Origin of the sequence: Methylobacterium sp. Leaf466 (genome assembly GCF_001425565.1) — a bacterium.
Classification (GTDB): domain Bacteria; phylum Pseudomonadota; class Alphaproteobacteria; order Rhizobiales; family Beijerinckiaceae; genus Methylobacterium.
In genome coordinates this window covers 1-54,283 of sequence record NZ_LMRC01000003.1, presented here as the reverse complement: position 1 = coordinate 54,283, position 54,283 = coordinate 1, and the positions used below count along the sequence as shown (strand labels likewise).

Genomic DNA, 54,283 nt, shown 5'->3' with positions numbered 1-54,283 from the left:
TCACCTGGCGCACCGCCTTCTTCACGGCCGGCGAGTTCAAGCCCGACCCCAACGCCAGTGCCGAGGTCAATCGCGGCGCCTACCTCGTCGAAGGGCTCGGCCACTGCGGCATGTGCCACAACGAAAACAAGATCGTCGGGAACTCCGGGCTGGCCGGCAAGCTCGGCGGCGGCGTCATCGACGGCTGGTACGCCCCCAACATCACCCCCGACGGTCACCAGGGCATCGGCGGCTGGAGCGACGAGCAGGTCGTCACCTACCTCAAGTCCGGGGCCGCGCCCGGGAACCAGCCCGGCGTCGCCGCCGGCCCGATGCGCCAGACCATCGAGGAATCCCTCTCGAAGATGACCGATGCCGACCTGAAGGCGATGGTGGCCTACCTGCGCACGCAGAAGGCCAAGGAGACCTACAAGGTCAAGGACGTGCAGGCCTTCGACCAGGTCGGCGCTCCAGGAGCGGGCACGTACCTCAGCTATTGCTCCTCCTGCCACAAGCCGGACGGACAGGGCGTACCCGGCGCGATTCCCGCCCTGGCGGGCAACACCTCCGTCCAGGCCGAGGGACCCGAGACCGTGATCCGCGTGATTCTCGGCGGGCTCGGTGCCCAGGCCGGTTACGCGCCGATGCCGGCGGTGGGCGCGGGCATGACCGACAGCCAAGTGGCCGACGTCACCGACTACATCCGCAACAGCTGGGGCAACAGGGCGCCCGTGATCCAGGATCGCGGGGTCGTCTCGGCGGCGCGTGAGCAGACCCGGACGATGCTCGTGGGCAACGCGCCCTGCGGCGAGGTCTCGTCACCCGAACTGGCCAAGGCCTTCGACGGGGCCGGTGCCGCCGAGGCGCTCAAGGACCTGAAGCCCGAGGACTTCATCCCGAAGATCGACGAACTCCTGCCCAGGATCAAATCCGCGGCGGGCGGCCTCAAGGACGAGGAGATCGTCAACGGCCTGACCTCCCGCTTCTGCCAGATCGGACGTGACAACCCGCTCTACGAAAAGGTCGGCTGGCACTCGGTCATCGGAAGCTTCGGCAGCGTCGTCTACAGCCAGCTCAAGAACCCCGAGAAGCGGGCCGACACCGGCTTAAAGCCGGGCGCTCCCAAGCCGAACTGATTTGACGTTCCGATACGGTTTCCGCTCGATCCGAGCGGGAACCGTATTTGCAAGCGCGTGCGGCACTCGAGCGAAGCCTGTTTCCCGCATCGCGCAATGACCTGACCGGAGGTGGCATGACACGCCATCGGGACCGCACGGCTTTCGGGGGCTTGCGGTCCGTCGGTCAGGCCGAGGCTGCGAACGGCCAATCGCCGGCACCGGCGGTGTCGTCGTCGAACCGGTAGGTGTTCCGGCCGCCGGCCTTGGCCCGGTAGAGAGCGAAATCGGCCCGCCGATAAAGTCCGTCGCCGTCGACCCCCGCCTTCGGACCGAGGGCGATGCCGATGCTCAGGCCGACGCCGACGGTGATGCCTTCCACCGAAATCGGCTCGCGCACCGCCTTGATCAGCCGCTTGGCCAGGGACTCGCTGCTCTCGGGCTGTCGCGTCCGTGTCTGCAGCACCATGAACTCGTCACCGCCGAAACGGGCGATGGTGTCCTCGGTCCGCAGGAGCCTGCGCATCCGGTCCGCCACGGTCCGCAGCACGACATCCCCGGCCTGATGCCCCAGGGTGTCGTTCACGGACTTGAAGCGATCGAGGTCCAGGCAGAACACGGCGAAATGCTCGCCGTACCGGGTCGCGTGGGCGATCTCCTGGGCCAGTCGTTCCTGGAACAGCGTCCGGTTGGCGACATCCGTCAGTTCGTCGTGGCGGGCCATGTGGGCGATGCGGCGCTCGGCCTCCACCCGCTCGTCGATGTCGCGAACGGCCGCCACGTAGCCGTCGGGCCGGCCGTCGACGGGGTCGTGGGTGAGGTTGAAGGTGGCCTCGACCCAGACCCATTTCCCGTCCTTGCGCCGGTAGCGCTGACGGCTGACGGCACTCTTGACGCGGGCATGCCCGATGTCGTCGAGGACCCGCTGATAGCTGGCGGCGTCGTCGGGATGGACCCCGTCCATGGGACGGGTTCCGAGCAGTTCCGTCGGCTCGAACCCGAGCAGCGAATGGGCCGCCGGTGAGACGTAGCGGCGCGTGGTGTCGAGGTTCGACCAGACGATCATGTCGCTGGCGTTGTCGGCGAGCAGGCGATAGTGCGCCTCGCTCTCGCGCAGCTCGGCCTCGATCTTGGCTTGGCGCAACTGCGCCACGACGATCAGGGCGAGATCCTGGAGACGCTCCCGGTCCTCCTGGGTGAACGTGCGCGGTATCGTATCGATGACGCACATCGTCCCCACCCGGATGCCCGGCTGCAGGACGAGGGGGGCGCCCGCGTAGAAGCGGATGCCCTGTGGTCCCGTGACCAGCGGGTTGTCGACGAACCGCGGGTCGGCCGTGGCGTCCTCGATCACGAGGACGGCATCGTCGAGGATGGTGTGGGTGCAGAAGGAAATGTCGCGCGCGCTGCCCTCGGTCGCCACGCCGCATTTGGCCCTGAACCACTGCCGGTCGGCCTCGACGATGGTGATCGTGCACATGGGGACGTGGAACAGCGCCTTCGCCGTCCGGCAGATCGCGTCGAGCCGCGGATCGGGAGGGAGCGCCGACAGGTCGAGGTCGCGGATCGCCGCGAGCCTTTCGGCCTCGTTATCGGCCACGAGATGCATGCTCACTCTGCCAATCGGACATCGGCGACCGGCCTTCGCCGGCCGCTCGGGGAGGTCAGGCTATCCTTTGAGCGTTTAACAAACCGTGCGCCCGATCCTCGACTCCGTTACCCGCCCGGCCGCGGCGGGGGCTGGCAGGTCTCGCAGTAGAAGGTCGAGCGACCCGCCTGGACGAGGCGCGCGATCGTGCCGGTGCAGCGCTTGGCCGTGCAGGCCTCGCCGACGCGGTCGTAGACCCGGAACCGGTGCTGGAAGGCGCCGCTGCCGCCGTCGGGATGGGCGTAGTCGCGCAGGGTCGAGCCCCCGGCCGCCACCGCCTCGGTGAGGACGTCGCGGATCACCCGCGCCAGGAGCCGGGCCTTGGGCGTCGGCGACCCGTCCGCCTTGGCCAGGCTCCCGGCCGGCAGGGCGGGATGGAGTCCCGCCCGGTGCAGCGCCTCGCAGACGTAGATGTTGCCCAGGCCCGCGATCAGGCGCTGGTCGAGGAGCGCACTCTTGAGGGGCGTGATCCTGTGCCGGAACAGCCGGGCGATGGTCTCGCCGGTCAGGGCTTCGCCGAGCGGCTCGATCCCCATGCCGGCGAAGTGGCGGCTGGCGGCCAGCGTCGGGGTCGGGACGAGGTCCATGAAGCCGAAGCGGCGGGCGTCGTTGTAGGTGACGGTGGCGCCGCTCGACATCGCCATGACGACGTGGTCGTGCCGGGGCGTGCCCTGCGCCCCGTCGAGGTAGAACTCCCCCGGCGAGAGGTTGCCGCCGTCGGGCAGCGCCACGTCGAACCGCCCGCTCATGCCCAGGTGCAGGATCAGGGTCTCGCCGCTGTCGAGGCCGGCGGTGAGGTATTTCGCCCGGCGTCCGAGATCGAGGACGGTGGCACCCTGCAGACGCTCGGCGAAACGCTCGGGGAAGGGGAAGCGCAGGTTCGGCCGGCGCAAGGTCACCCGGGAGAAACGGGCGCCGACCATGGCGGGGGCGAGGCCGCGCCGCACGGTTTCGACTTCGGGCAGTTCCGGCATGGGGCTCCCTGGACAAGCAAGCGGGGCTTCGTCCGACGATCCGGCACATGGCGATCCCGCCGCCGTTTCGCTATGACGCTTGCCGCGAGGTGCGCGCTCCCGCCAGGGACGCGCATTCGCCCAGGGGTATGAGTGGCATGAGTTCGGACGACAAGACATCCGCCGACACGGGCTTTTCCGGGGAGGCGAACACGCATTTCGGGTTCGAGCGCGTGGCGCTCTCCGAGAAGCAGGCGCGGGTCGACGATGTCTTCCGCTCCGTGGCCAAGCGCTACGACCTGATGAACGACCTGATGTCCGGAGGGCTCCACCGGGCCTGGAAGTCGAACCTCGTGTCGATGCTGCGCCCCTCGCGCAGCCAGCCGTTCCGCCACCTCGACGTGGCCGGCGGCACCGGCGACGTCGCCTTCCGCGTCCTCGATGCGGGCGGGCGTGGCACCCACGTCACGGTGCTCGACATCAACGAGGCGATGCTGCGGGTGGGCGCCGAGCGGGCCGGCGACCGGTTCGACGGCCGGATCGACTTCGTGACCGCCAATGCCGAGGCCCTGCCGCTGCCGGGCAACGCCTTCGACGCCTACACCATCGCCTTCGGCATCCGTAACGTACCGCGGATCGACGTGGCGCTGGCGGAGGCCTACCGCGTGCTGGCGCCGGGCGGGCGCTTCCTCTGCCTCGAGTTCTCGAGCGTGGACATGCCGGTGCTGGACCGGATCTACGACGCCTATTCGTTCCATGTGATCCCACGGCTGGGCGCGCGGGTGGCGGGCGACGCGGAATCCTACCGCTACCTCGTGGAGTCGATCCGCAAGTTCCCCTCCCCCGGGCGGTTCGCCGGGATGATCGAGGCGGCGGGCTTCTCGCGCGTCAGCCACCGCGCGCTCACCGGGGGCATCGTGGCGATCCATTCGGGCTGGAAGATCGCATGACGGCGCAGGGTCGGGTTCGTATCCGGGCGCTCGGCGGGTGCTAGGCGCCCTCGTCCATCTCCTGCGCGGGGTCCGCGTCGGCTTCGTGCTGGCCCGCGAGGGCGGCCTCGCGGTCGTCGACGGCGAGGGCCTGCCGCCGCACCTGCGTCTGGCCCTGCGCCTCGGGCGGATGCTGGAGCGGCGCGGCCTCGGGCCGGGCTCCCTGCAGCGGGCACTGACCCGCCTGGGGCCGTCCTACGTCAAGGTCGGGCAGTTCCTCGCGACCCGGCCCGACATCGTCGGCATGGACGCCGCCCGCGACCTGGAGCAGCTGCAGGACCGGGTGCCACCCTTCCCCCAGGACGTCGCCGAGAGAGTGGTGGTGGCCGCCTTCGGCAAGCCGATCCGCGAACTCTTCGTCTCCTTCAGCGCCCCGATCGCGGCCGCCTCCATCGCCCAGGTCCACAAGGCGCATGTGCTCGACGCCGACGGGACGCAGCGCGCCGTCGCGGTCAAGATCATGCGGCCGGGCGTGCGCGAGGGCTTCCAGCGCGACCTCGACGTGATGCGCTTCATCGCGCGGGTGGTGCATGCGCTCTCGCCCAAGGCCGAGCGGCTCCGCCCGCGCGAGGTGGTGGAGATCCTCGCCCGCTCGGTGATGATGGAGATGGACTTCCGGCTCGAGGCCGCGGCCATGTCCGAACTCGCCGACAACACCAAGGGCGACCCCGACTTCCGCGTGCCCAGGCCCGATTGGGAGCTGACCGGGCGCGACGTCCTCACCAGCGAGTGGATCGAGGGCATCCGCCTCAACGACCGCGCCGCCATCGTCGCGGCCGGGCACGATCCCGCCGCCCTCGGGCGCACGGTGATCCAGAGCTTCCTGCGCCAGGCGATCCGCGACGGGTTCTTCCACGCCGACATGCATCCGGGGAACCTGTTCGTGGACCCGGACGGCGTCCTCGTGGCGGTGGATTTCGGCATCATGGGCCGGCTCGGTCAGCGCGAGCGGCGCTTCCTCGCCGAAATCCTGCTCGGCTTCATCCTGCGCGACTATCGCCGGGTCGCCCAGGTGCACTTCGAGGCCGGCTACGTGCCCTCCCACCACTCGGTGGACGATTTCGCGCAGGCGATCCGGGCGATCGGCGAGCCGATCCACCAGCGCAAGGCCGACGAGATCTCGATGGCCAAGGTGCTCACCCTGCTGTTCGACATCACGGCGCTTTTCGACATGCGCACCCGCACCGAACTCGTGATGCTGCAGAAGACCATGGTGGTGGTGGAGGGCGTCGCCCGCTCCCTGGACCCCAAGCTCGACATGTGGACCGGGGCCGAGCCGGTGGTGCGCTCCTGGGTCGCGCGCAACCTCGGCCCGATCGGCAAGGCGGAGGGGGCGGGCCGCGCCGTCCTGACGCTGGCCGATGTGGTCGCCGACATCCCCGACATCGCCCAGCGCCTGCGCCGCGTCCTGGTGCGCCTCGACGAGGGCGCCCCCGACGAGGCGCAGGCGGCCCGGATCGCCCGCAAGGAGCGGCGGCGGGCGACCTGGTCGACGGTGGCGCTCTGGGCGATCGCCGTCGGGGCGCTGGTCATGGCGTTCGGGTAGGCGCCCGATTGGCGTTCCCGCTCCGGGCGTCCTAAGAACGACAGGCCCGCGGCGCGCTAGAATGGCCGGCGGGATGTCAGCGGGAGAGCGCCGGATCGTGACGCGTCACAGCCTGATCGGATCGTGCCTTACGAGCGTCCTCGCCGGTGTTCTCGCCGGCTGCATGGCCTTCGCCGGACCGGCCCCGGCCCAGCCGGCCCCGACCACCGGGGGAGCCTTCGCCCATGCCATGACGCTGATGGGCGAGCCCAAGTATCCACCCGACTTCAAGCACTTCGAGTATGCCGACCCGGCGGCGCCCAAGGGCGGCCTGGTGCGGCTCGGCGCCCAGGGCGGATTCGACAACTTCAACTACGTGGTGTCGGGTCTCAAGGGCGACCTCGAAGGCGGCATCACCCTGATCTACGACACCTTGATGGTGGATTCCGGCGACGAGCCCTTCACCTCCTACGGCCTCGTCGCCGAGGGCGTCCGGGTCGCGGAGGATGCGTCCTCCGTGAGCTACCGCCTGCGCCCGGAGGCGCGCTGGCACGACGGCACGCCGATCACGCCCGAGGACGTGATCTGGTCGTTCGACGTCCTCAAGGCCAACAGCCCGTTCTACGCCAACTACTACCAGACCGTGACGAAGGCCGAGGCCACCGGCGAGCGCGAGGTCACCTTCCGCTTCGGCGAGACCGGCAACCGCGAACTGCCGCAGGTGCTCGGCCAGCTGCGCGTCCTGCCCAAGCACTGGTGGACGGCCAAGGACGCCCAGGGGCGCCAGCGCGACGCCACCCAGACCACCCTCGAGATTCCGCTGGGGTCGGGGCCCTATCGCCTGGCGAAGTTCGAGCCCGGCCGCAGCGCCACCTACGAGCGGGTGGCGGATTACTGGGCCAAGGATCTGCCGGTGAACGTCGGCCGCAACAACTTCGGCACCCTGCGCAACGAGTATTTTCGCGATTCCACGGTGCTGATCGAGGCGCTGAAGGGCGATCTCTACGACTTCCGCACCGAGAACGTCGCCCGCAACTGGGCCACCGCCTACGGCGACTTCCCGGCCGTGAAGGAGGGGCGCCTCGTCAAGGAGGAGTTCCCCGATCGCGGCAACGGCAACATGCAGGCCTTCGCCTTCAACCTGCGCAAGCCGAAGTTCGCGGACGCCCGGGTGCGGCGCGCCTTCAACCTCGCCATGAACTACGAGGAGATGAACCGGGCGCTGTTCTTCGGCCTCTACAAGCGGATCGACTCCTATTACTTCGGCTCCGAACTGGCCTCCTCCGGCATGCCCTCGCCCGAGGAACTGGCGCTCCTGGAGCCGCTCAAGGACAAGATCCCGGCCTCGGTGTTCACCACGCCCTACGCCAACCCGGTCAACGGTACGCCCGAGGCGGTGCGCGCCAACCTGCGCGAGGCGGTGCGCCTGCTCAAGGAGGCCGGCTACGAGCTGCGCAACGGCCAGATGACGAACGTCGCGTCGGGCGAGCCGCTCACCGTCGAGTTCCTCGAGTTCCAGAGCGTGTTCGAGCGGGTGATCCTACCCTTCGCGGCGCAGTTGAAGCTGATCGGCATCAACTCGACGCTTCGGGTGATCGACCAGGCCCAGTACCAGAACCGGCTGCGCGGGTTCGATTTCGACATCACCACCACGTCCTGGCCGGAATCCCTGTCGCCGGGCAACGAGCAGCGCGAGTACTGGGGCTCGCTGGCGGCCGACAAGCCGGGCTCGCGCAACATCGTCGGCATCAAGGACCCCGCCATCGACGCCCTCGTCGAGAAGGTGATCTTCGCGCCCGACCGGGCCGGCGTGGTCGCCGCCACGCGGGCCCTCGACCGGGTCCTGCTCGCCCACGACTACGTGGTGCCGCAATGGGCCTCGAACGTCTCGCGGACCCTGCGCTGGAACCGCTTCGCCCGGCCGGCGGTGCTGCCCCGCTACGGCGGCTCGGGCTTACCGACGACGTGGTGGTACGACGAGGCGCTAGCCACGAAGACCGGGGCACCGCGGTGACCGCGGGCGCGACCCGCCGCACGGTGATGGCGGGGGCCGCGGCCTTCGCCCTGCCCGCCGCACCGGCGGCCGTCGCCGGCACGCGGACCGTCCACGGCCTCTCGAGCTTCGGCGACCTCAAGTACCCCGCCGATTTCCGCAACTTCGACTACGTCGATCCGGCCGCGCCCAGCGGCGGCCGTTTCTCGGCGCAGCTGACCTCGACCATCGGCAACCAATCCTCCGAGACCTTCAACACCCTCAACGTCTACGTCCTGCGCGGCGACGGCGCGCCGGGCATGAACCTGACCTTCGATTCCCTGATGGTGCGGGCGCTGGACGAGCCGGATTCCCTCTACGGCCTCCTCGCCCGCTCGGTGGAGGTCTCCGAGGACGGGCTCACCTACCGCTTCGTCCTGCGGCCGCAGGCCCGCTTCCACGACGGCCAGCGGCTGACGGCCACCGACGTCGCGGTCTCCCTGCGGCTGCTCAAGGAGAAGGGCCACCCCGAGATCTCGCAGGTGGTGCGCGACATGACGGAGGCGGTGGCCGAGGACGAGGGCACCCTCGTCGTGCGCTTCGCTCCCGGCCGCAGCCGCGACCTGCCCCTGTTCGTGGCGACCCTGCCGGTGTTCTCGGCGGCCTATTACGAGGGCCGCGACTTCGAGGCCTCGTCTCTCGAACCGCCGCTGGGCTCGGGGCCCTACCAGGTCGGGCGCCTGGAGCCGGGGCGCTTCATCGAACTGGAGCGGGTGCGCGACTACTGGGGCGCCGACCTGCCGGTGAACGTCGGCCGGCACAATTTCGATTCGATCCGCTACGAGTGCTTCCGCGACCGCCAGGTCGCGTTCGAGGCCTTCAAGGGCGGGGCCTTCAGCTACCGCGAGGAGTTCACCGCGAAGGTCTGGGCCACCGGCTACGACTTCCCCGCGGTCAAGGAGGGCCGCGTCCGGCGCGAGACCCTGCCGGACGCTACGCCCTCGGGCACGCAGGGCTGGTGGATCAACACCCGCCGCCCCGCCTTCAAGGACGCCCGGGTGCGCGAGGCGATCGGCCTGTGCTTCGACTTCGCCTGGACCAACAAGACCCTGATGTACGACGCCTACAGGCGCACGGCATCCTATTTCGAGAACTCGGACCTCAAGGCCACCGGCCTGCCCTCCCCAGAGGAACTGGCGCTCCTCGAACCCCTGCGCGCCAGCCTGCCCGCCGAGGTGTTCGGGCAGCCGTGGAGCCCGCCGGAGTCGGACGGCTCGGGCCAGGACCGGGCCCTGCTCGGCCGCGCCGCCGGGCTGCTGCGCGAAGCCGGTTGCGTGCGCACCGACGGCGTCATGGCCCTGCCGGGCGGCCAGCCCCTGGAGATCGAGTTCCTCGACCTCGACCCCAGCCTGACGCCGCACACCCAGCCCTTCGTCCGCAACCTCGGGCTGATCGGGATCAAGGGCCGCATCCGCCAGGTCGACGCCTCGCAGTACCAGGCCCGCCTCAAGGACTTCGACTTCGACATGACGGTCCGGCGGTTCTCCAACGGCATGACGCCGGGGCCGGAACTGCGCGAGGCCTACGGCTCGCGCGCCGCGGCCACCTCGGGGTCGAACAACCTGGCCGGCATCGCCGACCCCGCTGTCGATACCCTCATCGCCGCCGTCACCGAGGCGACCTCCCGCCCCGCCCTCGTCACCGCCTGCCGTGCACTCGACCGCGTGCTGCGCGCGGGCCGGTACTGGGTGCCGATGTGGTACGGAGCGACCCACCGCATCGCGGTCTGGGACGTGTTCGGGCGCCCGGAGCGCACCCCCGCCTACGGCCTGGGCGTGCCCGCCACCTGGTGGTTCGATGCCGCCAGGGCCCGCCGCATCGGCCGGCTTTAAGGAAACCCGCGCGTGCTCGCCTACATCCTGCGCCGCATCGCCCTGATGGTGCCCACCATCTTCGGGATCATGCTGATCACCTTCGCGATCGTCCAGTTCGCCCCCGGCGGGCCGGTGGAGCGGGTGCTGGCCCAGCTCCAGGGCCAGAACGACGCCGGCCTGTCGCGGGTGACCGGCGGGGCCGGCGACCTCGGCGGCGCCGGCATGGCGGCGCGCACCGGCGGCGAGGCCAACTCCCGCTATCGCGGCGCCCAGGGGCTCGACCCGGCCTTCATCGCCAAGCTCGAAAAGCAGTTCGGCTTCGACAAGCCGGCGCCCGAGCGCTTCGCCAAGATGCTGTGGGACTACGTCCGGTTCGACTTCGGCAACAGCTACTTTCGCGACGTCTCGGTGCTGCAGCTGATCCGCGAGCGGTTGCCGGTCTCGATCTCGCTCGGCCTGTGGATGACGCTGATCTCCTACGCGATCTCGATTCCCCTGGGCATCCGCAAGGCGGTGCGGGAGGGCTCGCGCTTCGACCTGTGGACCTCGGGCGTCGTCATCGTCGGCTACGCGGTGCCGAGCTTCCTGTTCGGCATCCTGCTCATCATCCTTTTGGCCGGCGGCTCCTTCGTGCAGATCTTCCCGATCCGCGGGCTGACCAGCGAGGGCTTCGAGAGCCTGTCGCTGTGGGGCAAGGTCGTCGACTACGCCTGGCACATGACGCTGCCGCTCACCGCCCTTGTGCTCGGGGCCTTCGCCACCTCGACGCTGCTCACCAAGAACTCGTTCCTCGACGAGATCCGCAAGCAATACGTGCTCACCGCCCGCATGAAGGGCCTCAGCGAGCGCCGCGTGCTCTACGGCCACGTCTTCCGCAACGCCATGCTGATCGTGGTGGCGGGCTTTCCCGGCGCCTTCATCTCGGCCTTCTTCACCGGCTCGCTCCTGATCGAGACGATCTTCAGCCTCGACGGTCTCGGCCTCCTGTCCTTCACCGCCATCGTCGGGCGCGACTACCCGATCGTGTTCGCGACGCTCTACATCTTCTCCCTGCTGGGACTGGCCGTGAACCTGCTCTCGGACCTGATCTACACCTGGATCGACCCGCGCATCGATTTCTCGAACCGCGCCACCTGAGCGAGGGGGCGATGACCACCCTCCCCCTCCTGATCCGGCCGGAATCGGCGGAGGACGCGGCGGCCGTCGAGCGGCTCCACGCCCGCGCCTTCGGTCCCGGCCGCTTCGCCCGCACGCCCTACCGCCTGCGCGAGGGCGTGCCTCCCCTGCCCACGTTGTCCTTCACGGCGCTGGTCGGCACCTTCCTCGTCGGATCGGTGCGGGTCGGCCCCATCCGCATCGGCACCGACGACGCGCTGATGCTCGGCCCCCTCACCGTCGACCCGAGTTTCGAGAACCGCGGCATCGGCTCGGCCCTGATGAACCGCAGCCTCGATGCGGCGAGGCAGGGCGGCCATCCCCTGATGCTCCTCGTGGGGGACGCGCCGTACTACGCCCGTTTCGGCTTCACGCGCGTGCCGCACGGGGCGCTGACGCTCCCTGGACCGGTCGACCCCGCGCGGGTGCTGTGGCGCGCCCTGCAGCCGGATGCCGACATCACGGCCCGAGGCGAAGTCGCCAGCGTCCGGTCGCGGCCTGCCTGAGCAACGCCCCCTCCGCTCAGTCGGACAGATCGGCGGCGGCGAGAACGCGACGGGCCATGCCGAAGGCATCGTCAAGATACGCCCGACCCGATGGAGTGGGAACGACACTTCTCGCCAGGACGTCCTGCCCACGACGCGCCTGGAGTTCCAGCGATTCCCGCGTCCGTGCCAGGGCGTCGGGGACGTCCCTGGCGAGCGTCTGCGCAAGTCCGTCACGGGTCGCCGCGACGGCGGCGAGATCGAAGACGTCGCGCGCCGTGAGGCGTGCGGACCGGAAGCGGATCTTCTTGACGATCACCTCCTCGGGCGTCTCCACCGCGATCGGCCGACCGTCGATGTCCTTCCAGGCGAAGCCGGGCTCCGTCTAAAGGGCAGGCGAGAGAAAATCGATCTCTCCCTCCGGTCGCTCGAATTTGAGATGATGCCCTGGCCACTGGAAATGCGGCGCGATGCGGCTCGCGAACGGATTGTGAGCGGGCGTCAATTGCTTGAGCGGCACCCCGGGGACGAACAGATCCACATCGTAGCTGATGCGATGATCGATCCAGACGGCGATCGCCGTTCCCCCTCCGAGCGTCCAGGGCGGTCGTTCGCCACTGGCGAGGGGAGGCGGAAACACATGATCGAGGACAGGCAGGGCCAAGCCGAGGAGGAAGCGCCAGCGGCTTTCAGGCGCGGTCATCGAGCCATTGCTGCGTCTCGTGGCGAGGATCGAGGTAACGGCGTGCATGCCGGGCCAGCGTCGGATAGGTCACGCAGCCGGCGCGCACGAGATCACTCAGCGCCTCCACATCGGCCTCGTCGAGGAAATCCCGGACATGGCGTTCGTAGCGGGCCGGAACGATGTCTGCCCGCAGGGCCTCGAGCAGGTCGTTCTCGCCGATCGGATCGGCGGAGGACGCATTCAAATGACGGACGGCGAACAAGAGCGGGTGTCCCGGGGCGAGGCCCATTGCGGTTCTCCTTCTTGGCGCGGGCAAGTCTTGGCGCCTGCGAAACGTCGAGGCTGTGACCCCGATCGATCCGTCTCAACCTAACTCGAAATGCCGCGACCTGGGCATCCGTCACGCCACCCGTCCGCGCCGCCCCTCCACCAGCCACATCGCCAGGATCGCCGCCGCCAGGGCGGCCAGAGCCCAGAGACCGAGCGCCAGGGGATAGACTTCGACGCCGCGGATGTTGGCGCTGTCGCTCGGATGGAAGCCGATCCAGTCGGCCCCCGCCAGTCGGCCGCTGCGCACGCTTTGGAGCCGGGGCACGGTGACGCCGCCGTTCGCCTCGGCGAGGCGACGGATCGAACCGCCGGTGCCTTCGGCCAGCGGCCGCAGCCGGTCGGTGTCGCTGAAGACGTCGGCGAGTTCGCGCGGGTTGGGCGGCCCGACGCTGACGAAGGCGACGAGGGCACCCGAGCGCAGGGTGTGGAGCCCGAGTTCCGACGCCTCGAAGGTGGTGGAGAACAGGCCCGGCTTGGTTTCCTCCAGGGTGAGGCTGCGCTGCGCCCCGGTCGGCCCGGTGACGGTCACCGGCTCGGCGGTCTCGGCCATGGTCTGGCGCTCGACCCGGACCTCGCGGCCGCGCCCGGTGGTCTGGGCGCGCAGGGCCTCCTCCTCGAGGGCCGGCTCCTTCATCAGCCAGTGGCCGAGGCGGCGCAGCAGGTCGAGGTAGGGACCGCCTTCCTGGTAGCCGCGTGCCCACAGCCAGGCGTGGTCGGACAGCAGCAGCGCGACGCGGCCCTTGTCCTCGCGGGACAGGGCGAGCAGCGGCAGGGCGTTGGGGCCCTGCAGGATCGGCTGGACCCCGGGCTTCACCTGGGCCGAGACGATGCGCAGCCAGTCGCCCCAGGCCGGCGGCGAGGCTTCCGAACCCGGCAGCGCCCGGGTGACCGGGTGCCGGGTGCCGGTGCCGGTCAGTCCGGCCTTGTAGGGTTGCTCGACGACGCGACCGTTGGGTTCCCCCGGCAGGATCGCCGACAGCCGGGTACGCGACAGGCTCCCCGTCGAGGCGAACTCCGGCCCCGCCGCCACGAGCAGCGCGCCGCCGTCGCGGACGTAGCGCACGATGTTGTCGAAATAGGCCGAGGGCAGCACGCTCTGGTTGGCGTAGCGGTCGAAGATGATGAGGTCGAAGTCCTTGATCTTCTGGACGAACAGCTCGCGGGTCGGGAAGGCGATCAGCGAGAGTTCCGAGATCGGGGTGCCGTCCTGCTTCTCGGGCGGGCGCAGGATGGTGAAGTGGACGAGATCGACGTTGGCGTCGGACTTCAGCAGGTTGCGCCAGGTCCGCTCGCCCTGGTGCGGCTCGCCGGAGACCAGCAGCACCCGCAGCTTCTCGCGGATGCCCTCGATGGGCAGGACGGCGCGGTTGTTGATGGTGGTGAGTTCGCCCGGCAGCGCCTCGACTTCGATCTCGACGACGTTGGGGCCGCCGTGCTCGATCCGCGTGGTGAGGGCGAAGGGCCGGCCGGTGGACACGCTGCGCCGGTCGATCTCCTCGCCGTCGCGGCGCACCGTCACCACGGCGTTGCCGGTGCCGCCGCGCTCCATCACCTCGGCGCGGATCGTCAGCTCGCGCCCGACGATGCCGAAGCGTGGCGCCTCGATCAGCCTGATCTGGCGGTCGCGCTCGTCGGCATGGCCGGTGACGAGGACGTGCAGCGGCGCCTTGATGCCCAGCGCCGCCGCCGAGGCGGGGATGTCGTGGACGACCCCGTCGGTGAGCATGACGACGCCGGCGAGGCGCTCGGGCGCGACGTCGGCCAGCACCTGCCCCAGGGCGGTGAAGAGCTTGGTGCCCTCGTCACCCTCGCCGTCGGGAACGTCGACGAAGCGCGGCTCGATGTTGGCGAGCGAGCCGAACCGGCGCTGCAGTTCGGCCCGCACGGTGTCGGTCATGCCCTTGCGGTCGCCCAGCGCCTGCGACCCCGACCGGTCGACGACCACGGCGACGATGTCCTTGACCGGCTCGCGGTCCTCGCGGACCAGCGACGGGTTGGCGATCGCCAGGAGGACCAGCCCGAGGGCGATCGCGCGCAGGATCGCGCTGCGGCCCCGCGCCACGATGGCGAGGATGCAGAACAGCGCGACCACCACGCCGAAGCCGGCCAGCACCGGCCATGGCAGGAGCGGGGTGAAACTGAGGCTCAGCATGGGCGGTGGCCTCGGTGTTCGACGGTAGGACCAAAACACCCGCCCGACCCTCCCCCCGATGCGGGGGGAAGGCTCAGGACGTCGAGCCTGTTCGACACCGTCACTGCCCCAGCCTTTCCAAGAGCGCCGGAACGTGGACCTGGTCGGCCTTGTAGTTGCCCGTCAGCGTGTAGATCACGAAGTTGATGCCGCCGCGGAAGGCCATCTCGCGCTGGCGCTGGTCGCCGCCGACGATGGGGTAGAGCGGCTCGCCGCGCTTGCCCACCGCCCAGGCGGCGGCGAGGTCGTTGCCGGTGATGATGATCGGCGACACGCCGTCGCCGGCCCTGGCCGGGCGCCGCTCGCTGCCCTCGCCGGCCGGCGGCAGGGTCTCGACCCAGGTCTGGCCGGTGCTGTAACGGCCGGGGAAGCTGTCGACGAGGTAGAACGCCTTGGTGAGGACGTGGTCGGCCGGCACCGGCTCGAGTTCCGGCACCTCGAGGGTGCTCAGCATCTTGCGCAGGTACAGCGCCTCGGCGGTGGCCGGTCCGCCCGGCCGCGCGGTGAGTGCGTCGCGGGTGTCGAACAGCACCGTGCCGCCGTTGCGCATGAAGGCGTCGATCCGCCGGATCGCGGCCTCGCCGGGCTGCGGCCGGTTCGGGACGATCGGCCAGTAGATGATTGGATAGAACGCGAGCTCGTCCCGGAACGGGTCGATCCCGATCGGTTCGCCGGGCTCCAGGGCGGTGCGGGCGGCGAGCATCTGGGTCAGGCCCGAGAGGCCGGCCTTGCTCGCGGTATCGATCGCCTCGTCACCGGTCACCACGAAGGCGAGACGCGTCGCCAGCGCCGATTCGAAGCCGGCCGGGCGCCCGGCCGCGTCCGCCTGGGCATGACCGGGCGAGGGGATCGTCAGGATCGCCAGTCCCCCCGCGACGGCCAGCGCGGCCGCGGCGGCGCGGGCCGTGCGCCGGCCCGGCAGGCGGGCGGTAAAGCCCCCGAGCCAGAGCCCGGCCAGGGTGTCGAGGACGAGGAGCAGCAGCGCCAGGCTGAACAGCGGTGCGCGCAGGTCCCGGGTCTCGGCCCCGCCCAGCGCCTCGAACCGGGCGCCGGCGAGGCTCGCCACGTCCAAGGGCTTCAGCCGGTCGTCCGGCAGCAGTGCGTTCACGGCGATGCCGGCGTCGGCGGGGCCGTAGAAGCCGGCGGGATGCTCGTAGCTCGCCCGTTCCGACTGGTCGGCCGCCACCGCGGTGGCCCCGGCCGGCGGGCTGCCGAGCGCCCCGAAGCCGTCGAGGGCGAGGCGCGGCGCCAGGATCGCGGCGGCGGGGGCCTGCCCCTCGGCGGCCACCGGGGCCGATCCGGTTCCCGCCAAGCCGACGACCCGGCGCAGCATGTCGATGAAGAGGCCCGAGAGCGGCAGGTTGGACCAGGTGGTGTCGGCGGTGACGTGGAACAGCACCACGAGGCCCTGCCCTCGCTTCTCGGCGGTGACGATGGGCGTGCCGTCCTGCAGCGAGGCCCAGGTGCGGCCTGGCAGGTCGGCGTCCGGTTCGGCCAGGATCTGGCGGCGCACGCCGATATCGGCGGGCGGGGTGAGGCCGGCGAAGGGGCTTTCGGGAGCGAAGGCGGCCAGCGTCTTCGGGCTGTCCCAGGACAGGGTGCCCCCGAGCGTCCGGCCGCCGCGGCGCAGGCGCACCGGCACCAGGGTGTCGTTGCCGGAGGCGAGGCGCGGCCCGGCAAAGCGCAGGAGCAGGCCACCCGCCTCCACGAAGCTCGTCACCCGGGCGGAGGCCTGGGCATCGAGGGCGCCGACATCGGCCAGCACCAGCACCGAGACCTGCGCGTCGATCATCCGGGCGATAGAATCGGAGACCCCGGTGGCGCCGCGCGGCTCCTGCACGTCGGCGAAGGGCACGAGGGCGCGCGACAGGTAGTAGGTGGGGGCCAGCAGCGGCTGGGCCTGGTCGCTGGTGCCGCCGAAGACGAGCCCGACCCGGCGGCGCCGGCCGCGCTCGTCCATCAGCCTGACGGCGGCGGCGGACCGTTCGCCGGCGATTTCGACGCGGGCGATGGCGTTGCGCAGTTCCACCGGCATGTCGAACGCCACCTCGGTCTCGGTCGCACCCTGGGCGAAGGCGAAATCGTGCTCGGCCAGCGGCAGGCCCTTTTGGTCGAGGGCCCGCACCGCCCCGCCGTCGCGGCCGTTGGCCGCCGCCCTGAGGACATGGGCGCTCAGCCGCCCGCCGGCCTCCGTGGTGGTGAGGGCGAGCGCCGGAGGCACCTCGGCGCGGCGGATGGTCAGGCTCGCTCCGGCCTTGGCGATCAGGTCGCCGAGACCGGCGGCGAAGCCGTCCCCGCCGACATCGGCGATTCCGTCGCTGATCCAGACGACGGCTGTGCCGGGCATCCGCTCGAGGAATGCCGCGATGGTCGGCAGATGGACCGGGCGGGCGGCCAGGTGCGGCCGGGGCGCGACCGCCCGCAGGCGGTCGAGGGCGGCGGCCGGCGTCCGGGTCTCGAGGGCGGCGGCGGGTTCGGCCATCGCCACGACGCCCACCGGGCGGCCGTCGCGGGCGGCGGCCTCGATCTCGTCGGTGGCCGCCTGCAGGCGCTCGCGCCAGTCGTGGGCGGCGGTGGCGCCGTTGTCGATCATCACGAGAAGCGGCGTGCGCCCGGCCGCGGCGCCGATGCCGGCGGCGTTCCAGACCGGTCCGGACACGGCCAGGATCAGGCAGGCGGCAGCCAGGATGCGCAGGATCAGGAGCCAGGGCGGCGTGCGCGCCGGCGTCTCGCGGGCCGGCATCAGGTCGGCCATGATCCGCAGGGGCGGAAAGTCGATGCGCTGGGGCCGCGGCGGCGTCACCCGCAGCAGGAACCACAGGGCCGGCAGTGCGACGAGGGCGGCGAGCGCCAGGGGGGCGGCGAAGGTCAGCGGCAATCCCAGCATCGGTTCAGCCTGTCCCGCGGGAGGCGGCGACCAGCGTCAGGAGGCGGAGGGCGGCCTCGCTCGCCGGGCGGTCGGTCCGGTGGGTCGTCACCGTCCAGCCCTGGCCGCGGGCGATCTCGGCGAGGCCGGCCCGGTGCTCGGCGATGCGGGTGCGGTAGGCCTCACCCCAGGCGCCGGCATCGCCGATATGGGCGATCCGGTCGCTTTCGAGATCGTGGAGGACGGCCTGGCCCGTGAAGGGAAAGCTCTCCTCCACCGGGTCCACCACCACCACGAGGTGGCCGCGGGTGCCCCCGCCCGCGATGTGATCGACCGCCGCCTTCACTTCGGGCAGCGGCGAGAGGAAGTCGCTGACCAGGACGACCTCGTCGAAGCGGCCGGGAACGGCGCGGGGCGGGCCGTCGCGGTCGAGCCCGGCGCGGTCCTCGACCAGGACCTGCGCCATGGTCTCGACGACCTTTCGCGAGGCGGTGGCGCGGGTGAGGCCCAGCAGGCCGGTGCGCTCGCCGCCCTCCACCAGCACGTCGGCCAGGGCGAACCCGAGCACCAGGGCACGCTCGACCTTGGAGGCCTGGGCGAGCCGGGAGGCGAAGCCCATGGAGGCGGAACGGTCGATCCAGAACCAGATGTTGTGCACCGCCTCCCACTCGCGCTCGCGTACGTAGAGCCGGTCGTCGCGGGCCGAGCGGCGCCAGTCGATGCGCGCGGCGGCCTCGCCGGCGACGAAGGGCCGGAACTGCCAGAAGCTCTCGCCGGGCCCGGCCCGGCGCCGGCCGTGGAGGCCGTGGGCGAGGGTCGTCGAGACCCGGCGCGACTCCAGGATCAGGCGCGGCATCCGCTCGGCCAGCGACAGGGCGTGCTCGGTCTCGCGCCGACCCGGAGCACGCGCGCTCGCCGGGAGTACCTGGGTCGCGGCCACCGGCGCGACCTAGATCTTGGCCGCGAGCTGGGCGATCAGCCTCGGGATGGTCTCGCCGTCCGCCCGCGCCCCGAAACTCAGCGCCATGCGGTGCTTGAGCACCGGCTCGGCTAGGGCCTTGACGTCGGCCAGCGAGGGCGCGACGCGGCCCTCGATGAGGGCGCGGGCGCGCACCGCCAGCGTCAGCGCCTGGCTGGCGCGGGGGCCGGGCCCCCACAGCAGCTTGCCCTTGAGCGACGGGTCGCCGCCCTCGGGCCGGGCCGAGCGCACGAGGTCGAGGATCGCGTCCACCACAGCGTCGCCCACCGGCAGGCGCCGCACCAGCCGCTGGGCCGTGAGCAGCGCCTCGGTCGACATCACTGCCTGCGGCGCGTGGTCGGCGATCCCGGTGGTCTCGATCAGGATGCGGCGCTCGGCGGCGCGGTCGGGATAGCCGACGTCGATCTCCAGCAGGAACCGGTCGAGCTGCGCCTCGGGCAGCGGATAGGTGCCCTCCTGCTCGATCGGGTTCTGGGTGGCGAGCACGTGGAACGGGCGCGGCAGGTCGTGGCGCTCGCCCGCCACCGACACGAAATTCTCCTGCATCGCCTGCAGCAGGGCCGATTGGGTGCGCGGGCTCGCCCGGTTGATCTCGTCGGCCATCAGGAGCTGGGTGAAGACCGGGCCCTTCACGAAGCGGAACGAGCGGTGCCGGTCGGCGTCCTCGTCCAGGATCTCGGTGCCGAGGATGTCCGACGGCATCAGGTCGGGGGTGAACTGGACGCGGCGCGCATCGAGGCCGAGCACGGTGCCCAGGGTCTCCACGAGCTTGGTCTTGGCGAGCCCTGGCAGGCCCACCAGCAGCCCGTGGCCGCCGGCGAGGATGGTGATGAGCGCCAGGTCGACCACCGTCTCCTGACCGAAGATGACCTTGTGGATCGCATCGCGGGCCGCGCTCACCGACCCGAGACAGGCCTCGGCCGTGGCGACGATGCCGTCATCGAGGGTCGTGGCCGGCGAAGCACCTTGGCTCATGCGTGGTCGTCCCGTGTCGCGCCGCGGCGCTCGAAGGGCGGGAGTGTGGCGCCGTTCGAGGCGTGATGGCAAGGTCGGCGCGACGCCGCAGGAGGGATGGAGGGGCGGCGCGCGCCGGGCCGTCGACCTCGGTACGCCGGTCGTCGGCGTCGTCGGCCGCTCCAGGGCCCGCCCTTGCGAAGACGGGTGCGCCTCGGCGCGACGCGGGGATCCCACCGGCGGATCGGCTTGACCAAAGGGCTGGCAGCGCTCGACACATCAACCGCCACGCTCCATGACCCACGCTCGGTCGAACGGTTCCGCCGGGCGCTCATCATGTCCACGACAACCCGGCATTCGATTCAGCTCGCGGACGGCGACGCCGGCTATCGGCAGGCCGCCTGGCGGGAGGTGATGAGCCCGTCGGGCGAGGTCCTGATGAGCCCGGAGGAAGCGGAGCGCTTCACGACGGAGGGCCGTTGGCGGCAGATCGGGCCGTTGCTGGTCGGACATGTCACCGCCGGCGATTTCCGCCTGGTCCGGACCAAGGCGGCGGCCGAGCGCATCGGCCTCGATCACGTCTTCATCAACGTCTTCCTGGCCGGCCGGGGCGAAGGCGTCTGCGGTCGGCGGCGCATGCGTTTCGAGCCCGGCGCGATGTCGATCACCAAGCTGTCGAGCCCGGCCGACTATCGGCTCGAAGGCATCACGCTCACGGCCCTCGTCGTTCCGCGCCGGCTTCTCGAGGCGGCCATGGGGCCGATCGGTCCCTTCGACGGGCGGGTATACCCGCCGAACTCGGTGGAGGCGCTGCTCGTGGGGGCGCACATCGAGGGGCTTCTCGCGATGCCCGATCCGCTGCCGCCCGCCAAGGTGTCCATCGCCAGTCGCAGCAGCCTCACGCTGCTCGCCGCCTGCCTGTCCAAGTCATCCCTGCAGAACATCGCGAACACGGCCGCGGCCGCGGACGACGAGGCCGAACTCGCCAAGGCCGTGCGGCGCTACATCAAGGAACGCCTCGCCGACCCGGACCTCGGGCCGGACCTGATCTGCCGGCAGTTCGCCTTGTCTCGCGCACGCCTCTACCGTCTCATGCGCGATGGCGGGAACATCGCGGCGACGATCCGGCGGCTGCGCCTGGCCCGCGCGCACGGAGAGATCACGGCGGGGCGACACGCGGACCTCACCTCGGCCGCGGTGGCCGCGCGGTTCGGTTTCCGGCAGGAGCGCAGTTTCCGGCGTGCCTTCGTGCAGGAATTTTCCGTCTCGCCGGCTGCGCTCCGCTCCCAGGCCCGCACCGGACTGCGCGTCCCGCTCCCCGAAGCGGGCCTGGTGATCGTGGGGTGGTTCAACGAACTCTGACGGCAGTCAGGGGGAACGCGAGAGCGCAACCGGCACGGGTTCCGCGGCGATCCGCTCGACGCCGAGGAACCGGTCAGCCGGCGAGTCCTGCCTGGCGGTACGAGCCCGGCGGCATTCCGAAAGCCTTGTGGAAGCTGCGGCTGGCATGGGTCACGCTGCGAAAGCCGCTGGCATGGGCGATCGTCTTGATGGAGCGCGCATCGCCCCGGTGGGCCAGGGCGCCGCGCATCAGGTGCAGGCGCTGCCGCTGCACGCAGGTCGCCACGCCGCCGAGCGGCTCGAGGATGCGATAGAGCACCGTGCGCGAGACGCCGGTGCGGCGCGCGATCCGCTCGGGCGTGAGGTCCGGGCAGGTCGCCTGCGCCGCGATGAAAGCGAGGATCTCGTCGCGCTTGGTGGCCGCCCGCCGCGAAGATGTCGAGCGATCCGCGGACGATGGCGTGATGCACGAGACAATTCCGGCCGCGTCGTGCGGGTCCCTGGAAACCGCCCTCGCCGTTTTCGCTGGTAGCGGCCGTGTCGTCGTAAGCCCACGATGGAGGACGAGCCCTTCATCGACGCTCGCGGTCCAGGTCGGGGATGGCGTTAGACTGTCCTGGACGCGGCTTGTGTCGAACATCACGGCGTTCCTGCTTGGAATTCCAGCCATGAGCGGGAGACAAACGGACGTCAACGCGGTGGAGCGGAAGCGGACAATCTGCTGCGTCGAGCCTGTGCGATTGGCACGAATCGTCCGCCCGCTGGTCGTTCGAGAGGCCAGGGCCCGCCAGGGCGAGGCAGCGACGGACGGCAGGTCCTTTCCTCGGGTCCATTGCGGCGTCCGACACGCGCAGTCGTCCCCCGATTCGACCAGGGACGCCGCGAACCGACGCGTGAGCGGTCGTCGGAAGGCCCACGGCGTGCCCGTCGCCTCTGTCCCCACGCCGGTCCAACCGCTATCGTTCCCCTCATGCCCGAGATCCCCTCCCCCGATCCCGTCCTCGCCCGCCTCACCGCGGCCCTCGGCGCCGAGGCAAAGCGTGGCCTGCCGCCGGTGGAGCGATGGAACCCGGCCCATTGCGGCACGATCGACATGCGCATCGCCGCCGACGGCACCTGGTTCCACGAGGGGGCGCCGATCCGGCGGCCGGCGATGGTCAAGCTGTTCGCCTCGATCCTGCGGTGCGAGGAGGACGGCGGCATCGTGCTGGTGACCCCGGCGGAGCGTGTCGCCATCGCCGTGGAGGATGCGCCGTTCGTGGCCGTCGACATGGCCGTGGAGGGCGAGGGCGACGACAGGCGGATCGTGGTGCGCACCAACGTCGACGACGTCGTGTCCGTCGATGCCGAGCACCGCCTGCGGTTCGAGGAGGTCGCAGGCGGCGGCCTCAAGCCCTATGTGCATGTGCGCCGCGGCTTGTGGGCGCGGGTGACGCGGGCGCTGACCTACGACCTCGTCGCCCTGGGTGAGGAGCGCGAGGTCGACGGCGCGCCGTGGTTCGGCATCGCGGCCGGCGGCGTCTTCCATCCCATCGCACCCGCGGCCGCCGCTTGAACGGCGCGCGCCCCGACAGCCTGGCGGCGTTTCTGGAACGGGCCGCCGCCGGCCTCTCGGCCGATGCCCCCCGCCCCGGCGATCCCACCTCCAATCCGCGCGGCGACCACGACCTCGACGCGGACGGGATCGCCGTCGCCCCGCCCGGCCCGCATCGCCACGCGGCGGTGCTGGTGCCGGTGGTGGCCCGCCACACCGGCCTCTCCGTGCTCTTCACCCAGCGCAGCGCGGGCCTGCGCGACCATTCCGGCCAGATCTCGTTTCCCGGCGGCAAGATCGACCCGGCCGATCCCGGCCCGGCCGGCACCGCCCTGCGGGAGGCGTGGGAAGAGATCGGCCTCGCATCCGAGCGGGTCGGGGTGCTCGGCTACCTCGACCCCTACCTTTCGGCCACCGGCTTCCTCGTGGTGCCGGTGGTCGGGCTGGTGGAGGAGCCCCTCACCCTCGCCCTCAACCCGGAGGAGGTGGCGGAGGTGTTCGAGGTGCCCCTCGACGTGCTCATGGACCCGGCCGGCCACAGCCTCGGTTCCGGCGCCTGGCGCGGCCGGACCCGGCGCTACTACGCCATCACCCACGCGGATCGCCTGATCTGGGGCGTGACGGCGGGCATCGTGCGCAACCTCTACGAACGCCTCTGGGCGCCCGGGGACACCCGTGCTTCGTCACGCCGCGCGAGGCCGTCTGTCGAAACCGGGTAGACGGGACCACCTGAGTCCGTAGGGTTCCGGTCGGCCGCCGGACCGGCCTGCGGGAGCCTCGGACCGGAACCCTCCCCGTATCGAGAGTCCTCGAAGGCATCATGATCGCCAGGATCGTCCAAGAAGCCCTGCTGTTCCTGCTGCCGTGGGCGCTGTTCTACGGCTACCTCGCGCTCAAGGGCCGCAACCCGCACCAGGGCTACCATTGGGAGGGGCAGGTGTTCCGCCTGTTCATGGCCGGCATCGGCCTCGTGGTGGTGTCGCTCGTCCTCACCGGTTTGTTCGGCGAGAGCCATCGCGGAGGCTACGTGCCGCCGCGCCTCGAGAACGGACAGGTGGTGCCGGGCACGTTCCGGTGACCGGGCGGCGCCTCGCATACGACGCTCCGGCCGCCCTCCTGCGTCGCCGGGATGTCGGCCGCGTCCTGCGGGCCCTGGCGGTGCCCGGCGAGGAGACCCGGCCGGTGGGAGGCTGCGTCCGCGACGCCCTCCTCGGCGGGTCGGCCGACGACCTCGATCTCGCCACCACCATCGCGCCCGCCGCCGTGATGGCGCTCGCCGCGGATGCGGGTCTTCGTGCCATCCCCACCGGGATCGACCACGGCACCGTGACCCTGCTCGCCGACGGCACCGCCTTCGAGGTGACGACCCTGCGCGAGGACGTCGAGACGGACGGGCGTCACGCGGTGGTGCGCTTCGGCCGCGATTTCGGGCGCGATGCCGAGCGGCGCGACTTCACCATCAACGCCCTCTCCCTCGACGCCAAGGGCCGCCTGCACGACACCACCGGCGGCATCGCCGACCTCGCGGCGGGGCGGGTGCGGTTCATCGGCGACGCGCCGACGCGCATCCGCGAGGACGCCCTGCGGATCCTGCGCTTCTTCCGGTTCCACGCCCGCTACGGCCTCGGGCCGCCGGACGGGGAGGGTCTGACCGCCTGCATCGCCGCGCGGGACGCCGTCGACGGTCTGTCGCGCGAGCGCATCCGGGCGGAACTGCTCAAGCTCTTGGTCGCCCCCGGTGCGCTGCCGGCGCTGGGCGTGATGGCGCGACACGGTATCCTGGAGCGCCTGCTCGCGAGCCCCGGCGATCTCGATCGTCTCGGGCGCCTGCTCGCGGCACTGCCGCAGGCGGACGGGCTGTCCCGCCTCGCGGCCCTGGCGGTGCGCGAGGCCGGCGACGTCGAGCGCCTGGAGAATGGCCTGCGCCTGTCCCGGGCCGAGGTCCGGCACCTGTCGGCCTACGCCGGCGCCCTGGCCGCCCTCGGAGGGACGCGCGCACGCGATCGTGCGGCCATGCGCGCGCTTCTGGCCGACAACGACGGTCGGGCGCTATCGGAGGCCTCGTCGGTCCTCGACGGCGAGGAAGCGGAGCCGATGATGACCGAGGAGGGCCGGGCCGCCCTGGCGGCGGTCCTCGACGGGACGGAGGCGCGACCGGTGTTTCCCGTCGCTGGCGCCGACCTCGTCGGGCGGGGCGTGCCGGCCGGGCCGGCGGTGGGCCGCGGCCTGAAGGCGGCGCGACGACGATGGCTCGAGGCGGGCTGCCCGACCGAGGCGGCCGCAATCGACGACCTGGTCGCCGTCGCCGTGGAGGCCGCCGGCCGGCCGGATTGAATGAGGGCCGCCTTCCTCAGAAGCTGAGGGCGACCTTGGCGTCCTTCAACTGGACGATCTGGCCGTCGATCTCCTCGCGCTTGGCGAAGTCCTCGGTGGCGTCGCGCTGGAGCTGGAGGGCGGCGATGTCGGCGTCGATGGAGGTCGGGGTGATCTCCTCGAAGGGGTTCGCCCGCTCGGCGATCACCGTCACGCCGGTGGGCCCGATGTCGGCGAAGCCACCGCGAACCAGCACGCGCTTGCCGGCATGGCCGGTCTCGTTGATGACGATCACGCCGACCTTCAGCGCGGTGAGTACCGGGGCATGGCCCGGCAACACCGTCATCTCGCCCTCGACGCCGGGAAGCTGCACGGCTTCGACCTGGCCCGAGTACAGGGTCCGCTCGGGGCCGACGAAGTCGAACTGGAAGGTGGCCATGGCGTCAGGATTCCTGGGGTCGGACATCGTGGAGGACCGCGCCCGGCCGGTGGACCGGGCGCGGTCGAAAATGAGGTCAGCCGCGGCGGCGGTCGGCGACGAAGCCGGCGCCCAGACCGAGGACGGCGCCGATCACCGCGTACAGCCCGATATGCTGGACCTGGCCGCTGGTGAGGTCGCCGCCGCCCGCGCCGGCCGAGGACTTGTTGTCCTGGATCTCGACGCTGAGCGGGCCGATCTTGATCTCTGCCGCCTGCGGGCGGGTGAGGTAGCCCACCAGCCCGCCGGCCACGAGGCCGACGAGCAGAAGCATGGTCTTGGCGTTCATGCGCTCAGGCCGAGGCCGCGAGCTTCTTGGCCTTTTCCTTGGCGTCCTCGATGGTGCCGACCATGTAGAAGGCGGCCTCCGGCAGGTCGTCGTAATCGCCGTTCACGAGGCCCTTGAAGCCCTTGATGGTGTCGGCCAGCGGCACCTGGATGCCCGGCGAGCCGGTGAAGATCTCGGCCACCGAGAAGGGCTGCGAGAAGAAGCGCTCGATCTTGCGGGCGCGCGCCACGGTGAGCTTGTCCTCTTCCGAGAGCTCGTCCATGCCCAGGATCGCGATGATGTCCTGGAGCGCCTTGTAGCGCTGCAGGGTCTGCTGCACGCGGCGGGCGACGTCGTAGTGCTCCTCGCCGAGGACGGTCGGGTTGAGCATGCGCGAGGTCGAGTCGAGCGGATCCACGGCCGGGTAGATGCCCTTCTCGGCGATGGAGCGCGAGAGCACCGTGGTGGCGTCCAAGTGGGCGAAGGAGGTGGCGGGCGCCGGGTCGGTCAGATCGTCGGCCGGCACGTAGATCGCCTGCACCGAGGTGATCGACCCCTTGGTGGTGGTGGTGATGCGCTCCTGCAGGGCGCCCATGTCGGTGGCCAGCGTCGGCTGGTAGCCCACCGCGGAGGGGATGCGGCCGAGCAGCGCCGACACTTCCGAGCCGGCCTGGGTGAAGCGGAAGATGTTGTCCACGAAGAACAGCACGTCCTGGCCCTGATCGCGGAAATCCTCGGCGATGGTGAGGCCGGTGAGCGCGACGCGCGAGCGTGCGCCGGGGGACTCGTTCATCTGGCCGTAGACCAGCGCGCACTTGGAGCCCTCGGCCGAGCCGTTGTGCTCCTTGGGGTCCATGTTGACCTTGGACTCGATCATCTCGTGGTAGAGATCGTTGCCTTCGCGGGTACGCTCACCCACGCCGGCGAACACCGAGTAGCCCGAGTGCACCTTGGCGATGTTGTTGATGAGCTCCATGATCAGCACGGTCTTGCCGACGCCGGCGCCGCCGAACAGGCCGATCTTGCCGCCCTTGGCGTAGGGGGCCAGCAGGTCGACCACCTTGATGCCGGTCACCAGGATCTGCGACTCGGTCGACTGCTCGGAATAGGCCGGCGCGGGCTGGTGGATGGCGCGCAGGGTGTCGGACTGGATCGGGCCGGCCTCGTCGATCGGCTCGCCGATGACGTTCATGATGCGGCCCAGGGTGTTGAAGCCCACCGGCACCATGATCGCCTCGCCGGTGTCGGTGACCTCCTGGCCGCGCACGAGGCCTTCCGAGGTGTCCATCGAGATGCAGCGCACGGTGCTCTCGCCGAGCTGCATGGCGACTTCGAGAACGAGGCGGTTGCCGTTGTTCTTGGTCTCCAGCGCGTTCAGGATCTCGGGCAGGTGGCCGTCGAAATGCACGTCGACCACGGGGCCGATGACCTGGGTGATGCGGCCGACCTTGTTGGAGCCGGCGCCGGGGGTAGCGGTGTTCGCCATGATGAGGTCCTTACGATGCGGTGGCGCCGGGGCGCCCGAATGGGTGTTAGAGGGCTTCGGCGCCCGAGATGATTTCGATCAGTTCCTTGGTGATCATGGCCTGACGCGTGCGGTTGTAGATCTGCGTCTGCTTCTTGATCATCTCGCCCGCGTTGCGCGTGGCGGAATCCATGGCGCCCATGCGCGCGCCCTGCTCGGAGGCCGCGTTCTCCAGGAGCGCGCGGTAGACCTGAACGGTGAGGTTGCGCGGCAGCAGCGTGTCGAGGATGGCCTCCTCGTTCGGCTCGAACTCGAGGGCCGCGTCGGGGGCGGTGGCGCCGGTCGCAGGCAGTTCGGCCGGGATCAGCTTCTGGGCGGTGGGGATCTGCGAGATCACCGAGCGGAAGCGCGAGTAGAACAGGGTCGCCACGTCGAATTCGCCCGCCTCGAAACGGGCGATGATCGACTCGGCGATCTCGGCGGCGAACTCGTAGTCCACCGGCCGGGTGCCGCGAATGTCGCGCGCCTCGATGATCTGGTCCTTGAAGATCCGGCGCAGGAGGTCGTTGCCCTTCTTGCCGACGGTGAGGATCTTCACCGTCTTGCCCTCGGCCATCAGCCTGCGGGCGTGGTCGCGGGCCATGCGGCCGATCGACGAGTTGAAGGCGCCGCACAATCCGCGGTCGGCGGTGCAGACCACGAGCAGATGGGTCTGGTCCGAGCCGGTGCCCGAAAGGAGCTTCGGCCCCTGCACGCCGCCGACGAGGTTGGCCGCAAGGTTGCCGAGCACCTGGGACATCTTCTCGGCGTAGGGCCGGCCGTTCTCGGCAGCGTTCTGAGCGCGCCGCAGCTTGGCGGCGGCGACCATCTGCATCGCCTTGGTGATCTTCTGCGTGCCCTTCACCGAGGTGATGCGGTTGCGCAGATCCTTCAAACTCGGCATCGGCTGACTTTCAGATCCGTCTCGGTTCGACCCTGGGGCGGCTCTCCTCCCCCTTGCGGGGAGGAGTCGGAGGTGGGGGTGGTGCCGAAAGGGTCACGCCGTCTCCGGCATCGCCCCCACCCCTGACCCCTCCCCGCGGGGGGAGGGAAAAAGCGCCTTACTTCATCGCCTTGATGACGCCCTCGATGGCGCCCTTCAGGGTGCCGGCGCTGGCGTCCGACAGGTCCTTCGAGTCGCGGATCGTGCCCAGGAGGTCGGCGTGCTTGGTACGCAGGGTCGAGAGCAGCGCGTCCTCAAACGCACGGATCTTGTTGACCGGGATCGCGTCGAGGTAGCCGTTGACGCCGGCGTAGATCACCGCGACCTGCTCTTCCATCTTCAGCGGCGAGAACTGCGGCTGCTTCAGGAGTTCGGTCAGGCGCGAGCCGCGATTGAGCAGCTTCTGGGTCGATGCGTCGAGGTCGGAGCCGAACTGGGCGAAGGCGGCCATCTCGCGGTACTGCGCGAGCTCGCCCTTGATCTTGCCGGCGACCTTCTTCATCGCCTTGGTCTGGGCCGAGGAGCCCACGCGAGACACCGAGAGGCCGACGTTCACCGCCGGGCGAATGCCCTGGTAGAACAGGTCGGTCTCGAGGAAGATCTGGCCGTCGGTGATCGAGATCACGTTGGTGGGGATGTAGGCCGAGACGTCGTTGGCCTGGGTCTCGATGACCGGCAGCGCGGTCAGCGAGCCGTTGCCGGCGGCGTCGCCCATCTTGGCGGCACGCTCGAGCAGGCGGCTGTGGAGGTAGAACACGTCGCCGGGATAGGCCTCGCGGCCCGGCGGGCGGCGCAGCAGCAGCGACATCTGGCGGTAGGCGACGGCCTGCTTGGAGAGATCGTCGTACACGATCACGGCGTGCATGCCGTTGTCACGGAAGTACTCGCCCATGGCGCAGCCGGCGAAGGGCGCGATGAACTGCATCGGCGCGGCATCGGAGGCGGTGGCGGCGATGATGATCGAATATTCGAGGGCGCCGTTGTCCTCCAGCACCTTCACGAACTGGGCCACCGTCGAGCGCTTCTGGCCGATGGCGACGTAGACGCAATAGAGCTTGGCGTTCTCGTCGGTGCCGGCGTGGGCGGCCTTCTGGTTGAGGATGGTGTCCAGCGCGATGGCGGTCTTGCCGGTCTGGCGATCGCCGATGATCAGCTCGCGCTGGCCGCGGCCGACGGGGATGAGCGCGTCGATGGCCTTGAGGCCCGTGGCCATCGGCTCGTGCACCGACTTGCGCGGGATGATGCCCGGGGCCTTCACGTCGACGCGGCGACGCTCGGTGGTGGCGATGGGGCCCTTGCCGTCGATGGGGTTGCCGAGGCCGTCGACCACGCGGCCGAGGAGCGCCTTGCCGACCGGCACGTCGACGATGGCGCCGGTGCGCTTGACGGTCTGGCCTTCCTTGATGTCCCGGTCCGAGCCGAAGATCACGATGCCGACGTTGTCCTGCTCGAGGTTCAGCGCCATGCCGCGCACCCCCGATTCGAACTCCACCATCTCGCCGGCCTGGACGCTGTCGAGGCCGTAGGCGCGGGCGATGCCGTCACCGACCGAGAGGACCTGGCCCACCTCGGTGACCGCGGCTTCCTCGCCGAAGTTCTTGATCTGCTCTTTCAGGATCGCGGAGATCTCGGCAGCGCGGATGTCCATCGTTCGGCCTCTTCGAAAACTTGAAAAACACTGGGTGTGGGACAGGATGACGGGATGGACCGGGCCGCGAGAGCCGCGGTCCTCAGGCTTCCCGCATCGCCAGACGAATACCGTTGAGCTTCGTCCGCAGGGACGCATCGACCATGCGGCTGCCGATCTTGACCACGAGGCCGCCGATCAGGCTCGGGTCGACGTGGAGGTCGAGGTCGATCTCCGCGCGGGCGACGTCGCGCAGGGACGCCTTGATCTCCTCGACCACCGCCTCGGACGGCCTCTCGGCGACACGCACCTCGGCGCGCACGATGCCCTTCGACTCCCGCACCAGCACCCGGAAGGCGCGGATCATGTCGGGCAGCGCGAACAGGCGGCGGTTGGCGGCCGAGAGCCTGATGAAGTTGGCGCCGAGCCCGGTGATGCCGGCCTTGTCGAGAATGGCGCCGATGGCGGCGGCCTGTTCGGCACCCGTGAAGATCGGGCTGCGCACCAGGCGCATCAGGTCGGGGCTCTCCTTGAGCATGGCGTCGAAACGCTCGAGCCCCTGGGCCACCGCATCGACTTGGCGCTCCTCGCGGGCCAACTCGAACAGGGCCGAGGCGTAGCGCGCGGCTACGCCTGCGACCGGGGAACCCGCCTCGGAACTGGTCTGCGCCACGCGGCCGCTCTCTCTTCTAATCCAGCCTGCACGTTCCGACCCAGAAGTCGCCATCATGTGGCGTCGGCTCAGGAAACGTCGGCGATGGGAATGTCTCGGACCTAAGAGGGCGCAAACCCCCTCTACCGAAGCGGCGTCGCCCTACCATGCGGTCTCTGGACGCGCAAGGCGAGGCTTGGAGGCGGAGGCCTGACGGCGAGGTCCCGGCGAGGCGGCTAGATCGACCCGGCCATGCGCGCCGGATGAAGGCCGGCGTCGCAAACGTGTCGGCATGGTGGCTGGATCGCGAAAACCGTGTCCTCGCCGGGACGGCGGTCGGGCTTTCTGTGGACTTTCCGGTCAGCAGGCGATGCGGTCGCAGCGGCGCTGGGCGGCGATCATCCGCGCCAGGGCCTTGGGGCCGGGATGGCCGAGCAGCGCGGTGTTCCCGAGCACGTAGGAGGGGGTGGTCGACAGGCCGAGGTCGGCCGCGATCCGCATCTGGCTGTTGAGTGCGAGCCGAACCTCCTCGCTGTCGCCGATGCCCTCGATCTCCGCCGCCGGGAGGCCGAGCTTTGCCGCCGCCGCCAGGGCGGAGAGCCCGTCGATCCGGCCGGGCCTGGCGAGCAGGCCCTGGTAGAGGCTCCATGCGGCGGCCGAGCCGAGGCGCTTCTGGACGGCCAGCGACACCTTCGCCGCTTGGGCCGATTGGACCGACAGGATTGGGTTGTTGATGAGCCCGATCCGCAGGGCCGGATCGCTGGCTGCGAGGGAGACCAGGTCGGCCGCCGCCTTGCGGCAGTAGGGACAATTGTAGTCGAAGAACTCGTAGAGCGTGACGCCTGCGTCGCGGGGCCCGATATAGGTGACGCCGCGCAAGCCCTCGATCTCCCCGACGATCTCGCCCGGCAGCCGGGTGTTGGCGACCGGCCGGCCCTCGTCGTTGTCCACCTTGAACGCCTGTCCATACCCTTGTGCGCGGGCGAGGCCGGCCAGACCCGTCGTCGCCACGAGGCCGGCGGAGCCGGCGAGGATGCGCCTGCGCGAAACAATCATCGGGTGCCACGGGTTCGCCAGCCGGGGAGGTTCGGCCGGCGGGGTTTTAGCGACGGTCATCGGAGCGGGATAGGGGTGATCCGCCAGCCCGTCCGCCTCGTGAGGGTCGACCCGCGATCCCTGGCCCCATGCCTCGCGGATCGGCCGTACGGATCGATGCGCGATCGCGTCCTCTCCTTTCGCGATGAGGAGAGGACGCCGGAAGAGATCAGTCCTTGAGATCGGCCGGCACCTTGCCGCCGTTCTCCTCGAGCTTCTTGATCACCTGCTTGTGCAGCCAGACGTTCATGGAGGCCGAATCGTCCTTGTCGCCGGTGTAGTGGAGCTCGTCGGCGAGCGCCTTACGGGCGGTGAGGCTCGAATCGATGTCGAGGAGCTTCATCAGGTCGACGATCGAGGTGCGCCAGTTGAGGGTCTGCCCGTTCTTGGCGGCCATTCCGTTGAGCACGGCTTCCACGTCCACCGGTTCGCCGGAGGCAGTGGCCGGTGCCGCGCCGCCCGCGGGGGCCGCGGTGCCGGTGGTGGCGTCGGCCGGCTTGGCCTCCGCCGTCGCGCCGCCGCCGAAGGGATGGAGGATCTTGCTGACGATGCTGCCGAGAAAGCTCATGGCGGTAGTCCTTGTGATTAGGAATCGGCCGCGAGGGGGGTGCCGCCGATGTCCTGTCTTAACGGTATCGGACCGAGGCCGTTCCGGAGCGCCGTCTCCGCCTGGCGAAGAAAGCCGGCGCGGCCGGGCCCGGAGGGAGAAGGCCCTTCCCGATCGATCGTCCCAAGCCGAGCCGGACGCACGCGGGTGTTTGAGGAATCCCCCGGCTGTGGCATGGCCGGGCTCGGTCCTTCGCGGGCCAGCCTCGCCCAACCTTGCCTCGCCTCGACCTCGCCTCGAAAGCCGGACTTCCCGATGCGCCCTGCCCTCCCCGTCCTCGCGACGATCCTGACCGCCTTTGCCGGGCTTCTGCTCGCCGCGCCGGCCAGTGCCCAGACGGCGCCGATCCCGGTACGCATCGGCGTCATCCCCATCGTCGGCGCGGCGCCGATCTTCGTGGCCGACGGCGAGGGCTGGTTGAAGGAGGCCGGCTTGAAGCCGACCTTCACCACTTTCGAATCCGGCCCCAACATGATCCAGGCGCTGGCCTCGGGCACCATCGACGTCTACGTCGCCGGCATCGCGCCGCTGGCGGTGGCCCGTACCAAGGGCATCGACGTGCGGGTGGTGGCCGCCACGGCCATCGAGGAGATGGTGGTCGTGGCCGGCCCCAAGCTCGCCCCGTATTTCGCTGGAAACGCCGACAAGGCGCAGGCCTTCGCGCAGTTCAAGGCCAAGGAGGGCCGGGCCGCCCGGCTGGCCACGCAGCCGCCGGGCTCGGTGCCGCACACCACCCTTCAGCATTGGCTCTGGCAGGTCGCCAAGGCGGCGAAATCGGATGCCGAGGTGGTGCCGATGGGCATCGACGCCACCCAGCAGGCGATGCTGGCCGGTGCCGTCGACGGCGCCGCCCTGCGCGAGCCGGCGCTCACCATCGTCCAGAACCGCAACCCGGCGATCACCCTCGTCGCTACCGGCGGCGAGATGTTCCCCAACCAGCCCGGTACGGTGGTCGGGGTCTACGGCGCCTTCGCCGACAAGAATCCCGCCGCCATCGAGGGGCTGGTGAAGGCCCTGGTCAAGGCCACCGACCTCCTGAAGTCCGACCCCGCCCGTGCCGCGGTGCCGGTGGAGGCCGCCCTCGGCAAGGGCATCACCGATCTCGCCACCATCCAGAAGGCGATCACCTCGCCGGCGGCGAAGTTCACCGCCGATCCGCGCGCGATCATCGACGCGACGAAGGCGATGCAGGCCTATCAGGTCTCGATCGGGACGCTGGAGAAGGACATCCCCACCGAGGGGCTGTTCGATGCGCGCTACTACGAGAAGGCGGTCGCCCGCTGACGCCGATGGCCCGCCTCACCCCGACGCTGCTGGCGGCCGCCGGCCTCCTCGCCTTCCTGGCGTTCTGGGAGGCGATGCCGCGGCTGGGCCTCATCAACCCGGCCTTCCTGCCGCCGCCGAGCACGATTCCGGCCGCCTTCCTCAAGGAGATCCGGCTCGGGGTCTGGTCGGAGGCGGTGGTCTCGAGCCTCAGCCACTACGTCGCCGGCCTCGGCGTCGGCGCCGCCGCCGGGGTGGCGCTCGGCATCCTGGTGGGGATGTCGCGCGGCGTCGAGGCCGCCACCGCCTGGGTGGTGCGGCTGCTGCGGCCGATCCCCGGCCTCGCCTGGGTCCCCTTCGCGATCATCTGGTTCGGGGTGCAGCCGGAGGCGGCGGTGTTCATCATCGCCATCGGCGTGTTCTGGATCGTGTTCTTCGCGACGCAAGGCGCGGTGCGCGGGGTCGACCGCGACCTCATCGAGGTGGCGCAGGCCTTCGGTTTTCGGTCTCCGTTGTCGCGGCTCACCAAGATCGTGCTGCCGGCCGCCACACCGGGCATCCTCGTCGGCCTGCGCACCGCGCTCGGCCAGGCCTGGATGGCGGTGGTGGCCGCCGAGATCTTCGGCGTGCCCGGCGTCGGTGCGCGCATGATGCAGGCCTCCAGCCTCCTCTCCACCGATATCGTGGTCGTCTACATGCTCACCATGGCCGGCCTCTACGGCCTGTTCGACACCGCCTTCGTCGCCCTGCAGGGCTGGCTGCTGCGGTGGCGCCCATGACCGTTAACGCCATCACCTCCGACGCCATCGTCACCATCACGTCCCTGAGCCTCGCCTACGAGCGCGAGGGCCGGCGCAACGTCATCCTCGAAGGTCTCGACCTCACGGTCCGGCGCGGCGAGTTCGTGGTCATCGTCGGCGAGTCCGGGGTCGGCAAGTCCACGGTCCTGCGCGTGCTGATCGGTCTCGCCCGCCCCAGCGGCGGCAGCGTCCGCCTCGACACCCGGCCCGACTGCCGCACGCCGATGGCGCTGGTGTTCCAGGACGCCCGGCTGCTGCCGTGGCGGCGGGTGGCGTCCAACGTCGCCTTCGGCCTCGAGGGCTCCGGCCTGTCGGGCGCTCAGCGTCTGGAGAAGGCGCGCGAGATGCTGGCCCTGGTCGGATTGTCCGATTTCGCCGACCGCTGGCCGCACCAGCTCTCCGGCGGCCAGCGCCAGCGGGTGGCCATCGCCCGGGCGCTCGCCGTCGACCCCGACGTGCTCCTCATGGACGAGCCGTTCTCGGCGCTCGACAGCTTCACCCGCGAGGGCCTGCAGGAGGAACTGCAGCGCATCCAGGCGCGGACGGCCAAGACCATCCTGTTCGTCACCCACGACATCGACGAGGCGGTGACCCTCGCCGACCGGGTGGTGGTGCTCGCCGGCTCGCCCGGCCGGGTCGCGGCCGACATGACCATCGCCGTACCGCGCCCGCGCCGCCGCCGCGACGGCGCGCTGCTCGAAGCCGCCCGCCAACTGCGGGCGGAGTTGTCGGGCCGGTCGGCCGAACTCTGATCCACCGTCGAAGACCGCGATCGGGCGAGACGATCACCCGGCCGCGGTCGAAGATCCGTCAGTCGTCCAAGTCGCGACGCTGCCGGCGCGGACGATCGTCGTCCTCGTAGGAGCGACGGCGCGGCTCGTCGTCGTACCGGCGGCGCGGCTCGTCGTCATAGGAGCGCGCGCGCGGACGTTCGTCGTCCCTGTCGCGCCGGTCGCGATAATCGCCGCCGCGGTCGTCGCGGTCGCGGCTGCGATACCCGTCGCCGTCGTCGCCACGATCACGCCCGCCCCGGCGACCCTCGGCGACCTTCGGCGCGTACCAGCACATCTTGTTGGCGACGCCCGGCGCCGGATCGCCGAAGGAGCCGACGTTGCAGGGCACCGTTCCACCCTGCGGGAACGGGCGGCCGTTCGTCTTGCCCTTGATGCCGTAATAGACGTTGGTGGGATGCGGCATCCGGCAGACCTCGCCGTCCTGCGCGCAGGGAACCAGGTTCTGGGTATCGAGCTGGGCCGAGGCCGGGGCGTAGCCGCCGAGGGCCGGTCCGAGAAGCGTCGCCGCGAATGCAAAGGCGGCTGTCTTGAAATGCACGATCGTGGTCCTCCCGAGGTCGCTGGCGCCGGTGCCGCCTGTTCCGTCCGCGCCTGGGGTGGCGAGACGGCGAAGCGATAGCACGGACGCGCCGGTTCGCGCGCCCGGGTCGTAGACCCGTTCCGGAGGTCTTGGCCGCGCCTCTCAGGTGCGCTGCGCGCCCTCGGCTTCGCGCGCCGGGGCGCAGATCTGCGGCGAGACCTTGTCGAGGTGGACGCAGGCGTTCTGGAGGTACCAGGTCCGCAGCCCGGGCTGGGTCGGGGCGACATACATGGCCACCAGGACGAAGCCGGCGACGGCGATGATGATCAGGAGAAGGAGATTGCGCATGGGGTCGGTTCCGGCAGGCGGGACCCGCGCTGCGTGCGGCTCGCCCGCCCCGCATACCCGATTCCCTAAGATCGATGGTCCTTCCGGCGACGGCCGGTCTCGGCCCCATCAACGCGCCACGCCCGAAAACGACGCAGGTCCCCGCCGCGAAATTCCCGCCACGCCGGCCGGACGGGCTCAGGCTGCCTCGAACAGCGGCACGATCCGCATGCCGGGCACCAGCACGAGGCCCTTGTCGGTGATGCGGATCTCCGGGATGACCGAAAGCGGGATGAGGTTGAAGCCCATGTAGGGAATGCTGCAGCCGGCCGCCTGCCAGGCCTCCTTGAGCACCCGCACCTCCTCGGCCACGATCCCAACCCGCTTGTCGGACAGGAGCCCCGCCACCGGCAGCGGCACCGAGGCGACGACCCTGCCGCCGGCCACCACGCAGACGCCGCCCTGAGTCGCGGTCACCGTGTCGAGGGCAAGGCGCATGTCGGCTTGGTCGAGGCCGGCGACGATGAGATTGTGCGAATCGTGGCCGACGCTGCTCGCCACCGCGCCCGCCTTCAGCCCAAAGGCGCGCAGGAGCCCGTGCGCCACGTTGCCGGCGCCGCCGTGACGCTCGATCACGGTGACGAAGGTGCAGTCGTTCTGAGCGAGGGTCGACGCCCAGTCGGGTCCGGGCTGCAGCGTGAAGCGCTCGTGGACGAGCTCGATGCCCGGCAGGGTCGTGCGGATGGCGTTGACGAGGCAGGGCGCCGCCGGCAGTGCGGGGACGAGGCTCGGCAGCGGATCGGGCAGGTGGATCGTCGCATAGGCGGGCGCCGGATAGCGGTAGGGTCGTGACAGGGCCTCGTCGAGCACGGGCGTGATCCGGCGGTTCTCGACCACGCATTCCCCGCCGTACCAGGTCGATTGCGGAACGAGGTCGTCGTCGAGGAGCACGAGGTCGGCCCGGCGCCCGCCGCCGAACCCTCCGATCTCGCCGTCGAGGCCGTAACGGGTGGCCGGGTGGAGCGAGCCCATCGACCAGGCCTGGACCGGCGGAATGCCCATGCGCACCGCCTCGCGCACCACCCAGTCGAGCCCGAAGGCGAGGAGGTCCTGCGCGTCGCGGTCGTCGGTGCAGACGCAGACGCGCTTGGCCGCCGCCTTGAGCGCGGTGATCGTGCCGATCGCCTCGGGCAGGCTGTGCCAGGGGGTCGTCGGCGGGCCGCCGCGCAGGAAGATCCAGAGACCGGCCTCCAGGAGGTCGTCGGCGATGTCCTGGTCGATGGCCTCGTGGGTGTCGGTGACGCCACTGGCCGCATAGGGCGCGACGAAGCTGCGCCCGTAGATGTGGCCCGAGACCGGCCGTCCCCGCTCCAGCGCGGCGGCGATGATGGCGTGCGCCCGCGCGTCGCCCTCGGCCACCGCCACGAAATCCATCTTCTCGCCGAGCCCGACCGCCTCCGGCCAGGCGTCGAACAGGGCCGCGATCTTGGCCGCCGTGAGGTCGCCCCCGGCGGTCTCGAGCTCGGCCGAGGTCGCCGGCACCGTACTCGGCACCGTGAGGTAGATGTTGAGCGGGGCCTCGCGGGCGTCCTCCAGCATCCAGGCGATCCCGTCGGCATCGCACACGTTGCCGATCTCGTGGCTGTCGCAGACGATCGTGGTGGTGCCGTTGAGGAGGGCGGCCTCGGCGTAGGCGCAGGCCGTCACCATGCTGCTCTCGATGTGCAGGTGCGGATCGACGAGGCCCGGCGCCAGGAGGCCGCCGGCCACATCCCGGCGCGGGGCGGCCCCGCGGTGGCTCCCGGCGGGATGCACGGCGGCGATGCGCCCACCGGCGATCCAGACCTCGCGGTCGGGCAGGATGCGCTCGGAATAGGTGGAGAGAAGCCGCGCGCCGGTGATGACCAGGTCCGGGTCCGCGCGGCCCGCCGCGACGTCGGCGAGCCGCCGCGTCATCCGGCTCAGGGGCTCCACGGAGAATCGGGTCAGCGCGCGTGGTCGGGTCATCGGGACTCCCGGGTCTGGTGACGTCGCGGATGGCGCACGCATCGTGCCATGCGCGGCGTCGCAGAACGGCAACGCCGGCCAGCGAAACGCCGCATGGAATTGCAAAATCGGCGCGCCGTCACCATCTGCCTGCTATGCCGATCGCGACCACAGTCGCTCGATCGGTGACGGCCACGAGACCGGGTGGCATCGGGTGACGCCGGATGTACGCGCACCCCCCGCCCGACATCCGTGGCCGTCGGCGTTTCTCCTCATTCTCCACACGTATCGTCCGAGTATCCGCCATGGCCAAACGCACGAAATCCAAGCCGCAGGAGCGGGGCTCCGTCCTGTTCGACGTCCTGTACGAAGACGAGTCCCGCGCCTCCAACCGGCGGGTGCCGATGGAGATTCTCGGCGGACTCGACGGCGACGAGCCGGCCCGCGAGATCATCGAGGAGCAGGACCGGGTCATCGCCGAGAAGTCCGGCCGGCCCAAGCGTGAGATCAGGAGCCTGACGCGCTCGCCGCCCCGGGCGCCGACCGCCGTCTCCGACGACTGATCCCGTCTTCGACGCGCGTCGAGCGGGATCGCGAAGCGACGACACGGACCTTGGACGATCCCCTCAGGCCTTCTTCAGGAACTCGGCGCGCAGGACGAGACCCTTCACCTTGTCGGTGCTGCCTTCGATTTCGGCGACGTTGCCGGTGAGGCGGATGCCCTTGACGAGGGTCCCGCGCTTCAGGGTCGTCGAGGTGCCTTTCACCTTGAGGTCCTTGACCAGCGTGACGGAATCGCCCTCGGCGAGGCGGGTGCCGTTGGCGTCCCGGGTCTCTTCACTCACACAGGGTCTCCTCGCTCACAGGTCGGCTTCGGTCTGCGGCGACATGTAGGGGCGACCGGCCTCCGCCAGGGCCCGGTCCACCGCCTCGATGGCGAGCAGGATCCGCATGAAATCCTCGGCGGCCGAGGCGGCCGCCAGCTCGCTGGATCCGATGCGCTTGGCGAGCGCGCTGCGCTGGCGGGCGAGGCTGGCGCGTGCCCGCTTCATGTCGGCGACCTCGTCGGATGTCATGGGGTACCCGTTTTGAATGCGTCGCCGCTGTGCCTGCGGCATGCTCGTGTCCGGCCCGCGAAGGCCGAGACGATCCCGCTGCTATGGCACGGCGTCCGCCCCGTCGGCGAGCAGGAAGATCACGGCCTTCTCGACGACGGTGGGATCGTAGGCATGGGGCCCGTCGTATTCGACGTAGGTGAGGTCGTAGCCCGCCTGTTCCAGCTTGGACTTGTGGAAGCGGGCGCTGCGATCGATCGGGATCTGGGTGTCCTGCGTGCCGTGGGAGAGGAAGATGCGCGGCGCGCCCGTCTGGAGATGGACCGAAAGGAAGCCCGCCGAGGAGGCGACGAGCCGGGTCACCAGATCGCCGTTGGCCAGCCCCATCGACAGGGCGTAGCTGCCGCCGTCCGAATGACCGGCGAAGGCCAGGCGGGTCGGATCGAGTAGGTAGCGCGACGCCACTGCGGCCAGCGCCGTGTCGAGCCGCTCGCGGTCGGGGCCGTGGCCGCCGATCACCAGGTCCCAGGTCGGGAACAGGGATTGCGGCGCCAGCAGCAGGAAGCCCTTCGCCAGGGCGTGGGCCTCGAGCATCGGCAGGATCTTCTCGGCGCTGCCGCCGCCGCCGTGGAACAGCACCACCAGGGGCGTCAGTCGGCGCGGATCGACGCCGGGCGGGACCACCAGGACGGCGTCCCGCGTCTCGAACAGGCCGAGGGCATAGCGCCCCGGGGGCAGCGCCGGCTCTGTCGGGAGCCGGTGGACGAAGGTGAGGCGTCCGGTGAGCGTCGGCGCGATCATGCGGCCCTCACGCCTTGTCGCCGCCCGGCATCGGCTTGATCTTCAACTGATCGATCACCCATCGCCAGCCGCCCCCCTCCTGCTCGCGGGCCGTCTCCACCGAGAGGGTCCCGTTGGGAAGCCGCGCGAAGGTCATGGCGATCGGTCCGTTGCGCAGGGCCGGCAGGGCCTCCGCGCTCGGGAAATGCGAGCGCCGCGACAGGAGGTCGGTGTAGAAGCGCCGGATCTCGTCGTGGCCGGTGGCCACGACCGCGCCGGCGGCGAGCAGAGCGCCGGGCTCGTAGAGTGCCACCAGCCCCTCGACGTCGCCCGCGTTGGCGCGCTCGTTAAAGAGCCTAGCCAAGTCCTCGGGGGCCTGCGCCGGCGAACGGTCGGTGGTGCTCATGTGTCGGTCCTGGGATGTCGGGAATGACGTCGGCGAAATGGTCACTTGAGCCGCTGGCCGGCGGCATCGTCCACCGCGACGCTGACGGGGATGCCGGCCTTCACGCTCTCGGACACGGTGCAGAACCGTTCGAACTGCTCCAGGACCTTGCCGATCCGCGGGACCGCCTCGGCGGTGGCGCCGAGCCGGATCGTCACGGCGATCCCGGCGATCCGCAGCCGTCCCTCGGCGTTGCGCTCCATTTGGCACTCGGCCTGGGCCTCGATTCCGTTGAGGTCCTGCCCGAATTTGCCCGAGGCGAACATCAGGCTGGCGCACAGGCAGTTGGTGACGCCCGCGACCATGATCTGCTCGGGGAACGGACCGTGCCCGCCGCCGAACGGCTCGGCCTCGTCCACGAGCAGGCCGGGATGCGCCTCGCCGAAATCGACCATGAAGCGATAGCCGTCGATCTGCTTGATCCTGATCCTGGGGCCGTCCGCCATCCGGGCGCTCCTCGATGGGTCAGACGGGCCGTTCCCGACATCGGTCTCGGTTGACAACCCGTCATTGCTGGCATACCAAATACCAGCAACGGAAGGACATGACAATCAACGCGGCGACGATGTGCCGGCAGCGACGGTCATGGCCCGGCAACTGGAGGAGACGACACGCATGCTGACCATCGGCATCTGTTTTCATCGTCCCGGAAGACGGCCTTCCCCGCCGTCCGCAGCGACCCTCGACCGATAGGGACGCGTCGGGCGAGGCCATGGCACAGGCGATCGATTTCGAACAACTGGTGACGGCGACGGGCGACGCCGTTGTGGTGTCGGATGCCAACGGGGCCATCGTCGTCTGGAACCCCGCCGCCGAGCGCATCTTCGGGTTCACCCCGGAGGAGGCGATCGGTCGGTCCCTCGACCTCATCACCCCGGAGCGCCAACGCCAGCGCCACTGGGACGGCTACGCCAAGACCATGCGGACCGGCGTCACCCGCTACGGCGCCGACGTCCTGCGGGTTCCCGCCCTGCACAAGGACGGCCACACCCTCTCGATCGCCTTCACGGTCGGGATGCTGCGCGGCCCCGACGGGGTCGTCACCGGGATCGCCGCGATCATCCGCGACGAGACCAAGCGCTGGACCGACGAACGCCAGATGCGCCAGCGCCTGGCCGAGCTCGAAGCCCGCGTCACCTGAGACCATCCGGGCGAGGCCGGCCCATCCGCCGATCCTCGGCCAACATCACGACCCGGACCGAACCGGGCGCGACACCACCCGACCGACCCGAACAGAATTGACAGGGAGAACGCCGACATGACCCAGCCGCTCGAAGGGATCAAGATCATCGATTTCACCCACGTCCAGGCGGGTCCGGCCTGCACGCAGTTGCTGGCCTGGTTCGGCGCCGACGTGATCAAGGTCGAGCGCCCGGGTTCCGGCGATGTCACCCGCACGCAGCTTCGGCACGTCGAGGACGCCGACGCCCTGTATTTCACGATGCTCAACTCGAACAAGCGTTCGTTGACCCTCGACACCAAGACGGCCCAGGGCAAGGAAGTCCTGGAGAAGCTGATCAAGGACTCCGACGTGATGGTCGAGAACTTCGGCCCCGGCGCGCTCGACCGCATGGGCTTCTCGTGGGCCCGCATCCAGGAGCTCAACCCGGGCATGATCCTCGCCTCGGTGAAGGGGTTCTCGGACGGCCACCATTACGAGGACCTCAAGGTCTACGAGAACGTGGCGCAGTGCGCCGGTGGCGCCGCCTCCACCACCGGTTTCTGGGACGGCCCGCCCACCGTCAGCGCCGCCGCACTCGGTGATTCAAACACCGGCATGCACCTGGCTATCGGCATCCTCACCGCGCTCCACCAGAAGAACAAGACCGGCAAGGGCCAGAAGGTCGCCGTGTCGATGCAGGACTCCGTGCTCAACCTCTGCCGCGTGAAGCTGCGCGACCAGCAGCGCCTCGACGCGCTGGGCTACCTCGAGGAGTATCCCCAGTACCCCCACGGCGAGTTCTCGGACGTGGTGCCGCGCGGCGGCAACGCCGGCGGCGGCGGACAGCCGGGCTGGGTGCTCAAGTGCAAGGGCTGGGAGACCGACCCGAACGCCTACATCTACTTCACCATCCAGGGCCATGCCTGGGCGCCGATCTGCAAGGCGATCGGCAAGCCGGAGTGGGAGAAGGATCCGGCCTACAACACCGCCCGTGCCCGCCAGGACAAGATCATGGACATCTTCGGCACGATCGAGGAGTGGCTGGCCGACAAGACCAAGTTCGAGGCGGTCGACATCCTGCGCAAGTTCGACATCCCGTGCTCGCCGGTGCTGTCGATGAAGGAGCTCTCGGTGGACCCGTCCCTGCGCGCCAGCGGCACGGTGGTCGAGGTCCAGCACCCTAAGCTCGGCTCGTACCTGACCGTCGGCAGCCCGATCAAGTTCTCGGACATGAAGGTCGACATCAAGGCCTCGCCGCTCTTGGGTGAGCACACCGACGAGGTCCTGCGCGACCTCGGCTACACCGAGCAGCAGATCGAGATGCTTCACCAGGAGCACGCTGTCTGAGGCCGCTGCGAGGCTGAGGGCTCTACGCCGCCGGGCCGCCGGCCCGGCCGGCGGACAGGCCTGATCGCACGAGACGATTGACGCGGCGCGCCTTTACCGAGGCGCGCCGTCGTCGTTTCTGCAACTGTCGCGCACGGCCGCCGTCGTCGCTGCGCGGCCGGACGCCGAATCGACACCCCGCCCAGACAACCGAGGTCCATCCCGCCGATGCACCCGTTCCTGCGCCACCTCATCCCGGATGCGAGCCCGCTGAGCCGGCGCGAACGGATCCGCTCGGCCGCCGGCGCCCTCGTCGGCATCCTCGTGACCGGACTGGCGAGCCGGGCGGCGCTCGGGCCCGGAACGGCGCTGCCGGCCCTGATCGCGCCGATGGGCGCCTCGGCCGTTCTGCTGTTCGCTGTCCCGTCGAGCCCGCTCGCCCAGCCGTGGTCGATCCTGGGCGGCAACCTCGTCGCCGCGTTGGTGGGCGTGACCGCCGCCCGGACCGTATCCGATCCGACCCTGGCCGCGGCCCTGGCGATCGGCTGCGCCATCGCGGTGATGATGGCCCTGCGTTGCCTGCATCCGCCCAGCGGCGCCGTGGCCCTCACCGCGGTGCTCGGCGGCCAGCAGATCCACGACCTCGGCTACGGCTTCGTGCTGTGGCCGGTGGGCGCGAACTCGCTTCTGCTCCTGACCGTCGCGCTCCTGTTCAACAACCTCACCGGCCGTGCCTATCCTCAGGGCCCGGCCAAGGCGCCGCGCGTCCAGGCCGCCACCGCCGCATCGCCCTCGGGCCGCGCCGGCATCACCGCCGCCGACCTCGACGCGGTCCTCAGGGACTACGACCGGCTGCTCGATGTCGGCCGCGCCGACCTGGAGGCGATCCTGCTGCGCGCCCAGATCCTGGCGCACCGGCGCCGGCCCGGCCAGGCCACCTGCGCCGACCTGATGACCCGGGACGTGATCGGGGTGGCGCCCGAAGCGCCCCTGGCCGAGGCCCTCGACCTCCTGCGCCGCCACCACGTCAAGGCGCTGCCGGTGACGGACGAGGCCGCGCGCATCCTCGGCATCGTCACGCAGACGGACCTCCTCGACAAGGCCGTGTGGGAGCGCGCCGGACCCCGGCTCGGCCTCGCGCGCCGGATCCGCCTGACGCTGATGCGGGGCCGAGCGCCCCACGGCTGCGTCGAGGACATCATGACCGCCCCGGTCAGGACGGCGCGGATGGAGACGCCGGTCTCGGACCTTGTCCTGTGGATGTCGCAGGGTGGCCTCCACCACCTGCCCGTGGTCGGCGCGGACGGGAGGCTCGTCGGGATCGTCTCCCAGACCGACCTCGTCACCGAACTGCTCGCCGACGCCGGCCAGCGGGCCCGCCCCGCGAGCGCCGAGGACGCGCCCGTCGCCATGCCGGCCTACGCCGGGGCCTGACCCGACGAGTCCGGCAGAAGGGCTCGCGCCCGAGCCTTCGGCGACGATCGCGGCATTGCAGCATAGTGCCGTCTCGGGCGCAACGCGGGATCGATCGACGGTCGGGCACCATCACGGCTCGTCGGGCCTTCGGTCGCAACCCGAGCCGACTTCACGGCGACCGGAGAAATAACGCCACCCCGAGGATTGACAGGCGATAACTGGTATACCAGTCTTTTCGCGACCAAGAAGAAGAACGGGAGGCGGACATCGTGGGTGCGAGCCTACAGGCCGGCGGTGCGGCACCTCGCATGCGTTACTTGCGCATGGATCGCTCGGTGCGGGACGCGGTCTCGCTCCTGGCGCAGCCCGATGTCGATGCCATCGTCGTGATCGACGGGGGGCGCCCGGAGGACGGGTCCATCGTCGGGATCGTCACCGAGCGCGACATCTTCCGGGCCATGGCGACCGGCGGCCTCGAAATCCTCGACGGACTGGTCTGGATGATCACCAAGACCGATTTCGTGTCCGTGGACGTGACGATGCCGCGCGCCGAGCGGTTGGCCCAGTTCTGCACGCATCGGACCGACCAGATCGCGATCATGGACGGTTTCGCACTCAAGTCCGTGCAGAGCATCTGGGACTGCGTCGCGGCGCCGTGCCCGGATCCCGGCCCGGCATGACCTGCCATGCGATGGCGCTTCCCACCGACGCCGTTGTCCTTTCGGGCTGGTCGACTTAATTCATGCATAGGCTTGCGAGAGAGCGGAGCGCCGCCGGGTCCGCGCGCGACGCGCCGCCAAAGACATGCCGCCAAAACGTGCTGCCGAAGACGTGCCGCCAGAAAAGGGATGCCCAGCGATGAGCTATCTGACGATCCTCGAATGTCCGGTCACGTACAACGACGCCGACAGCTACGAACAGTCGAGCATCGACATGTGCCCGACCGTGGGCATCACGCAGGGCCTGGTGAGCCGCCACGTCAAGGTTCAGGATTCCAGGCTCCTCGTGGTCTGCATCTGGAAGGACCGCGCGGACAGCGAGCTGGTCTTCGACACCGAGTGGTACGCCAAGGCTGAGGAACGGTGGGGAAGCGATTACCAGCTTCGCCTCGAAACGCTTGGCGCCACCAGCGCCGCTTGAGACCTGCGCACGGGGAAGGCGCCGCCGTGTCCGTCCCCGGACAGGAACGCGCGAAGCCGCGTCCGCCACGTCGTTCCTGAATGCGAGACCCCGTGCCTGGTCGGCATCGGTGGATCCGGCGAGGGGTGCCGCCTCGGCGCCACGAGGGCTGCAGTCTTGCGGAGACGACAGCCGGCGTTTCGGGGAGGCGGCCGATCCTGACGCGGGCATGGGCCCCTCTGCGCGGCGAGGCCCCCTCGTCCCGGCGATCACTTTGAGAGCGATACGATGTCGTCTTCCTACAACACGTTGGTTCTGTACGGTTTCCTCCTGATCGTCGGAGGCTTGCTCCTGGCTCTGAGGGCGCGGCGCGCAGTCGACGGCCCGGCGAAGAGCAAGTCCCTTTCCCTCGCGGGCGTCATCGTCGTCAGCGGTCTCGGCTTCTGGGCCGCCAGCATCCTGATGGACACGTAGTCGCCCGGGTTCGTCCTCGGCGGCCCCGCGCGGGCGTCGGCGAGCCCCTGGCCGTCACGAGCACCACCGGAAACGACAAAGGCCATCCGAAGATGGCCTATTGATCGCTGTCGATTGTCGAGATGAATTGGAGCGGGCGAAGGGATTCGAACCCTCGACCCCAACCTTGGCAAGGTTGTGCTCTACCCCTGAGCTACACCCGCTCACAAACCGCGCCGCCGAGAGAGTGTCGCCCGGCGGCCCCGGACGGCGTCTCTAAACACCATTCCGACGGCCGTGGCAAGCGCCGAAATCGCCCGGATCGTAGCCGGCGCGTTTTCTCCTGACGTTTCGCCCACGATCACCAGACCGCGGCCGGAGGCAGGCCGTGACGGATCTCGTCGAGACGATCGCGGGTGGCGCGGGTGGTCTCGGCGGGAAGGGCATCGAGCGGGAAGAAGCCGCAAGCGGCGATCTCCCGGTCCGGCGCCTTGTCCCTCAGGACGGTGAAGACCGGCGCCACGAAGAGCGCGACGTGGTCGCGGCCGGCGCTGGCGCGGTTGTGGTGGAAGCCGTGCAGCCGCAGGGGCACGGCCGGGTCCACCGCGATCTCCGCCTCCTCCCGGAACTCCCGTGCCATGGCGGTGGGCGCGTCCTCGCCGGGCTCGATGCCCCCGCCCGGCAGGTGCCAGCCGGAGACGTAGGTGTGGCGAACGAGGCAGACGCGGCCCCGGTCGTCGATGGCCGCACCGCGGACCCCCAGCGTCATGCCGCGCTGGACGAGGGCACCGAGGTGGAACAGCCTCCGAAAGAGGGGACGATCGAGGAGCGGGGGCACCGGGCGCTCAGGTCACGACGAGGCTGATGGCGCCCAGCCCCGCCACGGCCGCCGTCATGGTCTGGCCGCGCGCGACCGGGCCGACGCCGGAGGGCGTGCCCGTGAAGACGAGATCGCCCGGCGCCAGGGCGAAATAGGTGGAGAGCAGAGCGATCTGCTCGGGCAGCGACCAGATCATGTCGGAGAGGTCGCCGGTCTGGCGCCGCTGGCCGTCGAGATCGAGGGTGATCGCCCCGGCCGAGGGATGCCCGACCGCCTCGGCCCGGTGCAGCGGGCCGATCGGTGCCGACAGGTCGGAGGCCTTGCCGAGGTCCCAGGGGCGCGCCAGTTTCTTGGCGTCGTCCTGGAGGTCGCGCCGGGTCATGTCGAGGCCGATGGCGTAGCCGTAGACATGGGCCAGGGCCCGCTCCGCCGGGATGTCGCTGCCGCCCTCCCCCAGGGCCGCCACCAACTCCACCTCGAAATGGTAGTTGTCGGTGCGCGGCGGATAGGGGTGCTCGGCGGTCGCCCCGGGCGAGACCACCTGCAGGGTGTCGGCCGGCTTCATGAAGAAGAACGGCGGCTCGCGGTCGGGGTCGGACCCCATTTCGCGGGCGTGCGCAGCGTAGTTGCGGCCGATGCAATAGACCCGGCGCACCGGAAAGAGGTCGTCGCTGCCGACGATCGGCAGGACCACCCGAGGCGGGTTGGGGATGACGGACAGCATGGGATGGCCTCACGGCGGGAGATCGCGGCGATCCGCGACCGGATGGGATGATCGGCCCGCCTGCAAAGGCACGGCCATCGGGCTATCATAGGCCTCGCGCATCGAGGCGTCAGCGCCGGTCTTCGTAACCGGTCGATCCCGCTCCGGAGACGGAAAAAAGCCCATGACTTCACCCGCGACGCTGCTGGCGACCCTGTCCGAGCGACTGGGAGGCCGCCACGTCCTCACCGAGGCAGACACCATGGCCCCGGCCATGGTCGAGTCGCGGGGGCTCTACCGGGGCCACGCCCTCGCCGTGGTGCGCCCTGCCGATACCGCCGAGGTCGCCTTCGTCGTCGCGGCCTGCGCCGAGGCGCGGGTGCCGGTGGTGGCGCAGGGGGGCAACACCGGCCTCGTCGGCGGTGGCGTGCCGGAGGGCGGCATCGTGCTGTCGCTGGTGCGGCTCGACCGGGTCCGGGCCCTCGATCCCGTCGGCTCCACGATCACGGTGGAGGCCGGGGTGACGCTGGCCGACGTGCAGGCCGCCGCCGACGGCGCAGGGCTGCTGTTCCCGCTCTCGCTCGCCTCGGAGGGGTCGTGCCGGATCGGCGGCAACCTCGCCACCAACGCCGGCGGCACCGCCGTGCTCGCCTACGGCAACACCCGCGACCTGACCCTCGGGCTCGAGGTGGTGCTGGCCGACGGCAGGGTCTGGAACGGGCTCAAGGCCCTGCGCAAGAACAACGCCGGCTACGACCTCAAGCACCTCTTCGTGGGCTCCGAGGGAACGTTGGGCATCGTCACCGCCGCGGTCCTCAAGCTGTTCCCGAAGCCGCATGCGAGGGCGGTCGCCTTCGTCGGCCTCGCGTCGCCGCAGGCGGCCCTCGCCCTGTTCGAGCGCCTGCGGGGCGCAGCCGGGGCTGACCTGACCGCCTTCGAATACATTCCCCGGTTCGGGCTCGAGATCGTGCTCAAGCACCTGGCGGGCGCCCGCCGGCCCCTCGACGGCGAGCACGCCGCCTATGCGCTCATCGAACTCTCGGCCACGCGCCCCGACGCCGCCCCCGACGACGAGCTCACGGCGTTGCTGTCGGGCGCCATCGAGGAGGGGCTCGTCGACGATGCGACCATCGCGTCGAGCGGGACGCAGGCCGAGGCGCTCTGGGCCCTGCGCGAAAACCTCTCGGAGGTGCAGGGCCGGGAGGGTGGCTCGATCAAGCACGACGTGTCGGTGCCGCTCGGGCGCCTCGCCGATTTCCTGGACGAGGCCACCGCCGCCTGCGAGGCCGCGATGCCGGGCCTGCGCGTCTGCGCCTTTGGCCATTTCGGCGACGGCAACATCCACTTCAACCTCAGCCAGCCGGTGGGCATGGACAAGGCCGCCTATCTCGCCGAATGGGGTCGCTTCAATCGCATCGTTCACGACATCGTGCAGGCCATGGACGGCTCCATCGCCGCCGAGCACGGCATCGGCCGGATCAAGCGCGACGAACTGGCACGCTACGGCGATCCCGTCGGCCTGGATCTCATGCGTTGTCTCAAGAAGGCGTTGGACCCCAACGGCATTCTCAACCCCGGGAAGGTCATTCCCTCCGAGGGAGCGTCCGGGTGTTAGGCGGCGGACCACCCCGAGACGGCCTCATTCTCTACCCAGACTTGAGGCCGGACCAAAAACTTTCCACGCCGACGAGGGATTGTGCGTCGCACAAATCCGGGTGACACTATCATATGCATTGCAGCGGAAGGCGGGGGATTGCGGCGGGTCCGTTAGCCCCCCGTTAACCGGCGGGACACCATTTTCGAAGGCGTGACCCCGCCCTGGATGTCCGGTTTTCGGATCCGCTGCACCGCCGTTGTCCGGACCGATCCGGATCGCGGCCTGACCGTTAGGAGACGACGTGATGCCGACTTCCCAGGCCCGTGTGCCCACCGCCGAGGCCACCCGCTACCTCAAGCAGCTGTGCCGGCACTGGAGCCACAAGTTCCCCGTGGAGACGACGGACGCCCATGGCACTGTGCCGTTCGGCGAGGACCGGGTCTGCACCTTCGAGGCCGAAGCCGACGCCCTGCTGATGCGGGTGGTGACCCCTGACCCGGCCGGATTGACCCGCCTCGAGAACGTGGTCTCGGACCACCTGCTGCGCTTCGCCTTCCGCGAGAACCTCGGCGAGATCCGCTGGTCTCGCGCTGCTTGACCTGTCGCCCGGCCCGCTGATCTTCTAGGGCATCGGACCGAAAGGTGGTTGCCGGCGCTCGGAAGACCTCCGATTCGCCGGACCCATCTTCATCCCCGTCGAGGGGAAGCCAAGCGGCAAGGTTGAGCGATGACGAACGAAGCGGGGTTTGCCGTGGCGAACGGGCTCAGCCACGAGGAGCGCCTCGCGCGCCTGGCCCGGGTAGCGGTCAACGTCGGGCTGGGCCTCAGGGCGGGCCAGGAGCTGGTGATCACCGCTCCGCTGGAGACGGTGCCCCTCGTGCGGGCCATCACCGAGGAGGCCTACAGGGCCGGTGCGTCCCTCGTCACGACCTTCTATTCCGACGATGCCGCCACCCTGGCACGCTTTGCCCATGCCCCCGACGCGGCCTTCGACGTCGCCGCGGGCTGGCTCTACGCCGGCATGGCCGAGGCCTATCGCAACGGTGCGGCGCGGCTCGCCATCGCGGGTGACGACCCGTCGCTCCTGTCGGGGCAGGACGCGGCCAAGGTGTCGCGCGCCAACCGCGCCCGCTCGAAGGCCTACGTTCCCGCCCTCGAACTCATCGCCAACTTCTCGATCAATTGGACCATCGTATCGGCGGCCACCCTGCCCTGGGCGCGGACGGTGTTCCCGCACGATCCGGATACGATGGCCCTGGCCAAGCTGTGGGACGCGATCTTCGCCGCTTCGCGCATCGACGGTGACGATCCGGTCGCCGCCTGGGAGGCCCACAACGCGGCCCTGCGCGCCCGCACCGAGACCCTGAACCGGCACCGCTTCGCCGCCCTGCGCTTCAAGGGGCCTGGCACCGACCTGACGGTGGGTCTCGCCGACGACCACGAATGGTGCGGCGGCGCCTCGACCGCCCGCAACGGCGTCGTCTGCAACGCCAACATCCCCACCGAGGAGGTCTTCACGACGCCTCACAAGGCGCGGGTGGACGGGTTCGTGACCAGCACCAAGCCGCTGTCCTACCAGGGCACTCTGATCGAGGGCATCACGGTGCATTTCGCGCAAGGGCGGATCGTCGAAGCCTCGGCCCGCACCGGCGGCGACGTCCTCGCCAAGGTGCTCGACACCGACGAGGGCGCCAGGCGGCTCGGCGAGGTCGCCCTGGTGCCGGCGTCCTCCGCGATCTCGGCCTCCGGCCTCCTGTTCTACAACACCCTCTACGACGAGAACGCGGCCAGCCACATCGCGCTCGGCCAAGCCTACAGCAAGTGCTTCCGCAACGGCGGCGAAGGCATGAGCGAAGAGGATCTGGCAGCCCGCGGCGCCAACCGCAGCCTGATCCATATCGACTGGATGATCGGCTCCTCGGAGGTCGATGTCGACGGCCTCACCCTGGAGGGCCGCGCCGTGCCGGTGATGCGCGCGGGCGAGTGGATCGACTAGCGGACGGCGCGTTATCGCAGCCCAGCCCCGGGTGTTGGTCGCCTTCGACGAAGCCGATGGCGTTAGCGCCGATTCATCTGAAGGATGTCGAAGGTGGAGCGGGTACCGGGAATCGAACCCGGGTATTCAGCTTGGAAGGCTGCTGCTCTACCATTGAGCTACACCCGCATCTTTGGCGCACCCGACACGATTCGAACGTGTGACCTTTGCCTTCGGAGGGCAACGCTCTATCCAGCTGAGCTACGGGTGCTGACCGGGGGCAGGCATAGCCCATGACGTGGGCCTGTGCAACGCCGATTGCCCTGGTCGACCATGACGGCGACGACGCCCGTTGCTTCGAGGCTGGAACACACGAAAACGCCCGGCCGCAGGGCCGGGCGTTGACGAACGTCTCGAACGGCGATCCCGGCGTACCGGGACGCCGGTTCCCGGTCAGGCGCCGAGCACGCTCGCCGGCTCGACCTTGACGCCGGGGCCCATCGAGGAGGTCACGGCGACGCGCTGGATGTAGGTGCCCTTGGCGCCGGCGGGCTTCGCCTTGGCCACGGCATCCGCGAACGCCTTGATGTTCTCGACGAGCTTGTCGGCATCGAACGAGACCTTGCCGATGCCGGCGTGCACGATGCCGGCCTTCTCGACGCGGAACTCCACCGAGCCGCCCTTGGCGCCGGCGACGGCACCCTTGACGTCCATGGTGACGGTGCCGACCTTCGGGTTCGGCATCAGGCCGCGCGGGCCCAGAACCTTACCGAGGCGCCCGACGAGGGGCATCATGTCCGGGGTCGCGATGCAGCGGTCGAACTCGATCTTGCCGCTCTGGACGATCTCGAGGAGATCCTCCGCTCCGACGATGTCGGCGCCGGCGGCGCGGGCGTCATCGGCCTTGGCGCCGCGGGCGAACACAGCCACCCGCACCGTCCGGCCGGAGCCGTTGGGGAGGTTGCAGACGCCGCGGACCATCTGGTCGGCGTGGCGAGGGTCGACGCCGAGGTTCATCGAGACCTCGACGGTCTCGTCGAACTTGGCGCTGGCCTTGTCCTTCACGAGCTTGATCGCTTCGTCGATGGTGTAGAGCTTGAGCGCGTCGATGCCCTCGCGGGCGGCGCGGATACGCTTGCCTTCGTGTGCCATGGTACCCTCCCCCTCAGGCGACGATGTCGAGGCCCATGGCTCGCGCGGAGCCACGGATCATCGCGACGGCGGCATCAACCGAGTCGCAGTTCAGGTCGGGCATCTTCTTCTCGGCGATCTCGCGAAGCTGGGCTTCGGAGACCTTGCCCACCGTCGGGCCCTTGCCCGGGGTCTTGGAGCCGGAGGCCGGCTTCTTGCCGATCTTCAGGCCGGCGGCCTTCTTGAGGAAGAAGGTGACCGGCGGCTGCTTCATCTCGAAGGTGAAGCTGCGGTCCTGGTAGGCCGTGATCACGACCGGGATCGGCGTGCCCTTCTCGATCTGCGCGGTCTTCGCATTGAAGGCCTTGCAGAATTCCATGATGTTGAGGCCGCGCTGACCGAGCGCGGGACCGATCGGCGGCGACGGATTGGCGGCGCCGGCCGGGACCTGAAGCTTCACGTAACCCGTGATCTTCTTCGCCATGGGGACTGCTCCCAAAGAAATGTCCGCCGCCCGGCTGCCTGGAGCACGGTCGGTTCGGACGGTTGCAGGTCGCGGTGCGGACCGTGGACCCCGGCGGCGAACCGGGCGGACCTCCCGCGTGTGATGGGGCGAGTAGAGAATGGCGAGTAGCGAGTAGAGGGCGCGCGGCCGTCCCTATTCGCTATTCGCTACTCCCTATTCGCTCCTTACGATCAGGCCTTCTCGACCTGGGCGTATTCCAGTTCCACCGGAGTGGCGCGACCGAAGATCGAGACGGCGACCTTGAGGCGCGAGCGGCTCTCGTCGATTTCCTCGACGGTACCGTTGAAGGAGGCAAAGGGACCGTCGGCGACGCGGACGATCTCGCCGATCTCGAAGGAGATCGAGGGCTTGGGCCGATCGACGCCTTCGGCGACCTGGCCCTTGATCCGCTCGGCCTCGGCGTCGGGGATCGGCACCGGCTTCGACTTGTCGGCACCGAGGAAGCCGGTGACCTTGGGGGTGTTCTTGATGAGGTGGTAAACCTCGTCGGTGAGGTCGCATTTCACGAGGACGTAGCCGGGGAAGAACTTGCGCTCGGCATCGACCTTGCGGCCGCGGCGAACCTCCACGACCTTCTCGGTCGGCACCATCACCTCGTCGAACAGCTCGAGCAGGCCACGCTGGGCCGCCTGGTCCTTGATGGACTGCGCGACCTTGTTCTCGAAATTCGAGTAGGCGTGGACGATGTACCAGCGCTTCGACACGGTTCTCACCAAATCCTGACGTCGGTCGGCCCGGGCACCAAGCGCCGGACGGGCCGAGGAATGCGTTAGGCCCCGACCCCGAGGATCAGGGTCACGAGGTAGCGCAGAACCTGATCCACCGCCGTGAAGAACAGGCTCGCGGCGACGACCATCACGAAGACCATGATCGTCGTGACGACGGTCTCCTTGCGGCTCGGCCAAGTGACCTTGCGGCCCTCGTCCCGGACCTGGCCGAAGAACTCGAACGGCCCGACGCGCTTGGGTGCGGGCCGCACCGGGGGCGTCGCCCGGGGGGGCGTCGGAGACGACGGACCACGCGCGTTGCCGCGCGCCGCCTCGATTTTCTTCGTCGCTTCGTTCGATGCCATGGCGCTAACAGCAGAGGGGATCGGGCCGGGACCGAAGGGACGCGCCGTCCACGGCACTGGGGGAGCCAGCAGCGGCAGCATCCATCGCTCTCGGAATGGAACCGCTCTATCGCAAGTTTAAAGGCTTGTCGACTGGGCGGGTTCGTCGAACGCACCGGAGCCGGGATCTGGTCGGATCATCCCGTGTGGTGGTCGACGCGGCACGTGACGGTGCCGAACTGGCAGGAGTGGAGGGACTCGAACCCGCAACCTCCGGTTTTGGAGACCGGCGCTCTGACCAGTTGAGCTACACTCCTACGCGGCACGCTCCATGCCCCAACATCGCGCCCGACGCAAGGGAGCCGGGCCCCGCTCGTGCAGATTCACCGCCCGATGCGCGTTCGAGTTTGCGCCTGGCGATCCGCTCGACGGTCGCAGGATGGCGGCGTGGCGCTGTGCATCCTTCAGACCGGCGACGCTCCGGCGGATGTTGCCGAGGAGGGCCGCGAACCGACCGAGGACGATGTGCTCGGGATCGTCATCGTCGAATGTGACGGCGGCGGCCGGTACGTCGCTGCACAGGATCGAGAGGACGTCCTCCCGAAACGCCGGAACGGTCGCGCGACCCTGGGACCAGCGCGCGTTGCCCGATGAGCTTTGCGCGCCCGCCGGTGCTGCCAGGGTCGATAAGGCTGCCGCCGGGATGGCGCGCCCGGAGGGCCCATCGGCCACCGGTCGCGACGAGATCGACGCCATGAGACGGCCTCGCGGCCTGCAATCCAGGGTCCGAGAACAACGACGCCGACGACCCGTCAAGGCGGGTCGCCGGCGCGATCGTGGACAACCGAAGGTGGATCCGGTTGGCTCCGGCCTCAGTCGTTGATGGCGGCGACGACGCCGGCGCCGACGGTGCGACCGCCCTCGCGGATGGCGAAGCGCAGCTTCTCTTCCATGGCCACCGGCACGATCAGG

58 protein-coding genes, 4 tRNA genes and 1 pseudogene (1 of these 63 cut by a window edge) are annotated in these 54,283 nt (G+C 70.2%); 25 read left to right on the top strand and 38 right to left on the bottom strand.

Features of this window, described 5'->3' with window-relative positions; genetic code table 11:
- Nucleotides 1-1,115 carry the 3' portion of a c-type cytochrome gene (locus tag ASG59_RS03265; RefSeq protein ID WP_056406973.1) on the top strand. 460 nt of this gene lie to the left of the window's left edge, so only the last 1,115 of its 1,575 coding nucleotides appear in the window; its start codon lies beyond the left edge, outside the window; its stop codon occupies nt 1,113-1,115.
- 166 nt (nt 1,116-1,281) lie between these two features.
- Here ASG59_RS03265 and ASG59_RS03260 read toward each other — a convergent pair whose 3' ends face one another.
- A complete protein-coding gene (locus ASG59_RS03260; RefSeq protein ID WP_244475618.1) occupies nt 1,282-2,703 on the bottom strand; it encodes a diguanylate cyclase in 1,422 nt (473 codons plus the stop codon).
- Nucleotides 2,704-2,810: 107 nt separating this feature from the next.
- Nucleotides 2,811-3,716, bottom strand: coding sequence for a bifunctional DNA-formamidopyrimidine glycosylase/DNA-(apurinic or apyrimidinic site) lyase (gene mutM / locus ASG59_RS03255; RefSeq protein WP_055882250.1), 906 nt, complete (start codon nt 3,714-3,716; stop codon nt 2,811-2,813).
- Nucleotides 3,717-3,853: 137 nt separating this feature from the next.
- Here mutM and ubiE point away from each other — a divergent pair, with 137 nt between their 5' ends.
- The 6 genes from ubiE (at nt 3,854) to ASG59_RS03225 (ending at nt 11,716) form a co-directional block, all read left to right on the top strand.
- Nucleotides 3,854-4,645 carry a bifunctional demethylmenaquinone methyltransferase/2-methoxy-6-polyprenyl-1,4-benzoquinol methylase UbiE gene (gene ubiE / locus ASG59_RS03250; RefSeq protein ID WP_056406971.1) on the top strand — a complete coding sequence of 264 codons (792 nt, stop codon included), beginning with the start codon at nt 3,854-3,856 and terminating at the stop codon, nt 4,643-4,645.
- Between the two features lie 37 nt (nt 4,646-4,682).
- Nucleotides 4,683-6,230: a 2-polyprenylphenol 6-hydroxylase gene (gene ubiB / locus ASG59_RS03245; protein ID WP_056406968.1), complete on the top strand. Its 1,548-nt coding sequence runs from the start codon at nt 4,683-4,685 to the stop codon at nt 6,228-6,230.
- A gap of 163 nt (nt 6,231-6,393) precedes the next feature.
- Nucleotides 6,394-8,223 carry an extracellular solute-binding protein gene (locus ASG59_RS03240; RefSeq protein ID WP_244475617.1) on the top strand — a complete coding sequence of 610 codons (1,830 nt, stop codon included), beginning with the start codon at nt 6,394-6,396 and terminating at the stop codon, nt 8,221-8,223.
- A gap of 26 nt (nt 8,224-8,249) precedes the next feature.
- Complete coding sequence (locus ASG59_RS03235; protein WP_056407024.1) at nt 8,250-10,073, top strand: extracellular solute-binding protein; 1,824 nt, start codon at nt 8,250-8,252, stop codon at nt 10,071-10,073.
- A 12-nt stretch (nt 10,074-10,085) separates the two neighbouring features.
- Complete coding sequence (locus ASG59_RS03230; protein WP_055882261.1) at nt 10,086-11,192, top strand: microcin C ABC transporter permease YejB; 1,107 nt, start codon at nt 10,086-10,088, stop codon at nt 11,190-11,192.
- An 11-nt stretch (nt 11,193-11,203) separates the two neighbouring features.
- Nucleotides 11,204-11,716, top strand: a complete 513-nt coding sequence (locus ASG59_RS03225) for an N-acetyltransferase (RefSeq protein ID WP_056281810.1) — start codon at nt 11,204-11,206, stop codon at nt 11,714-11,716.
- A 16-nt stretch (nt 11,717-11,732) separates the two neighbouring features.
- On the opposite strand, the gene ASG59_RS03220 is transcribed toward ASG59_RS03225, so the two are convergent.
- The 7 genes from ASG59_RS03220 to ASG59_RS03190 form a co-directional block, all read right to left on the bottom strand.
- Nucleotides 11,733-12,032: a hypothetical protein gene (locus ASG59_RS03220; protein ID WP_056406966.1), complete on the bottom strand. Its 300-nt coding sequence runs from the start codon at nt 12,030-12,032 to the stop codon at nt 11,733-11,735.
- A 48-nt stretch (nt 12,033-12,080) separates the two neighbouring features.
- A complete protein-coding gene (locus tag ASG59_RS03215) occupies nt 12,081-12,398 on the bottom strand; it encodes a nucleotidyl transferase AbiEii/AbiGii toxin family protein (protein WP_056406964.1) in 318 nt (105 codons plus the stop codon).
- Nucleotides 12,385-12,669, bottom strand: a complete 285-nt coding sequence (locus tag ASG59_RS03210) for a hypothetical protein (protein WP_055882271.1) — start codon at nt 12,667-12,669, stop codon at nt 12,385-12,387. The genes ASG59_RS03215 and ASG59_RS03210 overlap by 14 nt, the downstream gene beginning before the upstream one ends.
- A gap of 111 nt (nt 12,670-12,780) precedes the next feature.
- Nucleotides 12,781-14,862: a hypothetical protein gene (locus tag ASG59_RS03205; RefSeq protein WP_055882273.1), complete on the bottom strand. Its 2,082-nt coding sequence runs from the start codon at nt 14,860-14,862 to the stop codon at nt 12,781-12,783.
- Between the two features lie 100 nt (nt 14,863-14,962).
- The gene (locus tag ASG59_RS03200) at nt 14,963-17,788 is read right to left on the bottom strand and encodes a DUF4159 domain-containing protein (RefSeq protein WP_056406962.1); all 2,826 of its coding nucleotides are present in this window, start codon (nt 17,786-17,788) and stop codon (nt 14,963-14,965) included.
- Between the two features lie 4 nt (nt 17,789-17,792).
- Nucleotides 17,793-18,707 (bottom strand): DUF58 domain-containing protein, encoded by a 915-nt coding sequence (locus ASG59_RS03195; protein ID WP_056406959.1) that lies wholly within the window; start codon nt 18,705-18,707, stop codon nt 17,793-17,795.
- Nucleotides 18,708-18,716: 9 nt separating this feature from the next.
- A complete protein-coding gene (locus ASG59_RS03190) occupies nt 18,717-19,721 on the bottom strand; it encodes a MoxR family ATPase (protein WP_056406957.1) in 1,005 nt (334 codons plus the stop codon).
- 186 nt (nt 19,722-19,907) lie between these two features.
- On the opposite strand from ASG59_RS03190, the gene ASG59_RS03185 reads away from it, so the two are divergent.
- Nucleotides 19,908-21,062 carry a helix-turn-helix domain-containing protein gene (locus ASG59_RS03185; protein ID WP_162245432.1) on the top strand — a complete coding sequence of 385 codons (1,155 nt, stop codon included), beginning with the start codon at nt 19,908-19,910 and terminating at the stop codon, nt 21,060-21,062.
- A gap of 73 nt (nt 21,063-21,135) precedes the next feature.
- Here ASG59_RS03185 and ASG59_RS19695 read toward each other — a convergent pair whose 3' ends face one another.
- Complete coding sequence (locus tag ASG59_RS19695; RefSeq protein ID WP_162245431.1) at nt 21,136-21,681, bottom strand: helix-turn-helix domain-containing protein; 546 nt, start codon at nt 21,679-21,681, stop codon at nt 21,136-21,138.
- Nucleotides 21,682-22,011: 330 nt separating this feature from the next.
- On the opposite strand from ASG59_RS19695, the gene ASG59_RS03175 reads away from it, so the two are divergent.
- The 4 genes from ASG59_RS03175 to ASG59_RS03160 all read left to right on the top strand — a co-directional run bounded on the left by ASG59_RS03175 (nt 22,012) and on the right by ASG59_RS03160 (nt 24,909).
- Nucleotides 22,012-22,596: a DUF1285 domain-containing protein gene (locus ASG59_RS03175; RefSeq protein WP_056281794.1), complete on the top strand. Its 585-nt coding sequence runs from the start codon at nt 22,012-22,014 to the stop codon at nt 22,594-22,596.
- Nucleotides 22,593-23,294, top strand: coding sequence for a CoA pyrophosphatase (locus ASG59_RS03170; RefSeq protein WP_056281791.1), 702 nt, complete (start codon nt 22,593-22,595; stop codon nt 23,292-23,294). The genes ASG59_RS03175 and ASG59_RS03170 overlap by 4 nt, the downstream gene beginning before the upstream one ends.
- A gap of 101 nt (nt 23,295-23,395) precedes the next feature.
- Entirely contained in the window at nt 23,396-23,653 is a 258-nt protein-coding gene (locus ASG59_RS03165; RefSeq protein ID WP_055882298.1) for a DUF6111 family protein, read from the top strand.
- A 38-nt stretch (nt 23,654-23,691) separates the two neighbouring features.
- Nucleotides 23,692-24,909: a CCA tRNA nucleotidyltransferase gene (locus tag ASG59_RS03160; protein ID WP_244475616.1), complete on the top strand. Its 1,218-nt coding sequence runs from the start codon at nt 23,692-23,694 to the stop codon at nt 24,907-24,909.
- A gap of 16 nt (nt 24,910-24,925) precedes the next feature.
- On the opposite strand, the gene atpC is transcribed toward ASG59_RS03160, so the two are convergent.
- The 8 genes from atpC to ASG59_RS03120 form a co-directional block, all read right to left on the bottom strand.
- On the bottom strand, nt 24,926-25,327 hold the full coding sequence (gene atpC, locus ASG59_RS03155) for an ATP synthase F1 subunit epsilon (protein WP_055882302.1): 402 nt from the start codon (nt 25,325-25,327) through the stop codon (nt 24,926-24,928).
- 76 nt (nt 25,328-25,403) lie between these two features.
- A complete protein-coding gene (locus ASG59_RS03150) occupies nt 25,404-25,655 on the bottom strand; it encodes a hypothetical protein (RefSeq protein WP_055882305.1) in 252 nt (83 codons plus the stop codon).
- 4 nt (nt 25,656-25,659) lie between these two features.
- Nucleotides 25,660-27,120: a F0F1 ATP synthase subunit beta gene (atpD, locus tag ASG59_RS03145; protein ID WP_055882308.1), complete on the bottom strand. Its 1,461-nt coding sequence runs from the start codon at nt 27,118-27,120 to the stop codon at nt 25,660-25,662.
- 46 nt (nt 27,121-27,166) lie between these two features.
- Nucleotides 27,167-28,042 (bottom strand): F0F1 ATP synthase subunit gamma, encoded by an 876-nt coding sequence (locus ASG59_RS03140; protein WP_056281785.1) that lies wholly within the window; start codon nt 28,040-28,042, stop codon nt 27,167-27,169.
- Between the two features lie 157 nt (nt 28,043-28,199).
- Nucleotides 28,200-29,729, bottom strand: a complete 1,530-nt coding sequence (gene atpA / locus ASG59_RS03135) for a F0F1 ATP synthase subunit alpha (RefSeq protein ID WP_055882317.1) — start codon at nt 29,727-29,729, stop codon at nt 28,200-28,202.
- A gap of 82 nt (nt 29,730-29,811) precedes the next feature.
- Nucleotides 29,812-30,381, bottom strand: coding sequence for a F0F1 ATP synthase subunit delta (locus ASG59_RS03130; RefSeq protein ID WP_056406954.1), 570 nt, complete (start codon nt 30,379-30,381; stop codon nt 29,812-29,814).
- 339 nt (nt 30,382-30,720) lie between these two features.
- Entirely contained in the window at nt 30,721-31,416 is a 696-nt protein-coding gene (locus ASG59_RS03125) for a DsbA family protein (RefSeq protein WP_056406952.1), read from the bottom strand.
- Between the two features lie 208 nt (nt 31,417-31,624).
- A complete protein-coding gene (locus ASG59_RS03120; protein WP_055882325.1) occupies nt 31,625-32,023 on the bottom strand; it encodes a DUF3597 domain-containing protein in 399 nt (132 codons plus the stop codon).
- Nucleotides 32,024-32,317: 294 nt separating this feature from the next.
- On the opposite strand from ASG59_RS03120, the gene ASG59_RS03115 reads away from it, so the two are divergent.
- Genes ASG59_RS03115 through ASG59_RS03105 form a run of 3 tightly spaced genes read left to right on the top strand, consistent with a single transcriptional unit; the run spans nt 32,318 to nt 34,877 of the window.
- Nucleotides 32,318-33,346, top strand: coding sequence for an ABC transporter substrate-binding protein (locus tag ASG59_RS03115; RefSeq protein ID WP_056281777.1), 1,029 nt, complete (start codon nt 32,318-32,320; stop codon nt 33,344-33,346).
- Between the two features lie 5 nt (nt 33,347-33,351).
- Nucleotides 33,352-34,104 carry an ABC transporter permease subunit gene (locus ASG59_RS03110; protein ID WP_055882331.1) on the top strand — a complete coding sequence of 251 codons (753 nt, stop codon included), beginning with the start codon at nt 33,352-33,354 and terminating at the stop codon, nt 34,102-34,104.
- Nucleotides 34,101-34,877 (top strand): ABC transporter ATP-binding protein, encoded by a 777-nt coding sequence (locus tag ASG59_RS03105; protein WP_056407022.1) that lies wholly within the window; start codon nt 34,101-34,103, stop codon nt 34,875-34,877. The genes ASG59_RS03110 and ASG59_RS03105 overlap by 4 nt, the downstream gene beginning before the upstream one ends.
- A 58-nt stretch (nt 34,878-34,935) precedes the next feature.
- Here ASG59_RS03105 and ASG59_RS03100 read toward each other — a convergent pair whose 3' ends face one another.
- The 3 genes from ASG59_RS03100 to ASG59_RS03090 form a co-directional block, all read right to left on the bottom strand.
- Nucleotides 34,936-35,457: a hypothetical protein gene (locus ASG59_RS03100; RefSeq protein ID WP_082528598.1), complete on the bottom strand. Its 522-nt coding sequence runs from the start codon at nt 35,455-35,457 to the stop codon at nt 34,936-34,938.
- 144 nt (nt 35,458-35,601) lie between these two features.
- Nucleotides 35,602-35,787, bottom strand: a complete 186-nt coding sequence (locus ASG59_RS03095; protein ID WP_055882337.1) for a hypothetical protein — start codon at nt 35,785-35,787, stop codon at nt 35,602-35,604.
- Nucleotides 35,788-35,964: 177 nt separating this feature from the next.
- The gene (locus ASG59_RS03090) at nt 35,965-37,773 is read right to left on the bottom strand and encodes an adenine deaminase C-terminal domain-containing protein (RefSeq protein ID WP_056406950.1); all 1,809 of its coding nucleotides are present in this window, start codon (nt 37,771-37,773) and stop codon (nt 35,965-35,967) included.
- Between the two features lie 284 nt (nt 37,774-38,057).
- Here ASG59_RS03090 and ASG59_RS03085 point away from each other — a divergent pair, with 284 nt between their 5' ends.
- Nucleotides 38,058-38,315, top strand: a complete 258-nt coding sequence (locus tag ASG59_RS03085) for a hypothetical protein (protein WP_055882343.1) — start codon at nt 38,058-38,060, stop codon at nt 38,313-38,315.
- Nucleotides 38,316-38,378: 63 nt separating this feature from the next.
- Here the strand turns inward: ASG59_RS03085 and ASG59_RS03080 are convergent, their stop codons facing one another.
- The 5 genes from ASG59_RS03080 to ASG59_RS03060 all read right to left on the bottom strand — a co-directional run bounded on the left by ASG59_RS03080 (nt 38,379) and on the right by ASG59_RS03060 (nt 40,478).
- Nucleotides 38,379-38,597, bottom strand: coding sequence for an alkylphosphonate utilization protein (locus ASG59_RS03080; protein WP_056406948.1), 219 nt, complete (start codon nt 38,595-38,597; stop codon nt 38,379-38,381).
- A 15-nt stretch (nt 38,598-38,612) separates the two neighbouring features.
- Entirely contained in the window at nt 38,613-38,828 is a 216-nt protein-coding gene (locus ASG59_RS03075) for a hypothetical protein (protein ID WP_055882350.1), read from the bottom strand.
- 81 nt (nt 38,829-38,909) lie between these two features.
- Nucleotides 38,910-39,608, bottom strand: a complete 699-nt coding sequence (locus ASG59_RS03070; RefSeq protein ID WP_056406946.1) for a hypothetical protein — start codon at nt 39,606-39,608, stop codon at nt 38,910-38,912.
- Nucleotides 39,609-39,615: 7 nt separating this feature from the next.
- A complete protein-coding gene (locus ASG59_RS03065) occupies nt 39,616-39,993 on the bottom strand; it encodes a hypothetical protein (RefSeq protein WP_055882356.1) in 378 nt (125 codons plus the stop codon).
- 41 nt (nt 39,994-40,034) lie between these two features.
- Complete coding sequence (locus ASG59_RS03060) at nt 40,035-40,478, bottom strand: OsmC family protein (protein ID WP_056406944.1); 444 nt, start codon at nt 40,476-40,478, stop codon at nt 40,035-40,037.
- A gap of 266 nt (nt 40,479-40,744) precedes the next feature.
- Here ASG59_RS03060 and ASG59_RS03055 point away from each other — a divergent pair, with 266 nt between their 5' ends.
- The 6 genes from ASG59_RS03055 to ASG59_RS03030 all read left to right on the top strand — a co-directional run bounded on the left by ASG59_RS03055 (nt 40,745) and on the right by ASG59_RS03030 (nt 45,529).
- Nucleotides 40,745-41,173: a PAS domain S-box protein gene (locus ASG59_RS03055; protein ID WP_056406942.1), complete on the top strand. Its 429-nt coding sequence runs from the start codon at nt 40,745-40,747 to the stop codon at nt 41,171-41,173.
- A 117-nt stretch (nt 41,174-41,290) separates the two neighbouring features.
- Entirely contained in the window at nt 41,291-42,541 is a 1,251-nt protein-coding gene (gene frc, locus ASG59_RS03050) for a formyl-CoA transferase (protein ID WP_055882368.1), read from the top strand.
- Between the two features lie 207 nt (nt 42,542-42,748).
- Nucleotides 42,749-43,954: an HPP family protein gene (locus ASG59_RS03045; protein WP_055882370.1), complete on the top strand. Its 1,206-nt coding sequence runs from the start codon at nt 42,749-42,751 to the stop codon at nt 43,952-43,954.
- 290 nt (nt 43,955-44,244) lie between these two features.
- A complete protein-coding gene (locus tag ASG59_RS03040; RefSeq protein WP_244475613.1) occupies nt 44,245-44,616 on the top strand; it encodes a CBS domain-containing protein in 372 nt (123 codons plus the stop codon).
- A 178-nt stretch (nt 44,617-44,794) separates the two neighbouring features.
- Nucleotides 44,795-45,076: a hypothetical protein gene (locus tag ASG59_RS03035; protein WP_055882375.1), complete on the top strand. Its 282-nt coding sequence runs from the start codon at nt 44,795-44,797 to the stop codon at nt 45,074-45,076.
- A 267-nt stretch (nt 45,077-45,343) separates the two neighbouring features.
- Nucleotides 45,344-45,529 (top strand): hypothetical protein, encoded by a 186-nt coding sequence (locus ASG59_RS03030; protein WP_055882378.1) that lies wholly within the window; start codon nt 45,344-45,346, stop codon nt 45,527-45,529.
- Nucleotides 45,530-45,657: 128 nt separating this feature from the next.
- Here the strand turns inward: ASG59_RS03030 and ASG59_RS03025 are convergent.
- The 3 genes from ASG59_RS03025 to ASG59_RS03015 all read right to left on the bottom strand — a co-directional run bounded on the left by ASG59_RS03025 (nt 45,658) and on the right by ASG59_RS03015 (nt 47,052).
- A tRNA-Gly gene (locus ASG59_RS03025) sits at nt 45,658-45,732 on the bottom strand.
- Between the two features lie 137 nt (nt 45,733-45,869).
- Nucleotides 45,870-46,346: an NUDIX domain-containing protein gene (locus tag ASG59_RS03020; RefSeq protein WP_056406940.1), complete on the bottom strand. Its 477-nt coding sequence runs from the start codon at nt 46,344-46,346 to the stop codon at nt 45,870-45,872.
- A gap of 7 nt (nt 46,347-46,353) precedes the next feature.
- Complete coding sequence (locus tag ASG59_RS03015; protein ID WP_056406938.1) at nt 46,354-47,052, bottom strand: fumarylacetoacetate hydrolase family protein; 699 nt, start codon at nt 47,050-47,052, stop codon at nt 46,354-46,356.
- Nucleotides 47,053-47,215: 163 nt separating this feature from the next.
- On the opposite strand from ASG59_RS03015, the gene ASG59_RS03010 reads away from it, so the two are divergent.
- From ASG59_RS03010 to ASG59_RS03000, 3 genes are all read left to right on the top strand, one after another.
- Nucleotides 47,216-48,646, top strand: coding sequence for an FAD-binding oxidoreductase (locus ASG59_RS03010; protein ID WP_056406936.1), 1,431 nt, complete (start codon nt 47,216-47,218; stop codon nt 48,644-48,646).
- 286 nt (nt 48,647-48,932) lie between these two features.
- The gene (locus tag ASG59_RS03005) at nt 48,933-49,226 is read left to right on the top strand and encodes a DUF2218 domain-containing protein (protein ID WP_055882391.1); all 294 of its coding nucleotides are present in this window, start codon (nt 48,933-48,935) and stop codon (nt 49,224-49,226) included.
- A 129-nt stretch (nt 49,227-49,355) separates the two neighbouring features.
- Complete coding sequence (locus ASG59_RS03000; protein WP_056281760.1) at nt 49,356-50,624, top strand: aminopeptidase; 1,269 nt, start codon at nt 49,356-49,358, stop codon at nt 50,622-50,624.
- A 94-nt stretch (nt 50,625-50,718) separates the two neighbouring features.
- On the opposite strand, the gene ASG59_RS02995 is transcribed toward ASG59_RS03000, so the two are convergent.
- The 9 genes and pseudogenes from ASG59_RS02995 to ASG59_RS19690 all read right to left on the bottom strand — a co-directional run.
- Nucleotides 50,719-50,792: transfer RNA gene (locus ASG59_RS02995), tRNA-Gly, on the bottom strand.
- A 5-nt stretch (nt 50,793-50,797) separates the two neighbouring features.
- Nucleotides 50,798-50,874: transfer RNA gene (locus tag ASG59_RS02990), tRNA-Arg, on the bottom strand.
- A 182-nt stretch (nt 50,875-51,056) separates the two neighbouring features.
- On the bottom strand, nt 51,057-51,755 hold the full coding sequence (gene rplA, locus ASG59_RS02985; protein WP_055882397.1) for a 50S ribosomal protein L1: 699 nt from the start codon (nt 51,753-51,755) through the stop codon (nt 51,057-51,059).
- A gap of 13 nt (nt 51,756-51,768) precedes the next feature.
- Nucleotides 51,769-52,218, bottom strand: a complete 450-nt coding sequence (gene rplK, locus ASG59_RS02980) for a 50S ribosomal protein L11 (protein WP_055882399.1) — start codon at nt 52,216-52,218, stop codon at nt 51,769-51,771.
- Nucleotides 52,219-52,430: 212 nt separating this feature from the next.
- Nucleotides 52,431-52,964 (bottom strand): transcription termination/antitermination protein NusG, encoded by a 534-nt coding sequence (gene nusG, locus ASG59_RS02975; protein ID WP_055882402.1) that lies wholly within the window; start codon nt 52,962-52,964, stop codon nt 52,431-52,433.
- Between the two features lie 65 nt (nt 52,965-53,029).
- Nucleotides 53,030-53,332, bottom strand: coding sequence for a preprotein translocase subunit SecE (secE, locus tag ASG59_RS02970; RefSeq protein ID WP_056281757.1), 303 nt, complete (start codon nt 53,330-53,332; stop codon nt 53,030-53,032).
- 219 nt (nt 53,333-53,551) lie between these two features.
- Nucleotides 53,552-53,628: transfer RNA gene (locus ASG59_RS02965), tRNA-Trp, on the bottom strand.
- Nucleotides 53,627-54,067, bottom strand: a complete 441-nt coding sequence (locus ASG59_RS20245) for a hypothetical protein (protein ID WP_156399091.1) — start codon at nt 54,065-54,067, stop codon at nt 53,627-53,629. Before ASG59_RS20245 ends, ASG59_RS02965 begins: the two co-directional genes overlap by 2 nt.
- Before the next feature lie 116 nt (nt 54,068-54,183).
- Nucleotides 54,184-54,283 (bottom strand): annotated as a pseudogene (locus ASG59_RS19690) (elongation factor Tu); the annotation flags it as partial.

Bases quoted from the DNA above. Each gene is read 5' to 3' on its own strand.
- ASG59_RS03005 (WP_055882391.1), top strand. From the start codon at position 48,933: ATGCCGACTTCCCAGGCCCGTGTGCCCACCGCCGAGGCCACCCGCTAC.
- rplK (WP_055882399.1), bottom strand. From the start codon at position 52,218: ATGGCGAAGAAGATCACGGGTTACGTGAAGCTTCAGGTCCCGGCCGGC.
- frc (WP_055882368.1), top strand. From the start codon at position 41,291: ATGACCCAGCCGCTCGAAGGGATCAAGATCATCGATTTCACCCACGTC.
- ASG59_RS03070 (WP_056406946.1), bottom strand. From the start codon at position 39,608: ATGATCGCGCCGACGCTCACCGGACGCCTCACCTTCGTCCACCGGCTC.
- ASG59_RS03190 (WP_056406957.1), bottom strand. From the start codon at position 19,721: ATGAGCCAAGGTGCTTCGCCGGCCACGACCCTCGATGACGGCATCGTC.
- ASG59_RS03150 (WP_055882305.1), bottom strand. From the start codon at position 25,655: ATGAACGCCAAGACCATGCTTCTGCTCGTCGGCCTCGTGGCCGGCGGG.
- ASG59_RS03260 (WP_244475618.1), bottom strand. From the start codon at position 2,703: ATGCATCTCGTGGCCGATAACGAGGCCGAAAGGCTCGCGGCGATCCGC.
- rplA (WP_055882397.1), bottom strand. From the start codon at position 51,755: ATGGCACACGAAGGCAAGCGTATCCGCGCCGCCCGCGAGGGCATCGAC.
- ASG59_RS03205 (WP_055882273.1), bottom strand. From the start codon at position 14,862: ATGCTGAGCCTCAGTTTCACCCCGCTCCTGCCATGGCCGGTGCTGGCC.
- ASG59_RS03215 (WP_056406964.1), bottom strand. From the start codon at position 12,398: ATGACCGCGCCTGAAAGCCGCTGGCGCTTCCTCCTCGGCTTGGCCCTG.
- ASG59_RS03235 (WP_056407024.1), top strand. From the start codon at position 8,250: ATGGCGGGGGCCGCGGCCTTCGCCCTGCCCGCCGCACCGGCGGCCGTC.
- ASG59_RS03210 (WP_055882271.1), bottom strand. From the start codon at position 12,669: ATGGGCCTCGCCCCGGGACACCCGCTCTTGTTCGCCGTCCGTCATTTG.
- secE (WP_056281757.1), bottom strand. From the start codon at position 53,332: ATGGCATCGAACGAAGCGACGAAGAAAATCGAGGCGGCGCGCGGCAAC.
- ASG59_RS03065 (WP_055882356.1), bottom strand. From the start codon at position 39,993: ATGAGCACCACCGACCGTTCGCCGGCGCAGGCCCCCGAGGACTTGGCT.
- ubiE (WP_056406971.1), top strand. From the start codon at position 3,854: ATGAGTTCGGACGACAAGACATCCGCCGACACGGGCTTTTCCGGGGAG.
- atpA (WP_055882317.1), bottom strand. From the start codon at position 29,729: ATGGACATCCGCGCTGCCGAGATCTCCGCGATCCTGAAAGAGCAGATC.
- ASG59_RS03085 (WP_055882343.1), top strand. From the start codon at position 38,058: ATGGCCAAACGCACGAAATCCAAGCCGCAGGAGCGGGGCTCCGTCCTG.
- ASG59_RS03000 (WP_056281760.1), top strand. From the start codon at position 49,356: ATGACGAACGAAGCGGGGTTTGCCGTGGCGAACGGGCTCAGCCACGAG.
- ASG59_RS03010 (WP_056406936.1), top strand. From the start codon at position 47,216: ATGACTTCACCCGCGACGCTGCTGGCGACCCTGTCCGAGCGACTGGGA.
- ASG59_RS03040 (WP_244475613.1), top strand. From the start codon at position 44,245: ATGCGTTACTTGCGCATGGATCGCTCGGTGCGGGACGCGGTCTCGCTC.
- ASG59_RS03090 (WP_056406950.1), bottom strand. From the start codon at position 37,773: ATGACCCGACCACGCGCGCTGACCCGATTCTCCGTGGAGCCCCTGAGC.
- ASG59_RS03240 (WP_244475617.1), top strand. From the start codon at position 6,394: ATGGCCTTCGCCGGACCGGCCCCGGCCCAGCCGGCCCCGACCACCGGG.
- ASG59_RS03115 (WP_056281777.1), top strand. From the start codon at position 32,318: ATGCGCCCTGCCCTCCCCGTCCTCGCGACGATCCTGACCGCCTTTGCC.
- ASG59_RS03095 (WP_055882337.1), bottom strand. From the start codon at position 35,787: ATGCGCAATCTCCTTCTCCTGATCATCATCGCCGTCGCCGGCTTCGTC.
- atpD (WP_055882308.1), bottom strand. From the start codon at position 27,120: ATGGCGAACACCGCTACCCCCGGCGCCGGCTCCAACAAGGTCGGCCGC.
- ASG59_RS03015 (WP_056406938.1), bottom strand. From the start codon at position 47,052: ATGCTGTCCGTCATCCCCAACCCGCCTCGGGTGGTCCTGCCGATCGTC.
- ASG59_RS03120 (WP_055882325.1), bottom strand. From the start codon at position 32,023: ATGAGCTTTCTCGGCAGCATCGTCAGCAAGATCCTCCATCCCTTCGGC.
- ASG59_RS03035 (WP_055882375.1), top strand. From the start codon at position 44,795: ATGAGCTATCTGACGATCCTCGAATGTCCGGTCACGTACAACGACGCC.
- ASG59_RS03125 (WP_056406952.1), bottom strand. From the start codon at position 31,416: ATGATTGTTTCGCGCAGGCGCATCCTCGCCGGCTCCGCCGGCCTCGTG.
- ASG59_RS03030 (WP_055882378.1), top strand. From the start codon at position 45,344: ATGTCGTCTTCCTACAACACGTTGGTTCTGTACGGTTTCCTCCTGATC.
- ASG59_RS20245 (WP_156399091.1), bottom strand. From the start codon at position 54,067: ATGGCGTCGATCTCGTCGCGACCGGTGGCCGATGGGCCCTCCGGGCGC.
- atpC (WP_055882302.1), bottom strand. From the start codon at position 25,327: ATGGCCACCTTCCAGTTCGACTTCGTCGGCCCCGAGCGGACCCTGTAC.
- ASG59_RS03110 (WP_055882331.1), top strand. From the start codon at position 33,352: ATGGCCCGCCTCACCCCGACGCTGCTGGCGGCCGCCGGCCTCCTCGCC.
- ASG59_RS03105 (WP_056407022.1), top strand. From the start codon at position 34,101: ATGACCGTTAACGCCATCACCTCCGACGCCATCGTCACCATCACGTCC.
- ASG59_RS03060 (WP_056406944.1), bottom strand. From the start codon at position 40,478: ATGGCGGACGGCCCCAGGATCAGGATCAAGCAGATCGACGGCTATCGC.
- ASG59_RS03225 (WP_056281810.1), top strand. From the start codon at position 11,204: ATGACCACCCTCCCCCTCCTGATCCGGCCGGAATCGGCGGAGGACGCG.
- ASG59_RS03045 (WP_055882370.1), top strand. From the start codon at position 42,749: ATGCACCCGTTCCTGCGCCACCTCATCCCGGATGCGAGCCCGCTGAGC.
- mutM (WP_055882250.1), bottom strand. From the start codon at position 3,716: ATGCCGGAACTGCCCGAAGTCGAAACCGTGCGGCGCGGCCTCGCCCCC.
- ASG59_RS03165 (WP_055882298.1), top strand. From the start codon at position 23,396: ATGATCGCCAGGATCGTCCAAGAAGCCCTGCTGTTCCTGCTGCCGTGG.
- ASG59_RS19695 (WP_162245431.1), bottom strand. From the start codon at position 21,681: ATGTTCGACACAAGCCGCGTCCAGGACAGTCTAACGCCATCCCCGACC.
- ASG59_RS03140 (WP_056281785.1), bottom strand. From the start codon at position 28,042: ATGCCGAGTTTGAAGGATCTGCGCAACCGCATCACCTCGGTGAAGGGC.
- ASG59_RS03075 (WP_055882350.1), bottom strand. From the start codon at position 38,828: ATGACATCCGACGAGGTCGCCGACATGAAGCGGGCACGCGCCAGCCTC.
- ASG59_RS03175 (WP_056281794.1), top strand. From the start codon at position 22,012: ATGCCCGAGATCCCCTCCCCCGATCCCGTCCTCGCCCGCCTCACCGCG.
- ASG59_RS03055 (WP_056406942.1), top strand. From the start codon at position 40,745: ATGGCACAGGCGATCGATTTCGAACAACTGGTGACGGCGACGGGCGAC.
- ASG59_RS03200 (WP_056406962.1), bottom strand. From the start codon at position 17,788: ATGCTGGGATTGCCGCTGACCTTCGCCGCCCCCCTGGCGCTCGCCGCC.